The sequence below is a fragment of the Pseudomonas sp. W15Feb34 genome (assembly GCF_023127765.1).
GTDB classification, from domain to species: Bacteria; Pseudomonadota; Gammaproteobacteria; order Pseudomonadales; family Pseudomonadaceae; genus Aquipseudomonas; species Aquipseudomonas synxantha_A.
In genome coordinates this window covers 1-51,186 of the sequence record NZ_SPKN01000047.1, presented here as the reverse complement: position 1 = coordinate 51,186, position 51,186 = coordinate 1, and the positions used below count along the sequence as shown (strand labels likewise).

Here is a 51,186-nt window from a genome sequence, read left to right as displayed (position 1 = left end):
CAAAAAAAAAACCCCCCCCCCCCCCCCCCCCCATCATCACATCTGCCGATGTTACGGCAACCCTATCAGGGCAGATCAATATATATGTGAATATGAATAACAGCACCCTATCTTCCTATGGGCAAGGTACTTACTCAACCAATATTCCTAGCATTGGTATAAGGTGGTGGGCGATCTGGAAGGGCCAACCATTCCAAACGGTTACACCGAAATCATAGAACCTGGCAATCGCGCTGAACTGGGCAAGTATATTACTAGCTTTGCTGACACCCAAACCATTTGGGTGGAGCTTATAAAGACAGGCTCGATCCAGCAAGGCAAGTTGTCGATCGCATCAAATGTCGAAGTCGTGTACTACTGTCCGTGCTCCAACCAATAGGCCGTATCGGTCGCTGGCGTCAGTTCGGCAGCAGCTGTACCCAAGTGCTCACTCTCTAACCCCGTACCTCGGATAGATCTGGGTAAATATCTACCACCGCTTTCAACGGAGTTGATGCCCGTTCCGCCCCCGTATTATTTTCCATAAACCTGACTTGCTCAGGAGGAGATCCAGGGGTTGGCGTCGGTTCGTATGTCACATTGACGGACGTTTCAACTCCCGGAAATTTCTCTGACATATTATCATTGCGTCCGCAATCGAGTACATCGGGACTCGGCATTCAGATGAGTAATGAAAAGGGCATCGTCAAATTCGGCCCTGACTCTACCGCAGTGCTAACCAGTGGAAATCTGGCGACATACGACCTGGGGTGCCCACATTTAAAATCCCTCTTCGTGCAAGATATATTCAAACAGGACCAAAGGTCACTCCAGGCACGGTTACCGGCCAGGCCAACTTTACGCTGAGTTATCGCTTAGAAAAGTTGGCGAGCATTATCCCCTCTATTCCCTTTTATCCATAACGACATGGCACGCTTATAAACCAGCGATGGCTACTTCGACCCGCCGAACAAATACCGCGACATCTTCATGTGTGTGGGTCAACCCATTCCGGGTGACCAGTGCCTCCAAGTCGCGGCACAGCCGAATCAGGGTTTTCGCCTTGCCTACAGCCAACGCTCCCCGGATCCGGTGCAGTAACAGGGTTACCTGATGACTGCGCTGCCCCGGCCCCAGCCTCTTAAGCTCGCCCAAATCCTGGGAAATGGTCTCAAGAAATAGCTCTAGCATGCGCTCCGGCACATTTATCTCGTCTAGATCGTTTACCTGTGCAGCACCCTTGGAAGCCTGGACCAACGTAGGATCAAGCACACTGCGCAAACACAGATAAAGCCCTTGGATATCCATCGGTTTGGATAACCAACTGTTCATGCCCACGCGGATGCAATGCTCGCCCTCCTCGCGCAGCGCATTGGCGGTGACGCCGATAATCGGCATATCCACATCGCGCTGGCGCAATGTATCGGCAAGTTCATAGCCGTCAATGAGCGGCATGTTCACATCCGTCAGCAGTACGTCGTAAGCCTTCAACTCCAACTGCAGCAACGCCTGGACGCCATCGGGCACGACATCCACCGTACAGCCGATACGTTCCAGTTGCTCTTTCATCAGCACCTGGTTGACCGGGTTGTCTTCGGCCACCAGCACATTCAGCTCCAGTTGCAGATGCGTCACCGGTGGTTGCGGTAACGGTGCCTCCGATTCGCCAGTGATCGCCATCACCAACGCACGGCAAATGGACCCGACGCTGTTCTGGTTCACCACCACGTCCTGGCCGATAAACTGGGGCGTACTACTGAAATCATGCTGGGCGAAGACATTAATCGCGCCTGAGCTTGCCACCTCAACCTCTTGCGGCATGACCGTCAACACGGCATCAGGCGCTCCGCGAGCATCATCGCCCATCACGGTAGTGTGTGCCCCGTGCCACTCCAGCCAGGCGCAAAGGTTATCGGACAAGGTTGCATAGGGGGTGCGAACATCGATGCACTTGCCTAATAACTGCGGCAGTGAAGATTGACGGGCCTCTAGAATTTCCAGGGCCAACTCGAATATGAAGGTACTGCCCTCGCCTAGCACACTGTTCACGCTCAATGCGCCCCCCATCATCTGGCTGAGATGGGAGCAGATAGGCAGCCCGAGCCCGGTGCCGGCGACGGTGTGATGCTTGCTGTCAGCCTGGTAAAAGCGCTCGAACAGTTGCGCCTGCACCGCTTCGGACATCCCTGGGCCGCTATCGATCACGCACCATTGCAGGCTCACTTCGCCTGCGCAGACTCCGATAGGCGACAGGAAGACTGCGACATGCCCGCTCTGGGTGAACTTGATCGCGTTATTGAGCAGGTTGCCTACGATCTGCTGGATACGCAGGCGGTCACCCTGCACAAGGTTCGGCACGCGCGGGTCAACGCAGCAGTAAAGCGCCAGCCCTTTGTTCGCCGCCACCGCCGAGAACCCGCGCACGGTTTCTTCAAGCATTTCCAGAGGCTGGAACGCCACGGACTCCAGAACCAGCTGGCCCGCTTCGATCTTGGACAGGTCGAGCACATCGCTGATCAAATGCATCAATACCGCGGATGAGCTATCGATTGTACGCAGATAACCACGTTGGCGTTCATCCAGAGAGGTCATGCCCAGCAGTTCAAGCGTGCCCAGCACACCGTACAACGGCGTGCGTAGTTCATGGCTCAGGGTGGCGACGAAGTTGCTTTTCTGCTCATTCGCCGCATCCGCCGCCTGGCGGGCGAGTAGCAACGATGCGGATGCTTCGCGGTGGGAAGAAATATCAGTGAAGGTACACAGCAACACGCTGTCGCCAAGATACTCGGTGGGTGTATAGCGCACATGCAAGACCCGCTGATCGAGCAGCAGGCAGCCTTCACCGGTAAGGGGTTTATCCTGCTCAAACAGCGGCCATAGCGCCATCATTTGTGCAAACTCGGTCGGCTCGCCCAACCATTGCGTATACAAACTGTTCTGCGTCACCAGTTCGATCTGCGGCCCCTTGACCACACACAAAGCCAGCGGCACCGTTTGCAACAAAGACAGGTTGAAGTCATGGTTGACCAATAACTCCCGAAAGTCATTACTCGCTGGCACCACGATGCGCCGTCGATACCATCGGATGACCGACCAGCCACTGATGATGCATAAGCCCAGCAAGCCGAGCAGTCCTAGCAACTGCCAACGTGCATCCAGGATCAGTTGTTTGTAGGGGATACGATACAGGGCCTGCCAAGCGCCCATGTCCCCGGCACTGCGCTTGATCAGTAGCCCTGAGGTAGTGAAATGGAAGCCGCTTTCATACTGGTAGATCTGTGGCGACTTGCCCCCCACTACACGCGTGCCGTCCGGCGCGGCGATGTCGACGTTGCTGTACAACGGCAGATCAAAAAACTGCTTTTCTATCCTTACCCCGGGTGCGTCAAATTCGTCCCAATACAGCAAGGTAGCGGCAATCAATTCCCTGGGTGGGCCCTTTCGCGCCCACTGATCCTCTTCGATGCGACCTGAGACATAGCCCAGTATTTGTTGAATGTCTTCACCGCCCAAAAAGAAATGACTAGGCCGCCAGCGCACCAACAAGTCACTGCTCAAGGGCGGTAGCTGACGCGCGGATTGCTTGACCTCATCCAATACCTGGGAAAAATTCCGCTGGCCTGGTTGAGACTGGGGGCTGATCGCAGGAATCGCGATGTCGAAATCGCTCGACAGATCAAACACGAACATTTGCGGCGACGCGAAGGTTGAACCGCTCCAGAAGTCGCCATACACATTCGCCAGCGCAACCCCAAGTTGCAGTTGTTGATCCCGCACCCCATCATTCGCATCAGCGGCTTTGATGGGTAGTGCCGCGGAAAACGTCGTCGCTACCTGGGATGCCTGGCCTTCATAAATACGCATGTTGCCCTGGATGGTCTGGTTGACCACATAGGCTCCAGGGCTAAATACCGGCTTGTATTCCAATTGGCTGCTGGCTTTGATGGCCCGTAGCAGAAATATTTCATGGTCGTAGGCTCGGCCCACAAAACGCATAAAGTGATAATCGACTTTGAGCACTTCCCCGCGAATGACCTTGTAGGTCACCCAATACCCGGCCACGGCGAAGAACACTAGTAACAAAAAAGACACCAACAAGCCGAAACCCAACCGAAGCGAGACTTTTTCAAGCTTGCCAACGCTCGATTGCCTATAGCGCATAAGCGATGCCATTTGCAGTGTTCATAAGCGGACTTCTGGCCTTTGAAAGTTCAGGTGCGGTTACCGAACAACCGTCTACTCGGGTGAGTCTATAGGCTTTTCATTAGTCAGTAAGATTAGTCCTACGTATCCGCTCGAAAGAGCTGACGTTTATGGTTACTCACATCCTGCAAAATTGACTCATGGTCATCCCTTGCAGGGCATTACATGAAAACCTCAGCCGTACTCAGCCTCAGTCAGGCAGCCCCCCCAAAGTTTCTAGAGCCAGACGCACAGGCGCTGCGCCAAGGGTTGGCGGATCACGCGTTTGTGGGTTTCTACCAACCTCAGCTTTCGCTGAAAACGGGCACGATTTGCGGCTTGGAAGTGCTCGCGCGCTGGCGGCACCCCGAGAAAGGCCTGCTGACGCCCGGGTATTTCCTGCAAGCACTGGAGCATCACGACCTGATGGATGAGCTGTTCCTGCGCCTCTTCGAGCAAGGGCTGATCCTGCGCCAGAAACTGGCCAGCCTGAACCTGCCATTGACGATGTCATTCAACCTTCAGCCGTCTCAACTCAGCAACCCCATACTGAGCCAGGCGATTAAAGTGCTGCTGCGTGCACATGAGTGCCCTGCCCAAAGCATCATCCTCGAGATCACCGAAACCGGCACGCTCAATCCGTGCAGTGTCGCCATGAACAACCTGTTGCAACTCAAGCTGCTGGGCTGCGGTTTGTCCATGGATGACTTTGGCACCGGTTTCTCGTCACTGGAGCGCTTGTGTGATGTGCCTTTCACCGAGCTCAAACTCGACGCCGGTTTCGTACACAAACTCGACACGCACTCGGCCTGCACCGCCATTGTCGCCCATACCGTCAGCCTGGCAGCCAGCCTGGGTGTGTCGCTGGTGATCGAGGGTGTCGAGACCCCGGCCCAGCTCAAGCGGCTCAAAACTCTGGGCGTATCCATTGTGCAGGGATATGCCATCGCCCCGCCGATGGCGGATACCGCGCTGCTGCCGTACATCCTTGAATACATTGCGGGCTCGCAGGTGGTGCTGACGTCAGTCTGAACCCCCGTTCACAGCGCTTTACCCCCCCCTCACCCGCCATGTCCGTGGTCGACCTTGAGCCGACCAGCGCGGCGTACTTGGCATTTTGCAGTCAGGTAACCGTTTCATGTCCACGCTCAAAGCCCTTGTGGCTTTTTTCACCGTGCTGCTGCCAGTTGTATCCTACGGCGCTGCGGCAGCGATACCCATGCCGCAACAACCCTTGCACTTGCTCAGCCAAGTGAGCCAGGAACCGCAGAAGCTGCAACTACCCGAAAGCGACTGGGCCTGGCTGCGCGAGCGGCGCGCCCTCACCCTGGGCGTGGTCGCGCCGTTCACCCTGCCCTTCGACATGGTCTACGGCAACGGAGACTACGAAGGTATCAGCGCCGATGTGGCGACGATGCTCAAGCAGCAACTGGGCCTGGAAATCACAGTCGTAGGGTTCGCTGATCGTGTGCAGGCGATGGCCGCCTTGCGGGCTGGGGAAATCGACTTGATCAGCCGGTCCAGCGACTATGACCGCGAGTCCTTTGACACGGTGGTGACTCTGCCCTACAGCGTCAATGCACCGGTACTCTATCAACGCCAGGACAGCGACATTGCAGTGCCCTCAAATCTCAAGGGGCTTACCGTAGCGGTCTCCAAGGATTACCTGCCATACGCGCTACTGACCGAACGCTATCCCCACGCGCAGTTTTTTACCTACGGCACCACCGCGCAAGCCTTGGCCGCCGTAGCCTTCCAAAACGTTGACGTGTTTTTGGGCGACTCGGTAACCACCCACTACCTAGTCAACCATAGCTTTTTCAGCTATCTCAAGTTTATCCAGTTTCTGAAAATCGACTCGGGCAGCTATGGGTTTCTGCTCAAGCAGGAAGATCAACGCCTGCTACGCATTCTAAATGCCTCGCTGACCACATTCGGCCAACTGCGCATGAGCTACCTGATCAAGCGCTGGACCGGCGGCGGCACGGTAATGCCGGACGATAATGTGCATCTGAACGCCCAGGAAAAACGCTGGCTGGCCCAGCACCCAGTGGCGCGCTTCATGATTAACGATGACATGGCACCCTCGGCATTTTTCGACGCCAAGGGCCGCTTCAACGGTGTGATATCCGATTTGTTCGAGATCATCACCCAACGCACCGGGCTCAAGTTCGAGATTCAACGCGCCTCCAGTTTTGAAGGCATTCAGGACGCTTTACGCGACGGCGATACTGATTTAGCCGTGTTGACGGCCAGCCCGGAGCGGCTGAACCATTTCCGTTTCAGCCATCCATTCGCAACCAGCTCGTTTGCGCTGGTCGCGTCGACTGCTGAATCGGGCCGAGAGCGTTCGAGTCTCAATGCTTTGGCCGGCAAGCGCCTGGCCATTGTCCAGGGGCATGTATTGATCGACAGCATTCGCAAAGGCTTTCCCACGGTGCAGTTGATTACCCCAACAAACAACCTTGAGGCCATGCGCATGGTGGTCAATGGCGACGCCGACGCTGTGTTGATGACCCTGTCCATGGCTCGTTACTACACCGCGCGCCTCTATGAAAAAGAACTGCGCGTGGCCGGTGTCGTCGACGGCCAGGCGGCCACCGCCAACTTCGCCATGCGCCGTGGCGAAACCGAGCTGCAGTCGATCATGGATAAAGCTCTGCTGAGCATCCCACCTGACGAGCTTAATGCAATCACCATTCGCTGGCGCGCTAATGCGGCCATGAGTGGCCAGAACTGGCGCGACTACAAACTGGTCATCCTGCAGATCATCTGCTGCGCATTGCTGGTGCTGCTGATTTCGATCATCCGAATCGTGCAACTGCGCCGTCAGATCCGGCGCCGGGTCGCAGCTGAAAAAGCCCTGAATGATCAGCTGGAGTTTCTGCAAACCTTGAACCATGCCATGCCCGTTCCCGTGTATGTACGCGACCGCGAAGGACGCCTGCTGTCATGCAGCCGCAGCTATGAGCACGTCATGAAACTGTGCCAATCCCAGGTGCTGGGTAAAACTGCTTTGCAAACGAACCATGGCGATATCGAACTGGCGCCCTCGCTCCACCAGAGTTACCTGCAAGCCATGGAGGATGGCAATGCCATCGAACAGCAACTGCAGATCACCATCGAGGGACAATCCCACTTCATCGAGCATTGGATTCAGCCGTTTCGTGATTCTAATGGCACGATCGCAGGGGTGATCTGCGGCTGGCAAGACGTCTCGCAACATCATCACCTGATCGAACAACTGCAGCAGGCCAAAACCCAGGCCGACGAGGCCAGCCGCGCCAAAACCCAATTTCTTGCGACCATGAGCCACGAGATCCGCACGCCCATGAGCGCGGTAATCGGCACATTGGAGTTGGCGCTCAAACGCGCCGACCACGGCGTACTGGATCGAGTGAACATCGACGTGGCCTACACGGCCGCCAAGAACCTGCTTGAGCTGTTGGGCAATACGCTGGATATCGTACGCATTGAATCCGGGCATTTGAGCTTCTCCCCACGCCGGGCCAACCTCAAGAATCTGGTGGAGATGGTGGCGCGGGTATTCGAAGGGCTGGCGAGAAAGAAGAAACTGGACCTGATTCTGGAAATCGACGCCGGCACCACCCTGGACGTCTCCATCGACCCTCTGCGCTTCAAACAAGTACTGTCGAATCTGGTGAGCAATGCGATCAAGTTCACGGAACGCGGCCGTATCGTCATCCGCTTGGTATGCCGCGTGGTGAATGGGCAAACACTCAACATGCATCTGCAAGTGCATGACACGGGTATAGGCATCAGTGAGGCAGATCGGCAAACGCTGTTTCGCCCCTTCGCGCAAGTGACTCAGTCAGACCTCTCGGTCCATGGCGGCAGCGGGCTCGGGTTGGTGGTGTCGCGTTCGCTGTGTGAAATGATGGGTGGCCGTCTGGATCTGACCAGCACGCTGGGGCAAGGCACAACGGTCAACGTAACCCTCAAGCTCAAGCTTCTGGAACCGCTGCCTGAAGAAAAACTGCCGCTGCCCGCGTCCTCCGAGGCCACTCCAAGCTGGGCCATGCGAGTGCTGATCGCAGACGACAACACCTTGAACCGTCAAATGTTGCGCGCACAGCTGGAGTACCTGGGCTGCAAAGTGATTGAAGCCAGCAATGGACTGGAGGCATTGGAGGCGTGGCGTGCGTTTGCGGTTGACTGGCTTATCACGGATTACCACATGCCGGTCATGGACGGAGTAGAACTGACACTGGCAATCCGCAAGGAAGAACAGCAACGCGACAGCGGTGCATTGACGATTCTGGGGCTGACAGCCGACGCCCAGCAGGAAGAAATGGACCGTTGTCTTAACGCCGGCATGGGCGACTGCCTGATCAAACCGATCAGCCTGGCCATCCTCGAACAGCGCCTGGCATTACTGGAGCCTGCGGATAAGCCAGGCTACAAAGTCAGCAAACCGGCGCAGCATCGGCCTGAATTCGACATGAACCTGCTCAAGCCGATTACCGGTGGCAACCCGGCAATCATTCAACAACTGCAAGCTGAATTGATGCGCAGCAATCAACAGGATATCGAGCAATTGCGTGACTTTAGTGAGACACGGGACCTCGCTGGCATTGCGCAGCTGGCTCACCGTTTGAGGGGTAGCGCGGCATTAATGTGCAATGATTATCTGCTTGAGTTGTGCAAGGAACTGGAGCATGGCTGCCGAACCGGCGCCGAGGACGTACCGGCGCAGGTCAGGCAGGTGAAGAAGGAGTTACGGCGTATTCAACACATGCTCGAACCCTAGGCAGAAAGCGACTACGCCAAGCCATTGCGCTTGGCCAGCTCACCCAGAGCAATCAGGTTTTCTACACTCAGCTTGCGTTGAAGTCGAATTTTGTACGTGCTCACAGTCTTGTGATTGATCATCAACTCATCGGCGATGGCCTGATTGCCCATGCCGCGAGCCAGCAGCTTCAACACGGTGATCTCACGATCGGACAATTGTGCAATCAGCAGGCTTTCCTCGCTGGCGGCCTGGGTATTGTCGCGTAACTGGTGAATGGTGTTGGCCGGAAAATAGCTGTAACCCGACAACACGGCCTTCACCGCACCGACCAGTTCGTCCAGGTTGTCATCCTTGCAGACAAAACCCGCTGCACCAGCCTGCAACGAACGCATAGCGAAGTTTCGAGTGTCGCCGGAGGTAAGGATCAGCACTCGGGTAGAAATACCGATAGCTTTGAGGTGCGCAATGACTGACAGGCCGTCCATTCTCGGGATGCTCAAGTCAAGAACGATCATGTCCGGGAGCAGTTTGCGGATGGCTTCTACCGCATCTACACCGTTGTCGACCTCGGCGACAATCGAATGCCCTTCCTGCTCGAGCATCACGCGCACAGCCATGCGCATCAGGGGGTGGTCGTCGACGATGACTATGGTGCCCATGATTAATTATTCCTGAAGTTCGATTTGAGTAGCGATGACGGTATAGTCTATGCAAGGGAACAACTGAGCAGCTAATCGCAACCCAAAGTATTCGAAGCAATCTGCGTTTTGCGGCATGACGTACCGAGAAACGCATAAGTTATTGCGAACACTCGGCAACCTGCTGTTGAGGCGCCGTCGCCGAGGACGCTAGCAAGAGGCGGCAATCATACTCAACTTATTCGCAGCGCAAACCGCAAGAATCTCTATGCCACCATAGATATATCCTTTGCGCAGGCAGGATAATTCCTACAACAGTATAGTTGACCAGAAAGCTTTCTTGGCGTCAGACGCTGTTTGTGCCCTCTCTCTACTGAACACATCTTCCAACCAATCGAACCAAAGATAATCGGTAAAATCATGCTATCGGGTCCGCGCGCACCATCTGACTGCACGCGGCCCCCGTTTATCTACACGCCTGTAAACCAGCTCAGCGGTGCACGCGCCTGCATCGTGATGGTTTTTATCTGTGTATAAGCATTCAGCGTCTCCCGACAAAACTCACGGCCTATACCACTGTTTTTATACCCGCCAAACGCCGTCCCATCGGTAATGTTCGAGTAGCGATTGATCCACACCGACCCTGCCTCCAGCCGCGCAGCGGTCTCCATAGCGTGCTGCAGGTTGCTTGTGTAGATCCCGGCGGCCAAACCGTATTCAGTTCCATTGGCCTGGGCGATCATCGTTTCATAGTCGTCCCACACGATCAGCGAAAGCACCGGGCCAAAAATCTCTTCCTGACAGATGCTCATATCGTTACGTGCCAGTAATAACGTTGGTTGTATGAAGTAACCGTGCTCGCAACCTGGAACCGATGCTCGACCACCACCTGCGAGCAGTTTGGCGCCCTCCTCCAGGCCCATGATGATGTAGCTCAACACGCGCTCACCTTGTTGCGCATTGACCAAGCAACTGACCCGTGATTCTTCAGCCAAGGGTGATCCGACTCTCACGCGCTTGAACGCGGCTATCAGTTTTTCCTGAAACTGTTCGGCAATCGATGCATGCACGAACAAACGCGTGCCCGCCAGGCACGACTGCCCATTGTTATGAATGGCGGCGAAGGTGGTGTTGTCGACCACCGCATCGATGTCGTCGATGTCCGGAAACACGATATTGGCGCTCTTGCCACCCAGTTCGAGTGTTGAGGGCACAAGACGTCGGGCTGCGACACCTGCTACCGTACGGCCGACTTCGGTACTGCCGGTGAACGATAGCTTCCTGATCAAAGGATGCTCGCTCAACGCTGCACCGACGATGTCACCCCGCCCAGTGACCATGTTCACCACACCGGCGGGAAAGATCTTCTGGATCAGCTTGCCCAACTCCAGCGTCGACAACGAAGCATTTTCATCAGGCTTGAGCACGACGGTATTACCGGCGACCAGTGCCGGTGCGAGCTTGAACGCGGCCATGATCGCCGGCGCGTTCCAGGGAATGATCTGCCCGCATACGCCCAAAGGCTCACGCTTGGCGATGGCGTAACCACCGTCGATTTCCCGACCAGTGTCTTCATGAGCCATGATCACCGAGGCGAAATAGCGATAGTGTCGGACGGCGGTCAGGTAATCCTTGCGTACTTCGCTGATGCAGCGCCCCACGTCATGGGCATCGATCATGGCCAGGCGTTCGCTGTGCTCTTCGATCTCGTCAGCCAGCAGGTTCATCAGGCGCGCGCGCATTTGCTGACCCAGGGCACGCCAGGCGGGAAACGCTGCATGCGCAGCCTTTACAGCGCGATCGACATCCTTGGCGTCACAATAGCGGATGTAGGCTAAGTGCCTGCCCGTGGCAGGGTCGACCGCAGCAAAAGAGCGCGCTTTATCGTCAGTTTCAAACACCCCATTTATCAGTGGGCCATAAGACTTATCGAAATTGATTTGCATGGTGTACCTCATATTTAAACGTGAAATCTGGATGAGCTCTGTTATAAAATCCCGATTACTTTATTTTCCGTCCACCCAGGTGATATATGGATCCTCTGTCCGACGTTCTTTCCTTGCTGAGAATCCGTAATTACCACTCAGCCACGCTCTCCTTGGGCGGTGATTGGGCCTTCACTTTCCCTGAACGTGAGGGCATCAAGTTCACCGCGGTGGTCAAGGGCAGTTGCTGGTTGCAAGTGGATGGCGAACAGCAGCCGCAGCGCCTGCACCAGGGTGATTGTTTCCTGATGACCCGTGGCATGCCTTTTTCGCTCTACAGTGATATGTCCCAGCCGGTGATGAACTCCGACGGTCACTTTCAAACCCTCGCGGCGGACGAACTGGCCTTGCATTACGGCGGCAATGACACGCAGTTGGTCGGTGGCCGCTTTGACTTCAGCGGCGTGCCTACCCAGTTACTGCTCAGCAGCCTGCCCTCGCTGGTTCACGTGCAGGCCAATGAGCCCCAGGCATCGCTCCTACGCTGGGCTCTTGAGCGCTTCACCTCGGAGCTGCAGCAGAAGCGCCCAGGCCGCTCGCTGATGAACGAACACTTGGCGCACCTGATGCTGGTCGAAGTTTTGCGCACTCACTTGGCGACCCTGGAAAGCAGCGGCATCGGCTGGTTTTACGGCCTGGCCGACCGCAACCTCAGTGTTGCCCTTAGCGCGATGCACGCCGACCCGGCCCATCGCTGGAGCGTCCAGGAACTGGCGCAACTGGCAACCATGTCGCGCTCGGCCTTCGCGCTGCGCTTCAAACAGGTGGTCGGCGCAGCACCCATGGAGTATCTGACGTACTGGCGCATGTTGCTGGCCAGTGATCGGTTGAAGAACTCCGATGACTCGGTGTCCACCATCGCGTTCTCATTGGGTTATGAGTCCGAAAGCGCATTCAGCACGGCATTCAAGCGCGTCATGTTGCAGTCGCCCCGCCACTATGTGCGCGAGCACGCCGCCCAGGTTTAGTGCAGGCCGCCGCCGATTATCAGGGTTTCACCGGTGATCCAGCCTGCATCCGACGACGCCAGGAAGGCGACGGCGGGTGCAATATCCTCGGGCTGACCGATGCGCCCCAGCGGTGTAATAGCTTCAATTTTTTGCCGGAACGCCTCTTCGAAAAAGCCACTGGCGTGCACACCCTCGGTGACAACCAGTCCGGGATTCACTGAGTTGACACGGATATTTCTGGGCCCCAATTCATTGGCCAGGGTACGGGTGATGGCGTCAACCGCAGCCTTGGAGGCGGTGTACACCGCCGAATTGGCCGGTGTGAACGAGGTGACGCTGGAGCTGATGTTGACGATGCTGCCGCCCTTAGGGTTGAACACTTCAACTGCTGCCTGGGTACACTGGATCAGTCCCAGGACGTTGAGGTTGAACTGGCGATGAAACTCCGCCTCAGTAATGTCGGCCAAGGCGCTGGTCGAGTAGACACCGGCATTGTTGACCAAAATATCGAGGTGACCATGCTCATGCACAATGGTCTTGAACAGCGCCTTGAGGTCGGCGCTGTTGGAGACATCGGCCTGCACTGCATGTGCCCTGGCGCCGGTTTGCAGGATATGTTCAACCACCCGGTCAGCGTCCTCGCGGCTGTTGGCGTAGTTAACGATGACGGTGGCGCCATCCTGGGCCAATTGTTTGGCAATGGCCGCGCCAATGCCCTTGGAAGCGCCGGTCACCAGCGCGACTTTCTTGTGCAACCTTTTCATGTTCACTTCCTTTCTATTGCTGGTTGAAACTCAGTGAATCCAGCTTAAGGGGATGCCGTGAACCGGTTAATAGCCAATGCTCCAGAAAAGCTTAGTAATCGTCCTGCCTTCATCACGATCGCCCGCGCCATAAGAATATGCAAAAGCAGATCAGTGAAAGCAGCAATGGGATTGCCAGGATGTTGAGCGCCTTGAGCAGCAGGCCTAGATGCTCAACCTGAAGGGTCAGTTCTCGTGCTACAAGGCGCATCTGCATTTCAACGCCCGCTTTTTCAGCGTTAAATTGTGCAAGGGCGGTTTGCTGTTCCGCCGTCAGAGGCATATCTCGCCCCTGCTCTGCGGCCAAAGGCGCGAGATGTTTTTCAGCTTCATCGAGCTTTCCCTGCAGCTCAACGCTCATGCTGCGATAACGCTCGCGGGCTTGCTGCTGCAACTGTTCGACCACAGTGAACGTTCGGCTGTAATGTCCCCGTGAGCGTAAGCTGATCAAGGCATCCGACCCGAACAGGCTGTCCAGCGCATTGAGCACCAGCACCGCATTGTCAGCCCATGGCACCGTGACTGCACGATCCCCTTGCTGCTGCACATCCGCCCACAGGTTGTCGCTCAATACGTCTGTGTCTGCCACCACCACGACGTTGATATTCTGCGCCTCGGTAAGCGCTTCGGGAGAGTCCAGAAAAGCCGAGCGTGCCGCCCCCTGCAGGCGTACCGCAATCAGATAACGCTCGCCTGTAGCCTTGAAGCTCTTGGACAGCGCGTCGGGGCTTTCCAGATGATTCAGAAGCGCCGTCTTGTAGGGCATGGCCTGCTCCGAACTGTGCAGCAGCGGTGTCAGAGTAGTTGTTGCACCCGGCACGGCGCTCAAGATACCGGCGGTTGTGAGGTTAAGGCTGCCAATACCAGCAGTAATCACATCCTTTTCATTCATCGCAGAGGGTGACAGCCCCAGGGCGGTCGGTTGCCAGACCGGCTCTGCGCCTTGGGCCATTGCCACAAACTGACCGTAGCGGCCGTCGCCCAACATGCGATCAGGTAGAAGCTTGATGCCCCACGCCTTGAACAAAAGCGCGAGGTCGGAAGACTTGTCTTTGCTGGGTATCCCAAAATAATAATCGCCGCGATCCTGCTCACTATAGGGGTCGACGAACACCAGCAAACGCCCGCCGCGCAGCACAAACTGATCAATAGCGCGCAGTGTCGCCATAGGTAAGCGCTTGGGATGCACGAGCATCAGGACATTGAGTGCACTGTCGATGGCGTCGACATCGGACGCTACTTCGCGCACTTCAAACGCATTGTCGATCTCCTGCATGATCCGCCAAGGCTGTCGCGTTCGCCCCGTCTGCACATCGAAGCCACCTGCCAACGGCAACGAAGACAACAGGCCAATCACGGGCCGCGCAGGCCGAGTCAACTTCTGCAATGTGCGGCTGATGTCGTACTCAAGGAACGTTTGTTGTTCAAGCGCAAAGAACCCAATGCTGGCGTGGTGCGCCTGGGCGTCAACGATGGCCAACCCAAAGAAAACCGCAGCACCCGCCTTGCCGATAGCGGCAGGTTGCAGGCCAAGTTCGACTGCGCGGGCTTCGTCTGCTGAAAACGGCGCAGGGTCAATCATGTGCACCCGTAGTCGGCCATTTGACACACGCTCATATTCACGCAGCAGTGCCTGGATGCGCACCGCGTAACTGCGCATGACCGTAAGGTCCCTGGCGGTCTGGCTGGAAAAGTAGAAGTACAGGTCGGTGGGCTCCACCACGGCTTGAATGATCTGGCGCGACCCCGGGCTCAGGGTGTAAAGCTGCTGCTCGGTAAGGTCCAACCGCATCGACGCCAAACGTGGCGCCAACTCGAAGTTGACCGCCACGAACCCAGCGATAATAACCACGAGGCGCAAGCAGGTACGTGTCATCGATTTGAATGACATGGCGTCACACTGCCTTTTTCAATTCAACCGCAATCACGGTAGCGGCGAGCCAGCCTATGATCTGGCTGAAAAAGTACAACACGTCCTGTGGGTCGATCACACCTCGGCATAGTCCCTCGAAATGTGTGAGGAAACTCAACGAAGCCACGCCATCGAGCCAGGGCAAACTTGACCAACCACGCAAGACATCCAATACCACCGGGAAGCCACAGGCCATGAATGCCAGACATAGCGCCATTGCGGTAAGGAAGGCAATCAGTGAGTTCTTGGTCAGTGCCGACAGGCACCCGCCAATGGCCAGGCAACTGCCAGCCAGCAACCAACTGGCCAGATAGCCACAAAGGATGACGCCGTTGTCTGGCGCCCCCAGGTAGTTGACTGTAATCACCAGTGGAAACGTCAACGCCAGCGCCAACCCGCTGACCGCCCAGGCAGCGAGGAACTTGGCCACAACCGCCTCAGCCGTACCCACGGCCAGGCACATCAACAACTCGATTGATCCGCTCTGCCGCTCGATGGACCACATGCGCATGGCAAGGGTCGGCAGCAGCAACGCATATAGCCACGGCAGATAGTCGAAGAACGGTGCCAGGTCGGCCTGGTTACGCTGGTAGAAGTCGCCCAGGTAAAAAGTGCTGATACCGCTGAGCAGCAGTAGCAAGAGGGTAAACACATACGCGACGGGAGTGAGGAAATAACTGCACAGTTCGCGCTTGAACACCGGCCAGAACGTCCTCATGGTTGTTGCTCCCGGGTCAGCAGCCGGAAGACCTCCCCCAGAGAGCCTCGCTCGACTTCCTGGCGTGGCACATCCCAGCCGCGACTCACAATCAGCGAATTGATAGCCGGTAATATCACCGCTCCAGCGCGTGCCAGCACCCGCACGCTATAGGGTTCAGGCCCCACCTCTATGCCTGAAACGCCTGGCAGCATGCCAAGTGTCATTACATCGAGAGGCCGGGTGGCGTACAACGTCACTGCCTGGTGATAGCGCGAACGACTTTCCAATTCCAGCGGGGTGCTGTCGACCAACAGCCGACCTTTATCCATAACCAGCACGCGGCTGCACAATGCGGTGACCTCTTCGAGGATGTGGGTAGAAATGATGACGATTTTGTCGCGGGCCAACTCCTTGATTTGCTCGCGCACGCGGTACTTCTGATTCGGGTCCAGACCATCGGTGGGCTCATCGAGGATCAGTATCTTGGGATCATGCAGGATCGCTTGCGCCAATCCGACGCGGCGCTGGAACCCCTTGGACAGGGTATCGATGGTCTGGCCACGTACTTCCATCAGCTCGAATTGCTCAAGCATGGACGTGATCCGCGCCGTCTTTTCGCGCCCACGCAAGCCGCGCACTTGAGCAATAAAACCTAAAAAACTCGCGACGGACATTTCGTTATAGCAAGCCGCTGTTTCAGGAACGTAGCCGATCAGACGTTGAGCGTGGCGCGTCTGACGGCGTATATCAAAACCGAAAAAGTTGGCGGTGCCTGAGGTGGGCGACATGAACCCGGTGAGCATACGCAGGGTGGTGGACTTTCCCGCGCCGTTGGGGCCGAGCATCCCCAGCACCTCACCCGAGGTGGCCTTGAAAGACACATCGTTTACTGCCAGGGCTTTGCCGAAACGTTTGGTCAAATGCGTTATATCGATCATGGTTTCCCAGTTACCTGCTCAGACGCGGCGAAGCGTCTGAGAGTGCACGCTTCGTTTCGCGACGCACCTTATCGATAGGGTACGGATCCTGAAACCTCATCAGCGGTGAATCCGATTGTTCCTTGGCGCGAATCGAACTGTCCATTGGCGAGTAGGATTTATCTGACAACGCTATTAGGTCCAGCTGGCTATTCTGCTCACCTCACCGCTACCCCCTTCAGCCTCACGGAGCCGGATTGCTCATGTTATTGCGAACGCTTGAAATACCCGATGCCCATGGTCAATTGCTCAACGCCGTGGTCCTGTGCGGTTTCACCGCCACCGGTCTCCATCGACAGTTTCTGGTTTATAGCCTCAATGAAAAATCGGGCGACGAACTGGTGAAGATTTACCTGACGTATCTTGAAGGCGAGGACCAAACGCTGCGCATGTGCGATGCCCCGCCTGAGATACTTACGGCGGCGGCTCAAGTACTGAAGGATGTTTTGCGCGATGCCTGCGCGACCGTTCCAAGACAAACCGAAAATACTTATGCATTGATGGACCTGACCGACACCGACATTGAGTGCAGCGCTGTAAATACTCACTACAGCCTCAAGATCAGTGACGCGTGGCTCATGAATCTCTTGCATTACGACCCACCGTCCGAGGCCAGTGCCCTGCCCCTGCAGTCGAAAGACACGAGCAGTTGCGCGCCCCTGGCAATCCGCGAGGCGAGCAGTGTGACGGTTGAGTCGGTAGCAACATGCAACGTACAGACAACTTCGTCAAAGATTGACGCGAACATAAAATCACTTGTCGCCAGCATCACCCACCACAAGGAAATATTACTGGGCAAATATGTAAAGCTCGATGAGCTTCAACGCGAACTCGAACAACGAGAGCAGCAATTACTCATCCGCGAACAGGCACTAAACCAGCGTGAGGATGAATTACTGGCCAGCATCAGTTCCTTACAGGCAGCAGAAGAACAACTCGATGCACTTCTCGACAGATGAAAATTCCAGCAAGACAACAAAGCGTATTGGTTATTTAAAGAATCGACATCCGTCACCTGCTGTATTCCATCAAGGAAAAGTAAAGGTAAACTCCGCCGCTCCATTCGCGGCGCCCGCTTTCAACGTCTCATCATGCCCCTGGCGAACGTAATGTGCGCTCAACGGTATTTTGGCTCCATCACCAGCCCGTTTCATCGGATAAGCAGCGCCGTCATAACGAACCACCTGATGCGTCAACTCATTGATCATGACTATCCCAAAACCCTGGGCACTGGTCACATAGGGTTCAAGAGTCAGTATCGTGGGGTCCGCAGGCGGCCCGTACTTGTCAGTGAATGTAATCTCTGGCTTGGCGTTGGCCGCGCATTGGCTCAACTCGATGGCGAAGTGCACAGGCATTGAAGTCGCACCCACCTGAGGAAAATCGTTCAGGCTCATGCGCCCCAGTTGCACCGGTATCGTCTGGTAGGTTTGCACGTCACAGGTATTTGGAATTTCAATCGGGCCACCATTCCCCATATTGATAGCAGCGGGCCCCATCAGCAGGTAAGGCGCGCGACAGATGCCAATCGGTATGTTGTCTGTAGGTACCTCCACACTACTGCCAAAAGCAGCTTTGCCCCTGGGTAGATCCACCGCATAAAGCATGAGTTGAGAACTGCCGGCAACGCGATCGACGATCAGTTTTCCGGCAGGAAGTTGGCTGGATGCGACCGTTAGAATCAACTGTTGCATGTAGTTGGTAACCATCGTTGAACCACGCGTTTGCGCTGCGGACGAATCATATTGAACGCGCTCTTTCTCCATCGCGATCGGCAGTGGCGTTTGCAGCAGCGGTCGACGTTGACCGTCCGATGAGTTCACATATATTTTCAGGCCAATGCCGTCAATGTTGGTGGGGGCAATTCCGTCTGTCAGCGGTGTACCGGGTCCCCAATAGGCCATAGAAACCAACTCATGGGCAATGCCGGCAGCCGGGGCAAAGTTGTAGTTGGCATTCAGCGCTACAGCGCGCTCCCATAACACCGAGCCAATGGGCGTATTACTCGTCAAAGGTGTCACTTGTGACCACGGCCTGCCCATACCGTTGCTGAATGTGCAAGACGTCGCAACACTGTCGACCAACGTCCCGGCTTCAGCCGCCACGCCATATATAAACAGCCATATGCCGACGCACGCTATGGCCGACCTTGAACGCCGAACATTTAGTATTGAATTCATATCAGGCATCGCAGAGTCAACAGACGGCCTGACGCATCACCTGCGTCAGGCCGTCTGGGATTAGAAGGAAAGGTTAACGATCAACGAATGGAGCCAAAATTTATGCCATACAAAGGCACAAGCGCAGCCTCTCCGGAGACGCCATTGAATGCCATATCACCGAAGTTAGCCCCGACCAAGCCACCAAAGGTCTGGCCATAATAAGGCGATAACACGGTGAGCTTCCCAGTGGCGACAGACAGGCGAACGTTTCCGGCGTTCATGCCGACCAAGCCCCCCAGGGTGGCATTGGTGCCACCACTGACCCCGCCAGTTGCCGATGAGTTGGTGATAGAGCTCTGGTTTAAACCGACCAAGCCGCCCACAATTGCACGCACGCCCCCCTGAACGGTGCCACTGGCCATGGCCGATTCAATATGGCTGCTGAAGTTGCTGCCGTGGGTGCCGACAAGGCCGCCGACATAGCTGCTTTCCCCACCCACCACCGCGCCACTGGCTTCAACCGATTGCAACTCGCCAGCATTGGCCCCTATCAGGCCTCCCACCTGACTTGAAATCGACCCGCTGGTTTTTCCGCGAGCCACAGAATGACTGATGGTGCCCTCATAGTTGTTCCCCACCAGACCGCCAACCCGAGCATTGCGCCCGCCTGTGACAGTGCCCAAGGCTTGTGCTGTATCAATGGTGCCGGAAATATTATTCCCCACCAAACCACCAACATTCTCCCCAGCGCTATCCCATACATCGCCGCCAGCCTTGACCTCTTTGAGCCTGCTATTCTGGCTAGTTCCCACCAAGCCTCCGGTACCGATGGCGCCGGACCCTGTAACTTTGCTGGTAGAGGTTGACTGGATGATGTCGCCGTTTTTGCTGAAGCCTACCAGACCGCCCACATTACCGGCACCGGTGCCGCGTACCTCACCCGATGACTCCGTGCGCTCAAGCAAACCGCTGGAGTTGAAACCCACCAGGCCGCCAACATTGACGCCGGCGCCGTTGCCATTTGTCGAACCGGTACTGATGGCATCAGTGATGACGCCACCCTGGTTGGCACCCACCAGCCCGCCAACGCCACCCATGGCGTCTCGCTGCATGGCGCCGCCCACCACGGTATTTGAAACCACATGGTCTAACCGTGCCGTACCGGCTGAGGTCGTAACGTTTTCACCGGCTATACCGCCGATGGCGTGCGTATACGCGTTGCCCGCCACGCGCCCACTGGACACGGCATTTTTGATTGTGCCACCGTAGTTTTGCCCAACAACCCCACCGACGCTGTTCGCCCCGCTGCTGCCAGCGTTGACCAAGAGGTTGCGGGCAGTCACGTTGGACAATGTACCGACGTTCAGCCCCACCAGCCCTCCGATCGCTGCAAACCCATAGGCTTGCGACCCACCATTATTGATAGTCGCACTCGCCAGTGTCAGGTTGCTGATCGTGCCTGAGGAGACCGCAAACAGCCCGCTGTTACTGCCGGTGCTGGAGACCCACAAGTTGCTCACTGTGTTGCCCAAACCATCGAAAACACCTCCGAAGACGGATTTATCGCCAATCGCCTTGAATTGAGCCTCGCGGCCAACGATGTTATTACCCAGCACGTAATGGCCGTTGAGGTTCGCGTTGATGTTCTGTAACTGCGCAAGGTTCTGGATCACGGTGTATCGATCACCATTGGAGGCGTACGTCGCCCCTGCGCCAGACAAGGTCAACTGACCGCCCGTGCCTAATACCGAATCCCCTACGTGATTCAATGTGAGGTCGCTGAAGAGCCCGGTCAGTGAAACCTTACTGTTTACGTTCACATCACCACCGGCGTTGAGCGCTACACGCGCACCGCTACCGGTCGCATCCACGTTACCGTCGAGGTTGACGTTCCCGGTCGCGCTCAAGGTCAGACCATTGGCGCTGTTCCAGGCTATCGGCCCAGCCAGGTTCAAATCACCGTCGGTACTGACCAGCTCAATATTGGTGCTGATCAAGTTGCGCGACAACGTGTCGGAGTAGGCGGTCTTCCCCGCTGATGCTGCAGTTGGCTGAATCTGGACTGTCTTGGCGCTGACTTTAAACGTACCGGTCTGACCATTGGTGGCCAGTGTATTGACCTGGGTTCCCAGTTGGGTCTCGACCGTGGCGCCCTTGGCCTCGATCATGCCACCGCTGCCATAGGTATTTTGGGCGTGAGCCTGCAGCGAACCGCCGACCTTGACCGTACCTGCATCGCCGCCATCCAGCGTGATACGGCCAGCTTTGCCGCTCAAGGTTTTGGCTTCGATGGCGCCCTGGTTATTCACCACCGTTTGCAACATCGCATTGGCGCTTTTACCGGTCATCAGCACCTGGCCACCGTCGGCCTTGAGCAAGCCGCCGTTTTGCGCCAGGGCGTTGATCGCATCACCGGTGACCTGAAGATTGAGCAGTTGGTTGCCGTCGAAATTGACCGTGAAATCATTCCCAGCGCCCAACGCAACCTGGCCCATCTGGGCCTGGATAACGCCATCGTTGCGCACCTGGTTGCCAAGTAGCGCAATACTGCCGCCCTGCTGCGCGTTGATCGTGCCGCTGTTGCTGATTTCTGCATTGGAAACACCGCTGAAGGTGTATTTGCCAGCGAGGAAATCCGCGTCTTTGATGTCCTTGGTGGTAGCAATCAAGCTTCCGACATTGATCTGTGCGCCTTGACCGACCACGATCCCGTTGGGGTTGACCAGAAACACGCGACCATTGGCGTCCACTTGCCCCTTGATGCTACTGACGTTAGTACCGATTACCCTGTTGAGCGCAATGGAAGTGGCGCTCGGTTGGTTGAATACCACCTTTTGTCCTGCGGCAACGCTGAAGTCCGTCCAGTTGGTAATCAACTTGTCGCTGTGCTGGTTGATCGACATTTGCGAGTTGGATTCGAATCCCAATATGTCGCCCTTGCCGGAGACTACCGTACCGCCTAACGGCAAAGCGAATGCCGGTGCAGCGCCCAACAACGCCAGCGTGCCGATGGCCGAACATTTGGCGCCGGTCTTGCAATGCCGGCGAGCCCCTTCGTGAGCAACCTTCCAGCAGTTCATCGCGTGGTTCCAGACCAGTGAGTAAACCTTGTTCACATGAATTTCCTCTTCCTTAATGACGCCTTGCATAGCGTTGCAAGGCGGTACTGCTTCCAGGCACAAATGTGCTTAGAAATACTGAATGGCGCTGAACCACACGCGCGGATCCTGATGCGGTGCGTCGTTCTGCTCAGTCCCGTGGATGGGCCATGCTGCGGTGACGCTGAGCTGTTGCCCGGCGCCGCGCCAACTGGCGCTAACCCCTGCGGCCGTTAGTGATCGCTGATTGCTTTGCGCGGTCCAGGGCCGCTTGCTGACCGTGATGACGCCCCGGTCGGCGAAGCCGCTCAATTGCACGCCCGGCGCGGCCAGGTAGCGCAGCTCGGTACTGGCCTGCCAGCCCTGGTCACCACTGCCGGCACCCAACGCGTAGGCACGAACACCATTGGGGCCACCAAGGCCAAACTTCTCGGAGCTGTCGAGGTTGTTACCCGCCCACTGCGCATTCAATTGGCTGTACAGCTGCCAGCGCGGGCTCAGGTACTGCAAGCGGCCGAGGCTCAGATTGGCGCGTGTGAAATGTCCCGCGGCGCCGGCGCTGAGCCTATCCATGGTGCGGTCGATGGCTTCGCCGATACCCAGGCGCCCCGCGCTGTAGCTGAGCGAGACAAAACTTTGCCCACCGCCCAGCCAGCGATCCTGGCCACTGGCGTTGATGCCCAGGGTCCACAACTCCACATGCTTGGGGCTGCGCAGGTCGAACAGGTCGATATCGTCTTGCAGTTGCTTGTCGTCGAACTGCAATTGCGCGCTGAGGTTGAAGGTGCGACTGCGAATCAAGGGTTGCAAAGCGAAGAGGCTGCGCACGGTGGCTTGGCCTTTTGCTTCGAGCACTTCTACGTCCTTGCCCAGTTGGTAGCTCATGCGCGAATAAGAGGTGCCAAGGGTGGTCGACCACGGGCCCACGGGCAGGCTGTAGCCGAAGCGGTAGTAACGTTGGTGCTGATCGCTTTGCAGCAGGCGCATGTTGAGGGCATCACCCAAGCGCAGCGGGTTGTTTAAAACCAGGCTGGCGCCAAGGCGATATTCGCCGGTGTAGCGGTCGCCGTAGTTGTCGGCTTCCAGGGTGCCGGCGTACCAGGGGCCAGGCTCGGCATCGACCACCAGGTCGGTGCTGCCGGGCAGTGATCCGGGGCGCAAGGTGCCTTTTACTGCCACGCCTGGAAGATCGCTGAGCAACAACAGGCTTTGCTCCAGGTCTGCGTCGTAGACCGCCTCACCCGGACGCAATGCCGACAACGGTTGCTGCAACACAGCATCGATCACGCGGGAGCGATTGTTCAACTCGATGCGGCCGTAATGTCCCTCCAGCACCTGGATACGCACGATGCCTTGATCAATGTCCTGGGCGGGCAAAAAAGCCCGCGCCAGTGCATACCCGTGAGCCTGGTAATACTGTGTGATGCGTTGTGCAGCGGCGCGTAGCCCGGCGAGGTCCAATGACTGGCCCGGCAAGTCGGCCAGCAGTTCAAGCAGTTGCTCGCGATTGAAGGCCTGGTTGCCGTCGATCACAAAACCTTTCACTTGCAACTGCATACCGCCGCCAGGCGTTGCCTGAGACGGTGCTGAAGGCTGGGGCATGTCAACCTGCACCGGCGCAGAAGGCAGGGGTGCCGGTGCCAGGGATTCGATGTCACGCATCACCTGGCCCGCACTGGGCACTTGTGCCCACGCCGAGGGCACGCCAGAGAGCGCCAGCGCGACACCGACGGCGAGCAAAGGCCTCGTCGCGAAACCGTTAATCATGGTGAACCGGCGCCCGTGCATCGATCATTTCTCCCCTGTCTGCAACAAATTGGTAATGGATAAAAGTGGGTGTCGCCGACGCCCCTGTAAGGGGGAAATCCGCGCAGGTAAATGGCGCAATCGTGGCGCTGCGCTGAATCTCGTCAGCGGCTCCCGGCTCCAGTCGCTGCGCAGTGAGCGAGACAAAAAACGGTGCCTTATTGCAGGCCTCAAGGGCCTTGCGGTGTGCACGCCAGGTCAACTGTCGGCCCGCCTCTTCCGCGCTCCCCGCCAGCCCCGCCGGCCTGAACAGCAGCTTCATGCGCAACCGATACGAAAGCCGCAGCAGATGTGTACTGCGTGGCGGCAGCGGTGGCACTTCAAGGAAGTTCAGCCAAAACAGCGACTCGCGGTCGGTGGGCAGCGCTTCGCCGGTGTAGCGGACTTCAAGCGCACTGCGCTGCCCAGGGTCCAAGCGCAACAACGGACGGCTGACTACGAACGGCACGGACAGGCCTGAGGGGTCTTGATTGATCTGGCCACGGTCCAACCAGCTCTGGGCCAGGATCGGCGCTTCGCCGCCATTACTGATTCGTACCGTCAGCGCACGTGCATCGGCTGCGTAGACGAAGCGAGTTCCCGTCACCGTCAACGCTGCCTGGCTGCTACTGGCATGCGCGCAAATCAGCAGGCACACGGCATAAAGCGACCTCACAACCCGCGCTCCTTACCTGCAGGCCGGGCGTCTATGTCGTGACACACCAGATTGAGCAACTCGAACGCGCTGCCTTCGCGGGCGTGGCGCTCGGGCAACGCATAATCCACTTGGCATTGCTGGTCGGCATCGCTGCCCCACTCCACGCGAATCGAGCCACGATCCTTGTCACTGCGTACCACCAGCCGGCTGCCCTGCCCCACCGCACCAATCACTTGGCCGCTCTGCACATCAATGGCTGAGGCAGCAAACGGTAGGCGTTGGCCATTGCTGCGTCGGCTGTCGATCAACAGCGGGCGGGATCTACGCGTCGGAAAATCCAGCATCACCACGGCGCCTGCGCGAGGCGCAACGCTGCGTGAGCTGACCTGAAGCTCCACATCATTGGGTACGCCTTGCGGGTCGACATCAACCTGGTTGAGCTGATAAGGGCTCAGGCTGGTGATGATCGCGTAGCCGTCCTTGCCAATGCTCGACCCTGCGTAGCCAACCCTGGCGCCTTCGGCGTCGCGTGCCTTGACCACACCCACCGTTTCGCCAAGTGTTTGCGCAAGCGTCACACCGCCCGGGTGCAGGACCACGGCGCCCGATGCACTGAGTGACTGCTGGTGATAATCCGGCCCCTGGGAAAGGCTTGCACCGAACGCGCCTTGGGGCAGGCGGTAGTTGACGCTGGCATTGCTGGAGGCGCCCCGCTGCCTGTCCGCATGGGCGACCGAAACGGCATAAGAAGCATCACCGCGTTCATTGAAGGCACCGGATATACCGGTAGACATTTGCCGGCCTGAGCGACGGTCATGGCTGGCATAACTGTTGATCACCGCACCGCCATGCCCATCGCGGCCCAAGGGAATCGACAGCGTGAAGGTGAGCTGCGTGTCGTCTTGATCCCTTGCATGTCGCAGCCCACCTGGCGATGCGCTATGACTACGCTGGGCCGCGATCGAGTAGAAATTACCGCGCCACTGATTGCTGTAGCCCATGGAGAAACTGAGGGTCCGACCCGCTTGCTGCCAGTACTCGCTTGAGGAAGTGTTGAGATATACGTTGCCTCCATCGGTGCCCAGCCCCTGGCTGATATTGGCGTCGAACCGAGCGCGTACGCGGGCGAAGTCGGTGGCGCGCCCGGACTCGTTGCGCATCCGATCCTGAAGCGCTACCGCATCGTGAAGCCCCAAGTACCCGGACGTTGAATAGCGATAGGCGAGTAACGAGAAATTCGTGCGGCTATTGGGCAGGTTCTTGCTGTACGACAGGCGCAAACTGGAACCCTGCTGGGTCTGCCCTGCGGGGAGTTCGGTGCTGGCTGCAGTGAGGTCGGCGGCGAAACCGCCGAACCGTGTATTAAGCGCCATGCCTGCCAGGCCGGATACATAGCCGGGGGTCAGTGCGGTGCCGCCATAACCGGTCAGGTTGTTGTCCAGGCCGCGTTGCAGGGTGCCTTGCAAGACAAGCGGAGGTCGGCCGTGCAAACCGGGATCCACCAACTGACCGGCCACCAGGCTGTAGCGCGTTGAGCCTGGGCGGAGTAATTGCACCGTCGTAGCAAATGGCACGACGAACCCGTGTTCGCGACCATCGGCTTCGGTGACTGTTACCCGCAGGTCGCCACCAAAACTCGCTGCTTGCAAGTCGGCGATTTCAAAGGAGCCGGGCGCTACAGTTGTTTCGTAGACCAGGTACCCACGCTGATAGATCGAAACCTTGGCATTGGAGGTCGCGGTGCCACGTACCACTGGGGCGTAGTAGCGCTGCGTATCAGGCAACATGCGGTCGTCGCTTTCGAGCTGGACGCCGCGAAACGACACCGCATCGAACAACTCACCACTGGTAGTGCTCTCGCCGAACAGCAACTGCGACTTCCAGCCCGTGAGGTCGACCTGACCATAGGCGTAACCGCGCTGGTAACGCCCACCCAATGTGGGCGACCAGGTCAGGCTGGCGTTATGCCGCAGCCTGATACCCCCCAGGTTCAGGCCCATGTTCAACCCTGAATAAGCATGCGTGTCTCGGCGCCCTTGGCTCTGAGCGCTGAACAGGTTGGCGTCGTAGTTCAGCAAGCCGGCTGTTACGCCACTGTCCCAACTGGACGGGTCGACATAGGTGCTGGTGGCGGGCCGTTGCAGGTAGTACTGCGCAACGGTGATGCGCAGTTTCTGTTCGGGCAGGTCAACACTGATGGCAGCGCCCGGCACGAAACGCTCAAGCTTGTCGCAGGTCAGTCCTTGCGGGACGACCGCGCTCTGTTGATCGCTGCCACGTCCTCTGCGACTACGCTCAAGGTCTATGCCAACACGCATGAGTAGTTCGGCGCTATAGCATGGTTGTGCATCCGCAAGCCCGGCGACTGCCCGTAACTCGACCTCCTGGATCGCACGCCATTGGCCGTTGATCAGGATATCCAAGCGATAAGTCCCAGGAACATTGCGGTCCGGCTGTTCAAAACGGGTGGTATCAATGGCCATGCCGGACGCTCCTTGCATTAACATCTGTGAATCGAAAATGATCGGTTCATCAAGCTGGCTGGGCGTGACAGGCGTTGCCGTTGGCACATCCTGAGCCCATGCCTGAAGTTGCCCTCCCAACAGGACGGCAATGAATAAAAACAGTGCCCAAGGACGACTTTCATTCGCCCATGGCATAGCCAGACCACCGAATGCTCTCGGTCGAAATCGAACAGGTAAAAACATAGTCAGTCCCATGCCACGGCTGTGTGCCGGAACCGGAAAGAAGCGCGAGGCCTGTGGCGTTATTTGCCTACGGGCTGCTCGAACATCCGCCTTGCGCCATAGTCATTGATGGCTTCGTAACGCACTTTTGGCCGACTAGCGTGGCAGTTAAAGCGGATTGAGGTTGTGAGCACTGTCTTGCCGAACGGTGCCACCATCCCGGTTTTGACGGGAAACGCCTGGCCATCGCAGTCAACTTCGACATGGCCGAAGGACACGTAATACGGCGTCGGATTCGCCACCTCCAGGTTCGTCGCACCCGTGCTTTTGGGCGTCGCTACAACCGTCCATTTGAGCTGCTCGGGAGCAGCGTCTACGCCCGATGCAAGCGCGGTCGGGCGGTAAAGCAGCTTGAGTCGCGTCCTGAAGGCAAACTGCAACACCGCATCATCCGAAGCCCTGCGCGGCGGAGTTTCCAGCACATTGAGCCAGAACAGCGATTCGCGGTCGGTGACAGCAATGGATTGGGTTCGACTGATCCTCAACACCGCGCCACCACTGGGGTCAATCCGGCTGACCGCAGGCGCGACAACAAAGGGAACCTGAACATCCTCAGGGGCCATTTCTGCATGTCCATCATCCACCCAGCTTTGCACCAGTACTGGCTCACTACTGGTATTTGCCAACCTGACCGTCACGTCATCCACACCGGCAGGGAAAATGACTCGAGTGCCTTGCACCACAATGGCTGCCTGGGACGCTTGCACAAACAGCCCGAGGAACACAGCGCCGATGGCGAGAGAATACGTACGCGCTATCGGCGCCATGAACCACCTCCTGCATCGTCAGCGGTTATTGATAGGCCAGCGTGTAGCGTACGAACGAAATGCCAGAACCCGGAGTGACAGCAGGCGCGGTCGATACGTAAGACGCTTTGTAGGACAAGGTCGCAGTATTGCCTTTGACCACTGCCACCTGAGGCGTTGTTTCTCTTTGGCCCAGCTGGATTTTCTTGCCATTGGCCGTATCGTTGAATACTTGAATCTGCACGCCTGTTGCAGGTGCACTGCCAATCAGCTTGAGATTACCGGTGACCGAATCGATGTTCTCAACTTGATCGAAATCGATCGAAACCTTGGCGTCGTTAGTGCATTGCGCACCCGACAATTGCAGCTTGAACGGCACAAACGGTGACGCGTTGCCAATCGCGGCAAATGTACCTGGCGCGATCCGGCCAAGTTCCACATTGGTCACGTTGCCGTCGCCTGGCCCCTGGCCGTTAATGTCACAGGTCACATCTGTGATGCTGCCCGAGAAGTTTACAATCCCATCCGCCGCATAGGCCAGCGAAGGCGCAACCAATGCGCAAAGAAAACTAGATGCAATCAGTTTATTCAAAGAAACACTTTTCATACCATATCCTTATTAATTAAGTTTGCCACCGCTCAACTAGCAGACACCCCATTAAGGCGCAACTATCTCGACATGCACCTTCCAATATAACTACCAGAAGACCGAAACGACGATACAGGACTTTCTTGCGGTTTATTTATAGATCTTTCCTACAATGGCTAAAGACATTTCGCACTGACGATAATTTTTTTGCCAGCACCTCCAAAACCATATTTAACTAAGTGCTGCCCTCATCGAATGAGGCCGGCCTTACTTGCGATGGGCTTGCCCCCCTATAGCATCGGGCACGTTACTCGGAAAAGGACTTTACGGATGAGCACCATTGTTGTCGCAGACCGCCATGCGTTGATGCGTTATTCGATCAAGAGACTACTGGAACAGAGTGGCCACACTGTCGTCGCCGAAACTGAAAATGGGCAGGAAGCTCTGCACATGGTGTACAGGCTTGAGCCGCACATGCTCATCCTGGAACTCGACCTGCTAAAAATACACGGGTTGGACGTGATCTCTTTACTGACCTTGGGTAATTGCTCAAGCAAAATACTCGCATTCACTGCCTATGATGCCGAGAATTATTTAATCCGCTGTTTGAAAGCCGGCGCCTCCGGCTTTGTCTCAAAAACTGCTGAACTGAGTGAAATACAATGTGCTATCAAAGACTTGCTAAGAGGCAAGAGTCACTTCCCATATATCACACAAAAAATGCAACAGGCCATTAATCACAACTACTCATCGCACTCAACAAAGCCAGTAATGCTGACAAGGCGCGAAACCGATATCCTGGCACTTTTGGCAAAGGGAATGAACAATCAGGAGATAGCTAAGCTTTTAATGATCAGCCATAAGACTGCGAGCGCTTACAAACTCAGACTATTATATAAGTTCAATACTTCCAATCTGCTTGGTATGATTGACGCGGCGCGCAGAGGCGGCCATATCGCGAAGACTTTAACGATACTCTAACAGCGAATCCATGATCAGTATTTATCAATTTTAAACCGCGCATCTGCAATTTGGATCCGCAGCTCATTTCACGATGTGCAAATAATAGCTCCAAGCGATTACTGATGTGAAGGCCGTACCGGCCAACGCGTTTTCAAGTGTTGCCGCAATTAAAATCTCGCAAAACAAAGAAAAACGCCAAAGTGCCTATTTTTTACATCGCAGAAAAGACAAAGCCACTCGTTACTGTGGCTTTTGCTTTAATTTTTTTAGAAGAAAACGGGAAGTGCATCGGGCGTCTTTACCCTGACTGTATATAGATTTATATCTTATTGCGCTTACGCAAGAATAAACCGAGAACGTATTCGTTTTTTCGCATTTTCAAATATCAAAAGACGTGCGGTGGATGACCAAACGTAAACACAGCCATAGTGCCCTCCGTACGCAACGTAAGAGAATTTCGCTGTTCAGGCGATTTAAGGCTAGCGCTCGCATACTTTATCGGGTGACCTTCAACATGCGTGAGCCTGATACCGAGGGTCAATGAACATCGACCATCAAGACACGAAGCAACCACGTTCCACACGCCTGCACTCACCATCATCAACCGGATAACAGTTGCCGGGATCGAGAAAGGCCAGGTGTTCCAGCGGATTGATCGTATCCGTCCAGCCAAAACACCTTCTTGATTCCATCGTGCAAAGCGCTGCTGTCAGCACCTCGGTGCTTGAGGCGGCCGACAATCCCTAGGAGTCTTCTACAGATAAGCCAGAGGCCCCCATGAACATAAATCTGTGAACATCAGGCTCCACAACTCGTAGAAAAACTCAGGCATTGATTGATGTAAGGATCGCCCATGAACAAATGACATCGCCCACTTGTTAAATTTGATATTGTGAAGGAACCCTGTCACTGACGACTATCCTGTCCTTCTTCTCGGTTACCTTGAATCGCCCCGGATTCTCTAGACACCTTGCAAGCTCATTGCGTAACGCTTTTCAAACCCTACCGGCGACATCTGATTGTTGAAACCATGGCGGCGTTTTACGTTGTAGAACATCTCGCTGCCTTGGTCGGAATGAACCATCACCTCTTGCTTCGGCTTACGCCTCCAAACCGCCATCAACAACGCATCAATGGCCAAATCACTGGTCATCTGCGACTTCATTGACCAGCCAACGACCTGCCGAGAAAACAGATCCAGTACCACCGCCAAATACAACCAGCCTTCATACGTACGAATGTACGTGATGTCGGTTACCCAAACCTTGTTGGGTTCCACAACATCGAAGTGGCGCTTCAGCAAATTGGGTGAGACGACCGCTGGCTTACCGCCGTACTTTCCAGGGCGGCGTGGATAATCTGTCTGAGAACGCAGACCTTCGAGACGCATTAGCCTCGCCACACGATGACGACCACAATCCTCACCGACCTCGCGCAGATCGTCGTGGATTTTGCGATAGCCATAAACGCCGCCGCTCTCCAGCCAGGAATGCTTGATCAAACCCAGCAGTCGCTGGTCGCCTTTGGCGCGTACAGATTGCGGCTCAGACAGCCAGGCGTAATAACCGCTGGGATGGACTTTCAGCGTCAGGCAAAGCCGTCGAATCGAATAGTCGCCTGCGCGCTGCTTGATAAAGGCGTACTTCAGCCGCACTCCTTGGCTATGCGGTTAAAGACAGGGTTCCACTTCGTGGTCTAACCCCTGCCCATTCACGCCTTAATCGATTTAGGTATCGCGATACGGCTACTGGTCTTAATTTCGCGTAAAGCCAGACTGGACTGGATGGACGCAATACCCACCTGACGCCTGAGCACCTGTTCGATAAAGTCACTGTAGCTATCAAGGTCCTCTGCCAACACTTGCAGCACGTAATCGGCATCCCCGGTGATCTTGTGACAAGACAACACTTCAGGCAGTTGAGCAATCACCGCCTCAAAAGCATCGGGAGCATGGTCGGCGTGGGTGGAAAAACGGATGTGCACGAACGCCATGATATCCAGCCCCAGCATTCGTCGATCAAGGTTCGCCTGGTAGCCTTTAATCACGCCCGCCTCCTCCATTCTCTTACGCCGCCTCCAACAAGGTGTCAGGCTTAACGACAAGCGCTCACTGAGCTCGGAGTTGGAAATACTCGCATCCTCCTGCAGCAACGCGAGAATCGCCAGGTCGGTGTCATCGAGACTGATGCGCTTGGATGTTTTTTTCTGCATTACGTCATTCCTGAGTAAAAACGCCCGAATAATCCAGTAAACCACGAAAACAAAGCAAAGAAAGCGCGTCAGAGCCGGAACAGAATATTTGCACTGGCCCACATCAACGGATGCGCACAATGTTTACAGTTTTCAGTGATTCCCACCGTTTGCACCACGGCACCGAATTGAAAGACGGCGTGCTCAAGCCGTCCTTCGAACAGCCCAGTCGGGCCGATACCGTCCACAATCGGGTCAAACAGGTAGGGCTTGGCCAGATCATCGAACCGCAAGCATTTGATCGGTCGTGCTATGTCAACGCGCACAGCGAGCGCTACGTAACTTTTCTGGAATCTGCCTGGTCTGAATGGTGCGCAACCGGGCGCACCCACGATGCCTTGCCGCTGGTATGGCCAGTGCGTGATCTGGCCAACGAGCAAGTTCCGACTTTCATCGACGGCAAGCTGGGTTTCTACGCCATGGACGCGGGCTCACCCATTACCGCCACCACATGGCAGGCGGTAAAAACCAGTGCCGATATCGCGCTGACAGGACTGGCGCTGATCGATGAAGGTCACGACAGTGCCTTTGCCCTATGCCGCCCGCCCGGCCATCACGCAGCACGTGAATACATGGGCGGCTATTGCTATCTGAACAACGCAGCCATTGCCGCACAGCAGGCTATTACCCGAGGCGCCAAGCGTGTCGCGGTATTGGATGTCGACTTTCATCATGGCAACGGTACCCAGAATATTTTCTACGGGCGCAGTGACGTCATGTTTGTCTCGCTGCACGGCGAACCGACGGTGTCCTACCCGTACTACTCAGGCTACAGCCACGAAGTCGGCGCTGGTCACGGCGAAGGTTACAACCTGAACTATCCGCTGCCGAAGAACACCTCTTGGGAAAGCTACCGCAACGCCTTGCTCCACGCCTGCAAGAAACTCCAACAATTTGCCCCTGAAGTGCTGGTTATTTCACTGGGCGTCGACACCTTCAAGGACGACCCCATCAGCCACTTTTTGCTTGAAAGCGAAGACTTCATCGGCATCGGCGAGCTGATAGCCGGCGTGGGCTGCCCTGCCCTGTTTGTGATGGAAGGCGGGTACATGGTTGATGAAATCGGGATCAATGCCGTCAATGTGCTGCATGGTTACGAGAGCAAACGCGCCTGAATCGCAGCCTTTCGACTGTTGAATCGGAGAACAAAAACATGACTCTTTTTATTGGCCGTGCACCTTGTTAGCGGAGGAAAAGCCTGCCATCCGCAAACCACCACCGTCAGTAGCCGTTACATCTCAATCAAGGTCATGTGACACCCACTTTTCTACCAAAACTCAAAAACATAAAATCAAGAGGTTTTGTAATGAAATCGACTCCGTCCGAGCGGGTTGAACAGCCCGCGCTGCAGCGCACACTCAGCAATCGTCACATTCAGTTAATGGCCATGGGAGGTGCTATCGGGACAGGCCTGTTCATGGGTTCCGGGAAGATCATCGCCCTCTCCGGCACGTCGATCATCCTCATCTATATGATCATCGGACTGTTCGTCTACTTCGTCATGCGTGCCATGGGCGAAATGTTACTTTCCAACTTGAACTTCAAAACCTTCGCTGATTTTGCCGGTGCCTATCTTGGCCCACGCGCAGCATTCTTTCTCGGCTGGTCATATTGGCTAAGCTGGAGCGTTGCAGTGATAGGTGATGCAGTCGTGGTGGGTGGTTTTTTTCAGTATTGGTTCCCTGATGTACCCGCATGGATACCGGCCATTGGCATGCTGATAACACTGTTCGCCTTGAACGTGCTGACTGTCAGGCTCTTCGGTGAAGTGGAGTTCTGGTTCGCGATCATCAAAATCATTGCCGTCGTTGCCCTGATTGGCGTGAGCATCGTGCTGATTGCCAGCTCCTTTGTCTCACCCAGTGGCGTCACCGCGTCCCTGAACCACTTGCTGGATAAACAGGGCGCATTCCCCAACGGCTTGTTCGGTTTCTTTGCCGGGTTTCAGATGGCGATTTTCTCGTTTGCGGGCACCGAGCTGATCGGCACCGCAGCCGCCGAAACGCGCTCCCCCGAAAAGACCCTGCCTAAAGCCATCAACTCGATTCCGCTCAGAATCATCTTGTTTTATGTGCTGGCACTGGCCTGCATTATTGCAGTGACTTCCTGGCAACAGGTTTCGCCCAACAAGAGCCCCTTCGTCGAGCTGTTTCTGGTTGCGGGGTTCCCCGCAGCAGCCGGTATCGTCAACTTTGTGGTGCTGACATCCGCCGCCTCATCGGCCAACAGTGGCGTATTTTCATCCAGCCGGATGCTGTTCGGACTGGCTAATCAGGACAACGCTCCGGGGATTTTCCGGCGTCTGTCGAGCAATAGCGTGCCTCTGCCGAGCTTGGCGTTCACCACCTTGTTGATGCTGCTGGGCGTGTTGTTGCTGTTCATCGTTCCAGAAGTCATGACCGCGTTCACCATCGTCTCTACCGTGTCAGCAATTCTGGTGATTTTCACTTGGTCGACGATCCTCGCGTCGTACATTGCCTATTGCAAAACTCGTCCTGACCTGCATGCAAAATCGGCCTACAAGATGCCTGGCGGTGCGCCGATGGCCTGGTTCTCTTTGGCGTTTCTGGGCTTTGTTCTTTGTCTGCTGGCATTGAGACCAGATACCCGAATTGCGTTGATGGTCATGCCGGGATGGTTCCTATGGTTGGCAATTGCTTACCAGCTGACCTGTTCCAGAAAACCCAAGCCCGCTGACAGTTCGGCAAATCAATACAAACGCGAAGGATTGGTTTAAGGGCTATGGCTTACCTCTCTCGTACCTCCTGGCGTGGAACTCTAGGGGGTACGAGGGAAACCTTATTGAAGCTACTGATGTGTCGCAGCCGTTCTGTTTTTAGCCTAGCGCCCTTCATGTTGAATTCGATCAAAGGACTTTATATATCTGCGAAACCACCCGCCTCATCGCCTCCTCAATCGTCCCTTCATTGCGACACATCACCCACCCCTGCCCCACAGCCGCCCGTTCAAACGCCTCGGTACACACAACCTGCTCCTCCAGCTTATGCATCACCGTACTGCTCAACCCGCGCCGTCGTGTCGCTGCCCTCGCCCAGGATATTTGCGCAGTGGTGACAACCCCCACATGCAGATCCGGCACTTGCACCTGTCGATCAAGGTTCAGCGCAAGGATATCTTTAAACGGTATCAATCGACGAAACGCCGCATCGGAGGGGTACCAACGGTCCATCAGGATGATGCTGTCAGGTGGCTGGGCAGCCAGTACGTGCCGGGTAATCCAGCGACGGCTGTCGGCAAAGCGTTCACACACCTCAAGTTCCAGATCCCGGCTGGGATCTCTGGCGAATGTGTTAACCAGAGCCATCGTTTGCGCTCGATAGGGATCGCTCTTGCGCTCGCACAGGCGGACAACCTTTTTGTTGTCGGCCCTCAATGCTGTCGTAACGGCCTCCAACAGCGTGGTTTTGCCGGTGCCCTTGGGCCCATCCAACGAAATAAACAGCGCACGATTCATACGAGCGCTGCGTTATCGTTCAGGTTGTGCAGTTCCATGGGGCCTCTGGTCTGAGCGTTTGGGCGAATTGGCCTCCATTATGGGGAACCCTATTGCCCAATGCGAGGCTGGGCCCTTCCCGCGTCGACCGTAGAGGATCGGTCAGCCATTCAGCATTCCGGGACTTCGGCCTCGTACGTCACCGCCCAGGGCGCGATCAAGCGCTGCGGGGTCTGGCAGGTTTTGCGTTTAAACACGAAGTTTCGGCACTTTTCGGCAAACTGTTGGCGGTTTTGCACCATATCCAACTGCATCTGTACCAGCTCATGTTCGCGGCAACGTTCAACCTGCTGACTATCCAGCGTGGCTTTACGGGTGCGTGCGTACAGATACTTCTCATCGGTCAGCGCGCTTCGGGCCTGTTGAGAGAGCCACAGATCAAAGGCGTGTGGGCAGCGTGGGCCGATGTCCTGAACCATGCCGTGCTGCAAGGCCTGGACGGCACTGACGGGCAGGCACTCTTCGGTGAGCTTGTGCGCGATCTCACTGCCTACGGCTCGGGGCAGGCTGTAGGTCCAGTATTCGGAGCCATAGAGCCCCATGGTTTTGTAATGCGGGTTGAGCACTACGCCCTCACGTGCCAAGACAATATCAGCGGCCAGCGCGAGCATCACGCCGCCTGCGCCCGCACTGCCGGTCAGGCCGCTGATCACCAGTTGCCTGGCGGTTAGCAGCTCCCGGCACACATCGTCGATGGCTTGAATATTGGCCCAGGCTTCCAGCCCCGGCACTTTGGCGGCCTGGATGACATTGAGGTGTACACCATTGGAAAAGCTCCCTCGCCCGCCCTTGATCAACAACACTTGGGTGTCTCGCGCCTTGGCCCAGTGCAATGCTGCCACCAGTCGTTGGCATTGTTCGGTGCTCATGGCGCCGTTGTAGAACTCGAATGTCAGTTCGCCGACGTGACCGGCCTCCCGGTAGCGAATCGGTTGATAGGCCAGCGCATTGAAGCTTTGTTGCGCGATCGAGCTGTTCAACACCGGAATGTCAGCCAGTTGTTCAGCCAAGACATGGCGAGCCGGCAGCTTGAAGGTCTCCTCCCCTGGCTGGGCCTTGCGTTTGAGCGAGCCGATCCACAGGCTGTGATCCCCTGCTGCCACCAACACGGCGTCGTCCTGTACCGCGAGGATGTCTCCCGGGGTGCCCTGGCGTGAGTCCAAGTGCGCGTCGTACAGGTAATATTGCCCGCCCAGCAGGCTTGCCAACACCCCGGGTTGGCCGTCGGCGGCGTCGATGCTGCGCTTGATGAAGCTTGCGCAATCGAACCAACTGAAGGTGCGGTCAGCCTGGGTCATGTTCGGCTGCAACCGCCCGATAACGCTAGGTTGCGTGTAGTCGAGGGGCTCCGGGACGAAGCCATTGGCGAATTTTTCCACCACGTCGCGGATGCAGACGATCGCCGCGTCACTCACCGGGCCGTTGTACAGCTCGGATTTGCGTACATCGGCGGGCATGTCGAATTCACAGGTCGACCAGATCGGCCCGGCGTCCATTTCCTCCACGGCCTGCAGGGCCGTGACGCCCCAGCGCCGGACCTGCTGGGTGATGGCCCAGTCCAGTGCGCTGGCGCCACGGTCACCGACGATGCCGGGATGGATGATCACCACCGGGCGCTGCGGGTGGCTCCATAGCTGCTGTGGTACACGGTCCTTCAGGAATGGGCAGATCACCAGGTCGGCGCCTGACGCCTCGACGTGGCGACACACCGTAGTTTCATCGGTGAATACCACAACGCTGGGGTCGTGACCCGCCTGGCGCAAATCCAGCCAGGCCCGCTGGGTCAAACCGTTGAATGCCGAGGATAACAACAGGATCTTCAATGATCGCATGGCTGACTCTTCCTTGAGATTGGGCAACCAGAGGTGCTCCTTGAGCCGTCCCTGGCCTTTGATGGAAGCTCAAGGTTATAGAGCGTGGCAGCAGCGTTACCTGACCAGGATCAAGCTTGTGCCAGCAAATGACGATAGTTTCGAGTTGACAGCGCCCTGCAAACTTCAACAACCTGCCAACTTTCCTGCCCTGCCCCGAGGCTGCCCTTGGACTATTTCAGTGCCCTCACCGCCTTCGTCGAAGCTGCCGAAGGCAATAACTTCTCCCGCGCAGCCGAGCGTTTGGGGATCAAGGCGTCCACGGTTTCACGCTATATAAAGGATCTTGAGCAAGACCTGGGTATCGCGTTGTTCAACCGCTCCACGCGCACCTTGCACCTGACCGAAGGCGGCCAGACCTTCCTGATGCACGCCCGCAGGGTGCTGGATGAACTGGAACACGCCAAGGCGGCGACGTCTGCGTTGAACCAGCAGCCCAGGGGCTTGTTGAAGCTCAACCTGCCGCCGGCATTCGCCCGCCATCACATCCTTCCAGCCTTGAAGGACTTTTGCGCGCGCTACCCGCAAATCAGTGTGGAATTGGTATTGGATAATGCTCAGGTCAACCTGATTCATGCCGGCGTCGATCTAGCCATACGCATTGGCGCGCTGGCCGATTCGACGCTCAAGGCCCGCAAACTCTGCGATGGCCATTACCGTGTGGTGGTCAGCCCGGCTTTTGCCAGGCAGCACCCTGCACCCTCAACCCCTGCCGACCTCGCCGGTTTGCCCGCGGTGTTGGGCACGCTGCCTACGGGCGCTATCAGCTTTGACTGCGGCGACCAGGTATCACCGCTGCTGCACAACGGCTGCATTCGGATAAATGATCTCGACGCACAACTGATCGCCGCACGCCAGGGGCTGGGCTTTGCCCTTTTGCCGGATTGGTTGGTCGCCCAGAGCATCCAGGCCGGCGAGTTGCTCGTGTGGCTGCCGCAATGGCGAATACGCGATGTCGAGCGCGACTTCGCCGTGTGGTTTGTCTACCCGCCCAAGCGCATCGTGTCGTCCAAGGTCAGGTGCTTTATCGACTTTATCGTTGAGCGACTGGGCGAAACGCCTGAGTGGACATGACTCAACTGAAACGAATATCCAGGGAGCGCAGATAGGTTTGCAGCCCTGCGTCCTGAATCGGAATCAGGAACGCCTCGGTGTCCGATTCATTGAAGTGCGCGTGCCAGTACCCCGGCGGCGTGACAAATGCCAGGCCAGGCGACCAGTCCACCCGCTGCGGATTGCGGATCTGCCCGTCCGCGTCCAGCTCGGTGCCCACCAGCGAGTAACACCCCGGCGGGCAATCAATAATGAAGTCCAGCGCAATCGACTGATGCCGGTGAGGTTTCTGTACCGAGCCTGCCGGCAGGATCCCATACATGGCCCACAGCACATGGGTCACGGTGCGCGTCTGGGGGAAATTGCGGTTGCCCAGCAAAATGCTGATGCGGCTGCGGTCTTGCGCACGAGGATCGTCGGCCGCTTCACGCAGCTTGGCGTTAGCCAGTTCTGCGGGGTACAGCGTCGGTGCGAAGCGGTCTGCGCTGCGTGCCACCCCCAGGTAACGCAATAACGGTTCATCGTGCACGTAGTAAAGACGGGCATCCTGGCGGGCGCTGAAGTGTGCTGCCTGCAAGCCAGGCAAGGCCATAAAGCAACCTTTTGACCATTGAATCTCATGTTCGCCCTGAACCACGCTGCCCTCGCCGGCGATCACGTAGAACACCTGGGACGTCGCATTGGGTTGCACGGTCAGCGTGTCGCCACGGTTAAGGCGCATGAAATTCGCGCACAGCCCGGGGCCTGTCGCAGGGCCTTCGCAGCCCAAAGCGTCGCTGAGGTCCAGCGGTACCACGCGTGAAGGGCCACTGTCGTATAACGAGGCGGGAAAGCTGTGGTAGGGAATGCGCGCAATAAGGTTGGCACTGATGGGGTTGGCCGCTTTGCTGTACTCGAAGTACTCGGCGTCCATTTGGTTTATATCCGTCGGCGCAGGGTTGAATTCGTTCATCAGGCTCATCTCAGTTTTTGGCTGGAGCCCGCAGCGCTTTTAAACGCTGCGGTGTGTGAATGAACTATAGGCAGTGCGCGCAGGCGGATTAATCCCTGGTACTGCACAGCAGTTATGCGAAACGGGGAGGTGCTTGGCTCCCTGTCGGCACCGCTATCAAACCTTAAACCGTGGTATCGCCAGCCCCAGACTTTCGCGCAAAGTCGAGCCTTCATACGCCGAGCGATAAACACCGCGTTCCTGCAACAACGGAATCACCTCCCGGGTGAATCGATCGAACTGCCCGGGGTGGCCGATGTAGATATTGAACCCGTCCACAGCCCGCGCCTGGAGCCAGGCGGCCATTTTCTGCGCCACCGTATCGGCGCTACCCACGAAGGCGCCAGGACGCAGTTGCCGACCAAACTCAATGGCCTGGCGCAAGGTGAAACCCTTCTCCCGCGCCTGATCGGCGATGCGTTTGGCATTGGTGAAAAAACTGCTGCGCGCCGCTTCCAGGCTCTCTTGCGGGAATGGCGCATCCAGGTCGTACTGGCTGAAATCATGCCAGCCGAAATTACGCCCGAACTCCTTGAGCGCCAGTTCAAAACTATGGTCGAGTTGATGGTAGTGCTGCTCGATTTCCCGGGCCTGTGCATCAGTGTCACCCACATAGACTTCCGCACCGGGCATGATCAATAACTGCTCCGGATCGCGCCCTCTTTGTGCCGCCCTGCCCTTGATATCCCGGTAAAACGCCTGGCCCTGCTCGATGCTGGCCGCATGGGTGAAGATCACGTCCGCCGTGGCTGCGCCCAGATCGCGGCCTGGCTCGGAATCTCCGGCCTGAAAGATCACCGGTTGGCCCTGGGGTGAGCGTTGGATATTCAGCGGGCCGACCACGCGAAAATGTTCGCCCTGGTGGTTCAGGCTGTGCAGCTTGCTGGGGTCGAGAAACTGGCCGGTAGCGCGGTCGCGCACGAACGCATCGTCTTCGTAAGAGTTCCACAACCCCTGCACCACCTGGACGTGTTCGGCGGCGCGGCCATAGCGGGTGGCGTAGTCATAATGTTCATCGCGGCTGTAATTGCCTGCGGTGCCAGCATCACCGCTGGTGACCACGTTCCAGCCGGCGCGGCCTTTGCTGATCAAATCCAGGGACGCCAGGCGCCGCGCCACGTTATACGGCGAGTTGTAGGAGGTGGTCAGCGTGCCAACCAGGCCGATATGCCGGGTACTCACCGCCAGCGCCGATAACAGTGTCAGCGGCTCCAGGCGATTGAGGTAATGGGACGGCGAGCCGGGGGTGATAAATTGGCTGTCGACGATAAACATCAAGTCGAACAGCGCCGCCTCGGCCTGGCGCGCAATCTCGATGTACCAGTCGACGTTGACGCTGGCATCGGCCGGCAGTTGCGGGTCGAGCCACAGGTTATGCCGGCCCGGGCCACCGCTGCCCATGGTCAGGGCGCCCAGTTTGAGCTGTCTTTTAGTCATGACGAGACCCCCTTCAGGGCTGGCGGGTGGCGACGGCGGGCTGCAAGGACGCCGCGAAGGACGGGTCAAACAGTTGGGCGGCCGGGTAAGCCTTGATCAGGCCCTGGCTGGCGAAAAAGTCCACGGTCTTTTGCGCCTCCACAGGCACCTGGGCGGTCAGTGGCTCGACGGTGGTGCGCGCCCGAGCAAACCACACACGGGCGATATCGGCGTCAGCACGGGTGCGCTTGGCCCAGGCATCGGCATAGGCATCGGCGTTGGCCGGGTTTTGGCGAGCCCAGTCACGGGCTTTTTTCAGCCGCTGGAGAAAGTCGCTGATAGGCTCACGCTTGGCCTCTACCGCATTGGCGTTGGCGGCAATGAAGCTCTGCGCCGGGATCAACCCCTCGGCGGTCGCCAGCACTCGCGCACCCTGGCGTTCCTGTTGCGTGACATACGGCTCCCAGGTGGCGATGACGTCAACCGCGCCGCCCTCCAGCGCATGGGACGCATCCAGCGCGCTGAGGTAGCGCAACTCCAGAGAGTCCCGTGCAACCCCGGCTTTATCCAATGCAGTCAGCAGCAGTTGCTGGCTCCAGGAGCCCTTCCAGATGGCCGCGCGCTTGCCCGCAAGATCGGCCAGGCTGTGGATCGACGAATCCTTTCTCACCAGGATCGCCACGCCCGCAAGATTCTGGCGGCTGACGGCAATCACCTTGATCGGTGCGCCCAATGCGCCCAGGAACAATACTGGCGCATCGCCCAGCAGGCCGATATCCAGGCTGCCGACGTTGAGCGCTTCGGCCACCGGTGACCCGGCGGTGAATTGCTTCCATTCCAGGGTATAGGGCAGATCATCCAGCACCCCCGCCGCTTCCATCACCGCTTGGGCGTTATAGCTCTGGTCACCCACGACCAGGGTTTGTGCCTGTGCCGTCAGGCTTAGCAAGGTAGCGGCCAACCCGGCCGCCAGTGTTGTCAGGTAACGCACGCTCGTCTCCAGATGCCGTGTTGGGCAGTCAAGTCGATCCGCGCGTGCGGTCTCGGCAATGTTCGTAAGGATCAATACGATGCGGTTCTAAGAGGCGCGTGTAAAATACCTATAACGCATAACGTAATGCGCAAATAATGCGCGCACCGCATCAGGCTATCGAGGCAGCTCGACCCGCGCCACCAAGCCTGAGCCACGCAGACGGTTGCTTAGCGTCAGTTCGCCGCCCTGCTCGCGCACAATGGCGCGTGCTGCTGAAAGCCCGAGACCCACGCCACCGGTATTACGATTGCGCGAGGTTTCGAGGCGAAAGAATGGATCGAATACGCGCTCAAGGTCAGCCTCGGGAATCCCCGGCCCCTGGTCATGAACCTCAATGCAGATGCGCTGACCGTCCCCACTCAGAGAGATGCCAGGGTGACGCGCATATTTGGCGGCGTTCTCCAGCAGGTTGACGATCACCCGCTTAAGTCCCAGTGGGCGTCCGTGATAGACCAGGTGGGACGGCCCAATGAAATCCACCGCAAAATGCTGGTCGCGATAGTCATCGATGATGGTTTGCAGCAGCTCCGACAGATCGAATGCAGTGCGTTGCTCCAGCACCGTATCGTCGCGAAAGAACGCCAGCGCAGCGTTGATCATCGACTGCATTTCCTCGACATCGCGAATCAGTTTGTGCTGATGGTCCAGATCCTCCATGAACTCGCAACGCAGGCGAATCCGCGTCAAAGGCGCGCGCAAGTCGTGGGAAATCGCCGCGAGCATATGGGTGCGTTCGCCGATGAAATGCTGGATCTGCGCCTGCATGGTGTTGAAGGCGATGATGGCCTGGCGTATTTCGTGGGGGCCTTCGCTGTCGATGGGCGGAGCGCGCAAATCACCACCAAAACGCCTGGCGGCACTGGCGAAACGCTGCAACGGTTTAGCCAATTGCCGGGTCGCGAGCCAGGCCACCAACAAGGTCGCGATCAACCCCAGGGTGATGATCACCGCGATGCGCGTGGGTGCGCTCAGCCCCCACGTGCGTTCAGGCGGGACGAATGACAGCCAGCTGCCATCGAGCAACTGCACGAGCGCAACATAGTGCGCTTCGGGGCTGCCACGCGGCCAATCGTTGGGGCTGAACACCTTAATTTGTCGCCCAGTGCCAAACAGTGCTTGTATCCCCGGGACTTCGCCCGTTTGAAGCGCCGTGTTGCCGTCGGGAAGGCCGAAATCCGCAGGGTCGTTATGCCAGGCCACATGCAGGCGGGCATCGCTGGCCGCTGCCGCCAGTTGCGAACGCAGCGTTGCAGGCGCGGCTTCGATGACTTTGGTGGTGGCGGCCATCTGCTCCAGCAACCCCGTGCGCTCGATCGGCGGGCGCGCCCAGACCCCGGCAACCTGGACGAACAAGGCATTAAGCGCCAGCGAAGCGAGCATTGCGGCGAGAATGGTCAGGGCGATGCGCCGGTTCAGGGTGTCGCGACGCAACAGGTCGCGGATCATGACCGGGTGACCGGGGCGGTGAACAGATAGCCGCCATTGCGTACCGTGCGGATCAGGTCCGGGCGTTTGCAATCGGGCTCGATCTTGCGCCGCAGTCGGCTGACCTGCACGTCGATGCTGCGGTCGAAGGCGTCGTGGTCCCGGCCGTGGGTCAGGTCGATCAATTGGTCGCGGGTGAGGATGCGCTGAGGATGCTCAAGAAACACCACCAGCAAGTCGAATTCGCCACCGGACAGCGGAATCATCACGCCCTCGGGAGAGCGCAGCTCGCGGCAGGTAATATCCAGATGCCAACCGGAGAACGCGATGATTGGCCGGGAATGCTCACTGCCAGCGCCGACGGGCTGCCCCGCCCGCCGTTGCACCGCACGCAGACGGGCCAGCAATTCGCGGGGGGCAAACGGTTTGGTCAGATAGTCGTCGGCGCCCAGCTCCAGGCCGACGATGCGATCACTGAGCTCGCCCATGGCCGTGAGCATGATGATTGGAATGCCCATCTGCGCCCGGACTTTCTGGCACAGGCTAAGGCCGCCTTCACCGGGCAGCATGAGGTCAAGGATAATGGTGTCTGGCCGCTGCCGGGCGATGGCTGCCCACATGGCCTCTCCGTCGGCAGCCACGTCGACTTCATAGGCGTGCTGCACGAAGAACTTCTTCAGCAATGCCCGAATTTCTCCGTCGTCGTCGACGATCAGCAGTCTGCTCACGTTCCCAGGTCCCCTGGCAAAAAAGGAAAACATCTAAAACCATTCCGGCGCCGGGGTCATTTATTTCAATCGAGCAACATTCCTTCGCCACGGACACAACCCGGACATCTTCGGGAAAAACCCGTCGGGCATCCTGCACGCCTTCCATTCAAGGAGACGTTCATGAAGGTTTCTAGCAGCAGGTATACCGAGCAGGCACAGGACACCGGGCGGCCATTGGTGCTGAGCCAGCGCACATCGTCCCCCGCACAGGACAGCCCCATGCTGTTCCAGGAATCCTGCCTGGGCCTGACGGCGGACCAGGACCGCATCGTATTGCGCCGCTACTTCGAACATTACAGCCCCGACGCCGGGCGCTGGGTCGAGTATGCCCACTCCATCCCCATCGCCGAGCTTGTCCATTGGATCATGACCCATGGGCAGTTGCACATCGAATGCTCTCATGACAACCCGAACGAACAGGCAGCCCACTGATGACCTGCAAACGTTCACTGCCGTTATTGATGGCGGCCACCTTGAGCCTGGCGGCCTGCAGCAGCAACCGTATCGAGCCCGAAGACGCGGGTTTTCTTCACGATTACAGCCTGCTTAAAGAGCACCAGAGTGCTTCGGGCCAGACCGTGCTGAGTTGGGTCAGTCCGGCCTTGAAGCGTGGCCGATACAAGCAGGTGTACCTGGCGCCCAGCCAGTTTTTCCCGGCCGTTGAACCCAGCGCCCAGATACCGCAAAGCACCCTCTTCCACGTCACCGGATATTACGACTTGGTACTGCGGTCGGAGCTTGGCAAACACATGTATCTGGCCGCAAAGCCCGGGCCCGACACGCTTACGGTACGCCCCGCCATTACCCGGATCGCCACCAGCCCCCAAGGCTTGCGCCTGTATGAATGGCTGCCGATCACCCTGGTCGCAGCGGGCGTGAGCACCGCCGCCGGCATCCGCGACCAGGACAGCGAGATCGCCACGCAACTGTCCCTCGAAGACGGCTCGACCGGCGATGTGGTGGCAGCCATCGTGAGCGAGGGCATCGGCATTCCCCTGGATAACGACAAGCAAGTGATGACCGCCGACAACGTAAAAGAAGTACTCGACGGCTGGGCCCGCGACCTGGGCCAGTCATACAGCGCCGTCGCTCAATAGCACGGCCCCGCTCAAACGTCATAATCCCCTGCCCGTCTGCGTGGTAATCTCCCGGCACCACGAATAGACATTGATCGTCACTTGACGATGACCAAAGCCAGGAAAGAACATGCCCAAGATTTCTCACTCAGCGCTACGCCGTAACTTCCGTGACCTGCTGGCAACGCCCATCTGCGTTGAAACCGCCTCCGTATTCGACCCCATGTCTGCCCGCATCGCGGCCGACCTGGGTTTTGAAGTCGGGATCCTGGGCGGTTCAGTCGCCTCCCTGCAGGTGCTGGCGGCCCCCGATTTTGCGTTGATTACCCTGAGTGAGTTCGTTGAGCAAGCCACCCGCATTGGCCGCGTCGCCCAGTTACCCTTCATTGCCGACGCCGACCACGGCTACGGTAATGCGCTGAACGTGATGCGTACCGTCGAAGAACTGGAACGCGCCGGTGTCGCCGCGCTGACCATTGAAGACACCCTGCTGCCGGCGCAATTCGGGCGCAAGTCCACCGATTTGATCTCGGTAGAAGAAGGCATCGGCAAGGTCAAGGCAGCCATTGAGGCGCGCGTCGACCCCGCATTGTCGATCATTGCCCGCACCAACGCCGGCGTGTTGCCCACCGCCGATGTTATCGCCCGCACCAAAGCCTACGAAAAGGCCGGCGCCGATGGTATCTGCATGGTTGGCGTCAAAGACTTCGAGCACCTGGAGCAAATCGCCGAGAACCTCAGCGTGCCGTTGATGCTGGTGACCTACGGCAACCCGCAACTGCATGACAGCGAGCGCCTGGCCAGCCTGGGCGTGCGCATCGTCGTAGCCGGGCATGGCGCCTACTTCGCCGCGATCAAGGCCACCTACGACAGCCTGCGTGCGCAACGCCAGCTTACCCATAGCACGTCCAATCTCAGCGCCACGGAGCTGACCCACACCTACACGTTGCCGGAGAGCTATGTGGCGTGGGCTGAAGAGTTCATGGACGTTAAAGAGTAATTGCCGTGCCGGTGCTGATGCGTCTTGTCAGCACCGGACTCATCCAGCCGCCAGGCTCACCGCGGTAAAAACTGTGATGGCGCAAAACGGTTGTTTTACGTCATCACAATGAATCCCAGGTACTCGCTGATGTTCTGCATTTCGAAGTATTTTTGCTGAGCATTGAGTACAGGGGCAGGACCATGCAGAAACAGCCTTACGTGCTGACCTTTGGCCAATTGATTGGCTACTGGATCACTGCGCTTCATTTTTACCCTGATCGGCACTGGTTTGTTTTGTGTATCGAACTTGAGCCAGGTTACGACTAAAACTACGTTATCCAGCAGTGACACCGTCGCCTGAGCATGGGTGATGAGTCGATCACATCCCAGGGACGCAATGTTCTTTTGAGCGGCAGTAAGCTGCGCAAACGCATCGAAATAGGTCAGTTGCTGGCCCGCGATAGATAGCGATGTTCGCTGACGGACGTTTACGGTCATAGCAGACCATGCTTCAACAACTTCAGCCAACGTGCCTGGGTGTATAACCGCAGACGTCGACGCTTGGAGCGACGAGGCCAGAGCTTGCATCTCGGTAACCGTTGGTTTGGCGTTTTTGCGCCGCGTGGAGAGTTTGCCCAAGTGACTTGGGATAAGCGGCGGCGCGATATAGGCCGGTCGCGGGGCTGACACTCCTGGAAACGCAGACGCATGAGACGGGGCTTTTTCGTTCACACAGCGCGGTTTGTGAGAGTTCAGCGCCCTGAAATAGAAGTTGCCCAGAATTGAAATGGCCGCAACGACCTCCTCAAGGCAACAAGGGCAAAAATAAAACAGGTCCTTGGGGGCCGCGTGCGCAAAACTGGCCGACACGTTAGCGTCCATGTCCCAGCACGCTGCCGTCGTCATTAACTTAACTACCATTCCAATATCCCTATCGTTCGTTCACTGACATGCTGGCGCAAGCTTACCTGTTAGAGGGGGTAGCAACTACAGACGCAGGCGCCGTGACCTTCGAGCGGGCAGTGTTTAAACTGTTCGCCAACCTTCGATCCGCACTGCACATGAGACCTACATGGCCAACCACGATCTTTCTTTCACTCCCGACCCAGATGCCGACTCCATCTCCTCCGATGTCATCGGCTTCAACGGCATTCTGGTCTCGACCCAAATCCCGACCCACGCCGACGGCAGCCTGGAGCTGGGCGATATCACCCTGCAAAGCGAATGCACCCTGCAAGCGCTCAAAGTCGCGCTGGAAAAAGCCGGCAGTTCCATGGACCGGGTGATGCACCTGACCATCTACCTCACCGATATGGCCGACCGCGCTGCGTTCAATGAAGTCTACAAGCGCTTTTTTGCCAAGCCATGGCCGGTGCGGGCTGCGGTGGGTGTTGCTGCATTGGCGGTGGACGGAATGCGTGTTGAAGTAACAGCGATGGCTGCCAAAGCCTGATATCTATGACGCTACAGCAAATGTGGGAGGGGGCTTGCTCCCGATAGCGGTGGGTCAGAACAGTTTTAATTACTGACACACCCTCATCGGGAGCAAGCCCCCTCCCACACAGGGCCCTGGGCCCGACAGCCCTGCGGTAGATGCCGGCCGGGCATTTCACGGCTACAATGCGCGCCTCGACCGTGACAAGCCTGACTAAAAAAACTATGTCCTTGCCCAAGCATCACCTTGAATTGCTCAGCCCTGCCCGCGATGTCGCCATTGCGCGCGAGGCCATTCTGCATGGCGCCGACGCCATTTATATCGGCGGGCCGAGCTTCGGCGCTCGCCATAATGCGTGTAACGAGGTGAGCGATATCGCTCAACTGGTGGAATTCGCCCGTCGATACCACGCCCGCGTCTTCACCACCATCAACACCATCTTGCATGACAACGAACTGGAGCCAGCGCGCAAGCTGATCCACCAGCTGTATGACGCAGGTGTAGACGCGTTGATCGTGCAGGATCTGGGCGTGATGGAGCTGGATATTCCGCCCATCGAGCTACACGCCAGCACCCAGACCGACATCCGCACCCTGGGCCGGGCAAAGTTTCTTGATCAGGCCGGTTTCTCGCAGTTGGTATTGGCCCGTGAGCTGAACCTGCAGGAAATCCGCGCAATCGCCGACGAAACCGATGCCGCCATCGAATTCTTTATCCACGGCGCCCTGTGCGTGGCGTTCTCCGGGCAGTGCAATATTTCCCATGCGCAGAATGGCCGCAGTGCCAACCGTGGTGATTGCTCCCAGGCCTGCCGTCTGCCGTACACCTTGAAAGATGACCAGGGCCGCGTCGTGGCCTTTGAAAAGCACCTGCTGTCGATGAAAGACAACAACCAGAGCGCCAACCTGCGCGCGCTGGTCGAAGCGGGTGTGCGTTCATTCAAGATCGAAGGCCGCTACAAGGACATGGGCTATGTGAAGAACATCACCGCCTACTACCGCCAGCGCCTCGACGAAATCCTCGAAGACCGCCCGGACCTGGCCCGTGCCTCCAGCGGGCGTACCGCGCACTTCTTCGTGCCCGACCCGGAAAAAACCTTCCACCGTGGCAGCACCGACTATTTCGTCACCGATCGCAAGATCGACATCGGCGCGTTCGACACCCCGACCTTCACCGGCCTGCCCGTGGGTGTGGTGGAAAAAGCCGGCAAGCGCGACTTGCAGGTAGTCACCCATGAGCCGCTTTCCAACGGCGATGGTCTGAATGTGCTGGTCAAGCGTGAAGTGGTAGGGTTCCGCGCCAATATCGCCGAGCCTAAAGGCGAGTTCGAAGAAGACGGCGAGAAACGCTATCGCTACCGCGTCGAGCCGAATGAAATGCCGGCCGGCCTGCATCAGTTGCGCCCCAACCATCCTTTGAACCGTAACCTGGACCATAACTGGCAACAGGCACTGCTCAAGACGTCCGCCGAACGCCGTATCGGCCTGGCGTGGGTTGCACGCCTGCGTGAAGAGCAGTTGCACCTCACCGCCACCAGCGAAGAAGGCATCAGCGCCAGTGTCACCCTGCCCGGCCCGTTTGGTGTAGCCAACAAGCCGGAACAGGCATTGGACACCCTGCGCGATCTGCTCGGCCAGCTCGGCACTACGGAGTATCACGCCACCCGCATCGAGCTGGACGCGCCGCAGGCGTTCTTCATCCCCAACTCGCAGCTCAAGGCCATGCGCCGTGAAGTGATCGAAGCCCTGACCGCCGCCCGCATCAAGGCGCACCCTCGGGGCGGACGCAAGGCCGAGACCACCCCGCCGCCGGTGTATCCGGATGCGCATCTGTCGTTCCTGGCCAACGTCTATAACCAGAAGGCCCGCGACTTCTACCACCGTCACGGCGTGAAGCTGATCGATGCGGCCTTCGAAGCCCACGAAGAAACCGGCGAAGTGCCAGTAATGATCACCAAGCATTGCCTGCGTTTCTCGTTCAACCTGTGCCCCAAACAGGCCAAGGGCGTCACCGGCGTGAAGACCAAGGTCGCGCCGATGCAGTTGATCCACGGCGACGAAGTGCTGACCTTGAAGTTCGATTGCAAGCCGTGCGAGATGCATGTGGTGGGCAAGATCAAGGGGCATATTCTTGGGTTGCCGCAGCCGGGCAGTGCTGTAGAGAATTTCAACCCGGAAAACCTTATCTATCAGGGCACGCACTGACCTGACGGGCGCGGGGCCACCACCAGCCCCGCTGTAGCCCGGCAGCGGCCAGCAGAATCGCCGCCACACCCAGCCATTGCAGCCACCCCAGGCGATGCCCGAACGCGATCCAGTCGACCAGGATCGCCGCAATCGGATAGATGAACGACAACGCGCCGGTCATCGCCGTGGGCAGCTTCTGAATAGCCCCGTACAGCAACACATACATCAAACCGGTATGCACCACGCCCAATGTCGCCAGTGCCGTCCAGGCAGTGGTCGACCCGGGCAAGCTGTGCCAGGGCACCAGCGGCGCCAGCAGCACGGCGCCGGTGGTCACCTGGATCAACGCCATCAAATGCGGCGGTACGTCCTTCAGGCGTTTGATGATCAGCGCCGCCACCGCGTACAAAAATGCCGCGCCCAAGGCCAAGGCAATGCCAGCAAGATAGTTCCCGCCACCCGATTGCTCACCATGGGCGGTCACGATCGCCAACATGCCCAGGAACGCCACACTCAGCCACGCCATTTTCTGCACGGTGATCTTCTCACCGAGAAACACCGCTGCCAGCATCACCAGTATGAACGGCTGCACGTTGTACACCGCCGTGCTGATCGCGATGGACGCACGGGAATAGGACTCGAACAGCAACAGCCAGTTACCGACGATCGCCACGCCGCTGAGCACTGCCAGCCCTAGCTTGGCCCAGTTGAGTAACTCCAGGCGCAAATACCCCAGCAACGCGCACACCAGCAGCAGTGTCAGCGCGCCAATCACGCAACGCCAGAACACCACCTCAAGCACCGACACGCCCGACACCAGCACAAACCAGCCAATGGTGCCGGAGATCAGCATGGCAGCGATCATTTCCCAGGTTCCGCGACGGATTGATGTATCCATGATTGAGGCTCCTCAAGTGAGGCTCAATTATGGCAATCTGCTCGACACGGCTACAGCGACTAAAAAAGGCAAAACCCAGGATTCACCTTTTCTTATTAGGCAAAGCTCATGATCGACACTATCGACCAGCAATTGATCGCCGCCTTGATGGACGACTCGCGCCTGTCCCTCAAGACCCTGGCGGGCATCACCGGTTTGTCTTCGCCGAGCGTCAGCGAACGTCTGCGCCGCCTGGAAGAGCGCGGCGTGCTGACCCACTACACCGTCGACATCGACCCCAAGCACTTCGGCTACCTGCTGCAAGCCATCGTGCGCATCCGCCCCCTGCCCGGCAAACTGCAGGAAGTGGAACGCCAGATCCAGGCGATCCCCGAGTTCACAGAATGCGATAAGGTCACGGGCGACGACTGCTTTATCGCACGCCTGCATGTACGCACCATGGAGCACCTCGACACGCTGCTGGACCGGCTGAATACCTATGCCGAGACCAACACCGCTATCGTCAAGAAAACCCCGGTGAAACGGCGTTTGCCGCCGTTGGCTGACTAACAGGGCTGCGTAGCCTGTGGGAGGGGGCTTGCTCCCGATGGCGGCCTCAGGGCCGGCCGGGATGTTGGATTAGACCGAGTACATATCCGTTATTTAGGTAACGGCCACTAT

Annotated in this window: 38 protein-coding genes and 1 pseudogene; 14 read left to right on the top strand and 25 right to left on the bottom strand. The window is 57.5% G+C overall.

What is annotated here, in order from left to right; translation table 11 throughout:
• Positions 1–915: 915 nt before the first annotated feature.
• On the bottom strand, positions 916–4,152 hold the full coding sequence (locus E4O97_RS25270; protein ID WP_248162571.1) for a hybrid sensor histidine kinase/response regulator: 3,237 nt from the start codon (positions 4,150–4,152) through the stop codon (positions 916–918).
• A 195-nt stretch (positions 4,153–4,347) separates the two neighbouring features.
• Here E4O97_RS25270 and E4O97_RS25265 point away from each other — a divergent pair, with 195 nt between their 5' ends.
• On the top strand, positions 4,348–5,193 hold the full coding sequence (locus E4O97_RS25265; protein WP_216091366.1) for an EAL domain-containing protein: 846 nt from the start codon (positions 4,348–4,350) through the stop codon (positions 5,191–5,193).
• A 106-nt stretch (positions 5,194–5,299) separates the two neighbouring features.
• The gene (locus E4O97_RS25260; RefSeq protein ID WP_248162569.1) at positions 5,300–8,932 is read left to right on the top strand and encodes a transporter substrate-binding domain-containing protein; all 3,633 of its coding nucleotides are present in this window, start codon (positions 5,300–5,302) and stop codon (positions 8,930–8,932) included.
• A gap of 11 nt (positions 8,933–8,943) precedes the next feature.
• Here E4O97_RS25260 and E4O97_RS25255 read toward each other — a convergent pair whose 3' ends face one another.
• Both E4O97_RS25255 and E4O97_RS25250 read right to left on the bottom strand, forming a co-directional pair.
• Entirely contained in the window at positions 8,944–9,573 is a 630-nt protein-coding gene (locus E4O97_RS25255) for a response regulator transcription factor (RefSeq protein WP_186354667.1), read from the bottom strand.
• Positions 9,574–10,022: 449 nt separating this feature from the next.
• On the bottom strand, positions 10,023–11,498 hold the full coding sequence (locus tag E4O97_RS25250) for an aldehyde dehydrogenase family protein (RefSeq protein ID WP_138450857.1): 1,476 nt from the start codon (positions 11,496–11,498) through the stop codon (positions 10,023–10,025).
• Positions 11,499–11,584: 86 nt separating this feature from the next.
• Here E4O97_RS25250 and E4O97_RS25245 point away from each other — a divergent pair, with 86 nt between their 5' ends.
• Positions 11,585–12,505 carry an AraC family transcriptional regulator gene (locus E4O97_RS25245; protein WP_138450855.1) on the top strand — a complete coding sequence of 307 codons (921 nt, stop codon included), beginning with the start codon at positions 11,585–11,587 and terminating at the stop codon, positions 12,503–12,505.
• Here E4O97_RS25245 and E4O97_RS25240 read toward each other — a convergent pair.
• The 4 genes from E4O97_RS25240 to E4O97_RS25225 all read right to left on the bottom strand — a co-directional run bounded on the left by E4O97_RS25240 (position 12,502) and on the right by E4O97_RS25225 (position 16,840).
• Entirely contained in the window at positions 12,502–13,251 is a 750-nt protein-coding gene (locus tag E4O97_RS25240) for a glucose 1-dehydrogenase (protein ID WP_216091364.1), read from the bottom strand. The two genes, E4O97_RS25245 and E4O97_RS25240, sit on opposite strands and share 4 nt — an antisense overlap.
• A 112-nt stretch (positions 13,252–13,363) precedes the next feature.
• Positions 13,364–15,082: a Gldg family protein gene (locus E4O97_RS25235; RefSeq protein ID WP_248130134.1), complete on the bottom strand. Its 1,719-nt coding sequence runs from the start codon at positions 15,080–15,082 to the stop codon at positions 13,364–13,366.
• 103 nt (positions 15,083–15,185) lie between these two features.
• Positions 15,186–15,920, bottom strand: coding sequence for an ABC transporter permease subunit (locus E4O97_RS25230; protein WP_216091362.1), 735 nt, complete (start codon positions 15,918–15,920; stop codon positions 15,186–15,188).
• Positions 15,917–16,840, bottom strand: coding sequence for an ABC transporter ATP-binding protein (locus E4O97_RS25225; protein ID WP_216091361.1), 924 nt, complete (start codon positions 16,838–16,840; stop codon positions 15,917–15,919). Before E4O97_RS25225 ends, E4O97_RS25230 begins: the two co-directional genes overlap by 4 nt.
• Positions 16,841–17,082: 242 nt before the next feature.
• Here E4O97_RS25225 and E4O97_RS25220 point away from each other — a divergent pair, with 242 nt between their 5' ends.
• Entirely contained in the window at positions 17,083–17,838 is a 756-nt protein-coding gene (locus E4O97_RS25220) for a hypothetical protein (protein WP_216091360.1), read from the top strand.
• 69 nt (positions 17,839–17,907) lie between these two features.
• Here the strand turns inward: E4O97_RS25220 and E4O97_RS25215 are convergent, their stop codons facing one another.
• The 7 genes from E4O97_RS25215 to E4O97_RS25185 all read right to left on the bottom strand — a co-directional run bounded on the left by E4O97_RS25215 (position 17,908) and on the right by E4O97_RS25185 (position 28,682).
• A complete protein-coding gene (locus E4O97_RS25215; protein ID WP_248130121.1) occupies positions 17,908–18,900 on the bottom strand; it encodes a fimbrial protein in 993 nt (330 codons plus the stop codon).
• Positions 18,901–19,139: 239 nt separating this feature from the next.
• Complete coding sequence (locus E4O97_RS25210; protein WP_216091359.1) at positions 19,140–22,157, bottom strand: filamentous hemagglutinin N-terminal domain-containing protein; 3,018 nt, start codon at positions 22,155–22,157, stop codon at positions 19,140–19,142.
• A gap of 72 nt (positions 22,158–22,229) precedes the next feature.
• Positions 22,230–23,906, bottom strand: a complete 1,677-nt coding sequence (locus E4O97_RS25205; protein ID WP_216091358.1) for a ShlB/FhaC/HecB family hemolysin secretion/activation protein — start codon at positions 23,904–23,906, stop codon at positions 22,230–22,232.
• Positions 23,899–24,600 carry a fimbria/pilus periplasmic chaperone gene (locus E4O97_RS25200; protein WP_216091357.1) on the bottom strand — a complete coding sequence of 234 codons (702 nt, stop codon included), beginning with the start codon at positions 24,598–24,600 and terminating at the stop codon, positions 23,899–23,901. Before E4O97_RS25200 ends, E4O97_RS25205 begins: the two co-directional genes overlap by 8 nt.
• A complete protein-coding gene (locus E4O97_RS25195) occupies positions 24,597–27,089 on the bottom strand; it encodes a fimbria/pilus outer membrane usher protein (RefSeq protein ID WP_282445378.1) in 2,493 nt (830 codons plus the stop codon). Before E4O97_RS25195 ends, E4O97_RS25200 begins: the two co-directional genes overlap by 4 nt.
• Before the next feature lie 260 nt (positions 27,090–27,349).
• A complete protein-coding gene (locus E4O97_RS25190) occupies positions 27,350–28,096 on the bottom strand; it encodes a fimbria/pilus periplasmic chaperone (protein WP_216091355.1) in 747 nt (248 codons plus the stop codon).
• Positions 28,097–28,121: 25 nt separating this feature from the next.
• Positions 28,122–28,682, bottom strand: a complete 561-nt coding sequence (locus E4O97_RS25185; protein ID WP_216091354.1) for a fimbrial protein — start codon at positions 28,680–28,682, stop codon at positions 28,122–28,124.
• 312 nt (positions 28,683–28,994) lie between these two features.
• Between E4O97_RS25185 and E4O97_RS25180 the strand changes: the two genes are divergently transcribed.
• The gene (locus E4O97_RS25180; RefSeq protein ID WP_216091353.1) at positions 28,995–29,645 is read left to right on the top strand and encodes a response regulator transcription factor; all 651 of its coding nucleotides are present in this window, start codon (positions 28,995–28,997) and stop codon (positions 29,643–29,645) included.
• Positions 29,646–30,588: 943 nt separating this feature from the next.
• On the opposite strand, the pseudogene E4O97_RS25175 reads toward E4O97_RS25180, so the two are convergent.
• Positions 30,589–31,287, bottom strand: a pseudogene (locus E4O97_RS25175) (IS3 family transposase); the annotation flags it as partial.
• Positions 31,288–31,337: 50 nt separating this feature from the next.
• On the bottom strand, positions 31,338–31,838 hold the full coding sequence (locus E4O97_RS25170; RefSeq protein ID WP_216091352.1) for an Lrp/AsnC family transcriptional regulator: 501 nt from the start codon (positions 31,836–31,838) through the stop codon (positions 31,338–31,340).
• Positions 31,839–31,957: 119 nt separating this feature from the next.
• On the opposite strand from E4O97_RS25170, the gene E4O97_RS25165 reads away from it, so the two are divergent.
• Together E4O97_RS25165 and E4O97_RS25160 are read left to right on the top strand one after the other, a co-directional pair.
• Complete coding sequence (locus tag E4O97_RS25165) at positions 31,958–32,992, top strand: histone deacetylase family protein (protein WP_078821376.1); 1,035 nt, start codon at positions 31,958–31,960, stop codon at positions 32,990–32,992.
• 191 nt (positions 32,993–33,183) lie between these two features.
• On the top strand, positions 33,184–34,614 hold the full coding sequence (locus tag E4O97_RS25160; RefSeq protein ID WP_078821377.1) for an amino acid permease: 1,431 nt from the start codon (positions 33,184–33,186) through the stop codon (positions 34,612–34,614).
• Positions 34,615–34,743: 129 nt separating this feature from the next.
• On the opposite strand, the gene E4O97_RS25155 is transcribed toward E4O97_RS25160, so the two are convergent.
• Positions 34,744–35,352: a dTMP kinase gene (locus tag E4O97_RS25155; protein WP_248162564.1), complete on the bottom strand. Its 609-nt coding sequence runs from the start codon at positions 35,350–35,352 to the stop codon at positions 34,744–34,746.
• Positions 35,353–35,501: 149 nt separating this feature from the next.
• Positions 35,502–37,223 carry a hydrogenase maturation protein gene (locus E4O97_RS25150; protein ID WP_248162561.1) on the bottom strand — a complete coding sequence of 574 codons (1,722 nt, stop codon included), beginning with the start codon at positions 37,221–37,223 and terminating at the stop codon, positions 35,502–35,504.
• Positions 37,224–37,430: 207 nt separating this feature from the next.
• Here E4O97_RS25150 and E4O97_RS25145 point away from each other — a divergent pair, with 207 nt between their 5' ends.
• A complete protein-coding gene (locus E4O97_RS25145; RefSeq protein ID WP_032875292.1) occupies positions 37,431–38,336 on the top strand; it encodes a LysR family transcriptional regulator in 906 nt (301 codons plus the stop codon).
• Between the two features lies 1 nt (position 38,337).
• On the opposite strand, the gene E4O97_RS25140 is transcribed toward E4O97_RS25145, so the two are convergent.
• The 5 genes from E4O97_RS25140 to E4O97_RS25120 form a co-directional block, all read right to left on the bottom strand.
• Complete coding sequence (locus E4O97_RS25140) at positions 38,338–39,267, bottom strand: cupin (protein ID WP_248162559.1); 930 nt, start codon at positions 39,265–39,267, stop codon at positions 38,338–38,340.
• A gap of 156 nt (positions 39,268–39,423) precedes the next feature.
• Positions 39,424–40,743, bottom strand: coding sequence for an LLM class flavin-dependent oxidoreductase (locus E4O97_RS25135; RefSeq protein WP_216091347.1), 1,320 nt, complete (start codon positions 40,741–40,743; stop codon positions 39,424–39,426).
• Positions 40,744–40,756: 13 nt separating this feature from the next.
• Positions 40,757–41,713, bottom strand: a complete 957-nt coding sequence (locus tag E4O97_RS25130; RefSeq protein ID WP_248132266.1) for an ABC transporter substrate-binding protein — start codon at positions 41,711–41,713, stop codon at positions 40,757–40,759.
• Positions 41,714–41,869: 156 nt separating this feature from the next.
• Entirely contained in the window at positions 41,870–43,201 is a 1,332-nt protein-coding gene (locus tag E4O97_RS25125) for an ATP-binding protein (protein ID WP_148853223.1), read from the bottom strand.
• Entirely contained in the window at positions 43,198–43,941 is a 744-nt protein-coding gene (locus E4O97_RS25120; protein ID WP_223018283.1) for a response regulator, read from the bottom strand. Before E4O97_RS25120 ends, E4O97_RS25125 begins: the two co-directional genes overlap by 4 nt.
• A 129-nt stretch (positions 43,942–44,070) precedes the next feature.
• On the opposite strand from E4O97_RS25120, the gene E4O97_RS25115 reads away from it, so the two are divergent.
• The 3 genes from E4O97_RS25115 to E4O97_RS25105 all read left to right on the top strand — a co-directional run bounded on the left by E4O97_RS25115 (position 44,071) and on the right by E4O97_RS25105 (position 46,026).
• On the top strand, positions 44,071–44,382 hold the full coding sequence (locus E4O97_RS25115; RefSeq protein ID WP_078821384.1) for a hypothetical protein: 312 nt from the start codon (positions 44,071–44,073) through the stop codon (positions 44,380–44,382).
• Positions 44,382–45,047, top strand: a complete 666-nt coding sequence (locus E4O97_RS25110) for a DUF3313 domain-containing protein (protein WP_216091344.1) — start codon at positions 44,382–44,384, stop codon at positions 45,045–45,047. The genes E4O97_RS25115 and E4O97_RS25110 overlap by 1 nt, the downstream gene beginning before the upstream one ends.
• Before the next feature lie 109 nt (positions 45,048–45,156).
• On the top strand, positions 45,157–46,026 hold the full coding sequence (locus tag E4O97_RS25105; RefSeq protein WP_005788420.1) for an oxaloacetate decarboxylase: 870 nt from the start codon (positions 45,157–45,159) through the stop codon (positions 46,024–46,026).
• Between the two features lie 95 nt (positions 46,027–46,121).
• Here E4O97_RS25105 and E4O97_RS25100 read toward each other — a convergent pair whose 3' ends face one another.
• On the bottom strand, positions 46,122–46,889 hold the full coding sequence (locus E4O97_RS25100) for a hypothetical protein (RefSeq protein ID WP_143508450.1): 768 nt from the start codon (positions 46,887–46,889) through the stop codon (positions 46,122–46,124).
• A gap of 190 nt (positions 46,890–47,079) precedes the next feature.
• Between E4O97_RS25100 and E4O97_RS25095 the strand changes: the two genes are divergently transcribed.
• Positions 47,080–47,460 carry a RidA family protein gene (locus E4O97_RS25095; protein ID WP_032875277.1) on the top strand — a complete coding sequence of 127 codons (381 nt, stop codon included), beginning with the start codon at positions 47,080–47,082 and terminating at the stop codon, positions 47,458–47,460.
• A gap of 206 nt (positions 47,461–47,666) precedes the next feature.
• The gene (locus E4O97_RS25090; RefSeq protein ID WP_248162557.1) at positions 47,667–49,646 is read left to right on the top strand and encodes a U32 family peptidase; all 1,980 of its coding nucleotides are present in this window, start codon (positions 47,667–47,669) and stop codon (positions 49,644–49,646) included.
• Here the strand turns inward: E4O97_RS25090 and E4O97_RS25085 are convergent.
• Positions 49,624–50,526, bottom strand: coding sequence for a DMT family transporter (locus E4O97_RS25085; protein ID WP_248162555.1), 903 nt, complete (start codon positions 50,524–50,526; stop codon positions 49,624–49,626). The two genes, E4O97_RS25090 and E4O97_RS25085, sit on opposite strands and share 23 nt — an antisense overlap.
• 108 nt (positions 50,527–50,634) lie before the next feature.
• Here E4O97_RS25085 and E4O97_RS25080 point away from each other — a divergent pair, with 108 nt between their 5' ends.
• A complete protein-coding gene (locus E4O97_RS25080; RefSeq protein WP_032875274.1) occupies positions 50,635–51,075 on the top strand; it encodes an Lrp/AsnC family transcriptional regulator in 441 nt (146 codons plus the stop codon).
• Positions 51,076–51,186 lie beyond the last annotated feature (111 nt).

Coding starts and splice junctions, on each gene's coding strand:
- E4O97_RS25270 (WP_248162571.1), bottom strand. CDS start 4,152: ATGGCATCGCTTATGCGCTATAGGCAATCGAGCGTTGGCAAGCTTGAA.
- E4O97_RS25265 (WP_216091366.1), top strand. CDS start 4,348: ATGAAAACCTCAGCCGTACTCAGCCTCAGTCAGGCAGCCCCCCCAAAG.
- E4O97_RS25260 (WP_248162569.1), top strand. CDS start 5,300: ATGTCCACGCTCAAAGCCCTTGTGGCTTTTTTCACCGTGCTGCTGCCA.
- E4O97_RS25255 (WP_186354667.1), bottom strand. CDS start 9,573: ATGGGCACCATAGTCATCGTCGACGACCACCCCCTGATGCGCATGGCT.
- E4O97_RS25250 (WP_138450857.1), bottom strand. CDS start 11,498: ATGCAAATCAATTTCGATAAGTCTTATGGCCCACTGATAAATGGGGTG.
- E4O97_RS25245 (WP_138450855.1), top strand. CDS start 11,585: ATGGATCCTCTGTCCGACGTTCTTTCCTTGCTGAGAATCCGTAATTAC.
- E4O97_RS25240 (WP_216091364.1), bottom strand. CDS start 13,251: ATGAAAAGGTTGCACAAGAAAGTCGCGCTGGTGACCGGCGCTTCCAAG.
- E4O97_RS25235 (WP_248130134.1), bottom strand. CDS start 15,082: ATGCGGTTGGACCTTACCGAGCAGCAGCTTTACACCCTGAGCCCGGGG.
- E4O97_RS25230 (WP_216091362.1), bottom strand. CDS start 15,920: ATGAGGACGTTCTGGCCGGTGTTCAAGCGCGAACTGTGCAGTTATTTC.
- E4O97_RS25225 (WP_216091361.1), bottom strand. CDS start 16,840: ATGATCGATATAACGCATTTGACCAAACGTTTCGGCAAAGCCCTGGCA.
- E4O97_RS25220 (WP_216091360.1), top strand. CDS start 17,083: ATGTTATTGCGAACGCTTGAAATACCCGATGCCCATGGTCAATTGCTC.
- E4O97_RS25205 (WP_216091358.1), bottom strand. CDS start 23,906: ATGATTAACGGTTTCGCGACGAGGCCTTTGCTCGCCGTCGGTGTCGCG.
- E4O97_RS25195 (WP_282445378.1), bottom strand. CDS start 27,089: ATGTTAATGCAAGGAGCGTCCGGCATGGCCATTGATACCACCCGTTTT.
- E4O97_RS25190 (WP_216091355.1), bottom strand. CDS start 28,096: ATGGCGCCGATAGCGCGTACGTATTCTCTCGCCATCGGCGCTGTGTTC.
- E4O97_RS25185 (WP_216091354.1), bottom strand. CDS start 28,682: ATGAAAAGTGTTTCTTTGAATAAACTGATTGCATCTAGTTTTCTTTGC.
- E4O97_RS25180 (WP_216091353.1), top strand. CDS start 28,995: ATGAGCACCATTGTTGTCGCAGACCGCCATGCGTTGATGCGTTATTCG.
- E4O97_RS25170 (WP_216091352.1), bottom strand. CDS start 31,838: ATGCAGAAAAAAACATCCAAGCGCATCAGTCTCGATGACACCGACCTG.
- E4O97_RS25165 (WP_078821376.1), top strand. CDS start 31,958: ATGTTTACAGTTTTCAGTGATTCCCACCGTTTGCACCACGGCACCGAA.
- E4O97_RS25160 (WP_078821377.1), top strand. CDS start 33,184: ATGAAATCGACTCCGTCCGAGCGGGTTGAACAGCCCGCGCTGCAGCGC.
- E4O97_RS25155 (WP_248162564.1), bottom strand. CDS start 35,352: ATGAATCGTGCGCTGTTTATTTCGTTGGATGGGCCCAAGGGCACCGGC.
- E4O97_RS25150 (WP_248162561.1), bottom strand. CDS start 37,223: ATGCGATCATTGAAGATCCTGTTGTTATCCTCGGCATTCAACGGTTTG.
- E4O97_RS25140 (WP_248162559.1), bottom strand. CDS start 39,267: ATGAACGAATTCAACCCTGCGCCGACGGATATAAACCAAATGGACGCC.
- E4O97_RS25135 (WP_216091347.1), bottom strand. CDS start 40,743: ATGACTAAAAGACAGCTCAAACTGGGCGCCCTGACCATGGGCAGCGGT.
- E4O97_RS25125 (WP_148853223.1), bottom strand. CDS start 43,201: ATGATCCGCGACCTGTTGCGTCGCGACACCCTGAACCGGCGCATCGCC.
- E4O97_RS25120 (WP_223018283.1), bottom strand. CDS start 43,941: ATGTTTTCCTTTTTTGCCAGGGGACCTGGGAACGTGAGCAGACTGCTG.
- E4O97_RS25115 (WP_078821384.1), top strand. CDS start 44,071: ATGAAGGTTTCTAGCAGCAGGTATACCGAGCAGGCACAGGACACCGGG.
- E4O97_RS25110 (WP_216091344.1), top strand. CDS start 44,382: ATGACCTGCAAACGTTCACTGCCGTTATTGATGGCGGCCACCTTGAGC.
- E4O97_RS25105 (WP_005788420.1), top strand. CDS start 45,157: ATGCCCAAGATTTCTCACTCAGCGCTACGCCGTAACTTCCGTGACCTG.
- E4O97_RS25100 (WP_143508450.1), bottom strand. CDS start 46,889: ATGGACGCTAACGTGTCGGCCAGTTTTGCGCACGCGGCCCCCAAGGAC.
- E4O97_RS25095 (WP_032875277.1), top strand. CDS start 47,080: ATGGCCAACCACGATCTTTCTTTCACTCCCGACCCAGATGCCGACTCC.
- E4O97_RS25090 (WP_248162557.1), top strand. CDS start 47,667: ATGTCCTTGCCCAAGCATCACCTTGAATTGCTCAGCCCTGCCCGCGAT.
- E4O97_RS25085 (WP_248162555.1), bottom strand. CDS start 50,526: ATGGATACATCAATCCGTCGCGGAACCTGGGAAATGATCGCTGCCATG.
- E4O97_RS25080 (WP_032875274.1), top strand. CDS start 50,635: ATGATCGACACTATCGACCAGCAATTGATCGCCGCCTTGATGGACGAC.